This window comes from Spirosoma lituiforme, assembly GCF_054776635.1.
Map to the genome: position 1 here is coordinate 1 of NZ_BAAHBO010000001.1, position 57,671 is coordinate 57,671.

The window sequence follows — 57,671 nt, forward strand, 5'->3', positions numbered from 1 at the left end:
TTAGGGACACGGCTGGACAGCTGAAAACAAGTGATTTGCTTTTCAAGATATTCTTTTCTGCCTTGCATACCTCAAGATACAGAAAAGGCCACTTAAATCCCTAGGTAGAGTTGTGCAACAGCCACGCCTGTTTTAAGAGACGGACGACGAATTTAAACCGAGTGACCTAAATTATTTCTCTACTTAATCTCAAATTGCTATCTTATAAATCAACGCATCATTTACCGAGATAGGTGGGGGTTTGCGAGACGGATATTTGCTAGAAGACGAATTGTCGGGGTGGCCCGTGCCGTACTTTTCTATAGAACAACCTTATATGAAGCAGTCGTTGCGTGTCGCTGATCTTACCTTTCATGGATGAGTCTTTTGTTTCTATTTACAGAGGGAAGAATACATGCAGACACAACCTTGCTGGAAACCAGATCATTTTTTTTGTGTAGACTCTCGTCAAGGTTAAACGTCATACCACTAACCCCGGACCAATGTATCTGAAACAATCCAGTTCGACCAGCCTATCAACGTTCTTGTCCTCGGCAAAGAGGTTTATGAAATAAAGGAAAACTTCTGTTTTTTTGATGAGAAAGAAGAATTAGTATCGCTCTGATAAGCAACAAAAAAGCCGCTCCGATGTTCGGAGCGGCTTTTTTGTTGCTTATTTTTTTAATCGACCGAAATCATTGATACGGCTTTCGCTTCAAGCCGGGTTTCACCCATCAGGTAGCAATCGGCGGCACGGGCGGCTTCGCGGCCTTCCGAGATAGCCCATACAACCAGCGATTGACCCCGACGCATATCGCCCGCAACGAACACGTTTGGGTTAGTCGTCGATTGGTAGTTCGTAGTTTTGACATTGCCCCGCTCGTCGTATTCCAGTCCCAGGTTGTCCAGCAGCCCATTGTGCTGCGGGTGAAGGAAGCCTGCCGCCAGGAGGGCCAGTTCGCAGGGAACTTCGCGCTCCGAGCCGGGTAACTCGACCATTTGCATCCGCCCGTTTTCGTTTTTCCAGGTCAGATCGACAATACGCAGGGCCTGCAGGTTCCCCTGCTCATCACCGATAAATTCTTTTGTATTAATCGACCAGTGACGATCGCAGCCCTCCTCGTGCGAGGTACTGGTGCGGAGCATCATTGGCCAGTTGGGCCAGGGAGTGTTTTCTGCCCGATCTTTAGGAGGCATTGGCATCAACTCGATCTGCGTTACACTGGTCGCGCCGTGCCGGTTGGATGTACCAACGCAATCCGACCCTGTATCGCCACCACCGATAACAACAACGTTTTTGCCCGTCGCCAGTAATTCGCCATCGCTGTATTTCTGACCCTGGTGATCGACCTCAACCGGCAGGTTCGCATTGCGCTTGTTCTGCTGACTGAGAAATTCCATAGCCGGGTAGATTCCTTTCAGATCGCGGCCGGGAATTGGCAGGTCGCGGGGTACGGTTGAACCACCTGTCAGCATGATCAAATCGAACTGATCCAATAAGTCATTGGCTTTCAGATGAACCCCAACATTAACGCCGGTTTTGAACGTAACGCCCTCCGCTTCCATAACCGCCAACCGACGATCAATGGTCCATTTCTCCAGTTTGAAATCAGGAATACCGTAACGCAGCAAGCCACCAAGCTGGTCGGCCCGTTCAAAAACGGTTACCGTATGACCGGCCTTGTTCAACTGAGAGGCAGCCGCCAGACCGGCTGGTCCGGAACCCACTACCGCGATCTGTTTGCCCGTCCGCTCTTTGGGGGGCTTGGGTGTAACGTAGCCGCGTTCGAAAGCTATCTCGGCAATCGATTTCTCAATAAATTCGATGGCAACGGGTGGCTTATTGATCCCCAATACGCACGATGATTCGCAGGGAGCCGGACAAATACGGCCCGTAAACTCCGGAAAGTTGTTGGTCGTTGCCAGGATCTCGTACGCGTAAGCCCAGTTTTGTTCGTATACGGCGTCGTTGAACTCAGGAATGATATTGCCTAGCGGGCAACCACTGTGACAGAAAGGAGTACCGCAGTCCATACAACGCGCGGCCTGACGCTGCGAGTCCTGTTCCGAAAACTGAACCTCAATTTCCTTATAGTCATGAATCCGCTGCTGCGGGTCGCGCTTTTTTGGTAGTTCGCGCGTAAATTCTAAAAATCCGGTAGGTTTTCCCATAGTACTACTTCGCCGTTACCCGTGCGTCACATCAACTGTTATGTCCTGATAAACAATGTTTTTGTCGCGAATCTGATCGGCCAGCGAGATGCCTCGTCCAGCCAGTGCCTTGCTGAAATCGCCGGGCATTACTTTCACGAACCGATGAATCTGCTCGTTCCAGTTCTCAAGCAGGGTGAGTGCAACATTGCTGGTTGTATACTGGAAATGCTTCTCGACGTATTCGCGGATGATGCCTTGGTCTTCGTCCGTAAGCGACTCCAGATTCACCATTTCGGGGTTAACCTTGGATGCGAATGTGCCATTCTGATCGTAAACGTAGGCCACACCACCCGACATGCCAGCGGCAAAGTTGCCACCTGTTTGACCCAGAATGATAGCCAGGCCACCCGTCATGTACTCGAGACCGTGGTCGCCCACGCCTTCCACAACAACCTTGGCACCGGAGTTCCGCACGCAGAACCGTTCCCCCGCCATCCCCCGGATGAATGCTTCACCCGATGTGGCTCCGTAGAACGTAACGTTGCCAACAATACTGTTTTCTTCCGGCTTAAACTGGGCTGCCCGATCGGGGTAGACAATCAGTTGGGCACCACAAAGGCCCTTGCCGAAATAGTCATTGGCGTCGCCTTCCAACTCCAGTTTAATACCTGCCGTTGCAAAAGCACCAAAACTTTGTCCAGCGGTTCCGCGCAGTTTAATGTGTATCGTGCTGTCGGGTAAGCCAGGGCCACCGTATACTTTCGAGATTTCGTTGGACAACATCGTGCCAATGCTCCGGTCGATGTTTTGTACCGTGAACTCACCATAAACTGATTCGGCCGAGGCCAGCGCCGGTTGGGCCACCTCAATCAGTTTCCGGTCGAGGACGTCGTCCAGATAGTGGTTCTGTTCTTCCTGCTTGTAAAGCGCTACATCGAGGTTAGTCGGTTCTTTATACAGTAGCGCATTGAGGTTTACTTTTTTGTATTTCCAGTGCGGCAGGTTTTCGCGCGTCTCAAGCATCTGTGCCTGGCCCACCATTTCGTTGATGGTGCGGAAGCCGAGTTCGGCCATGATCTCGCGCAGTTCCATCGCCAGGAAGGTGAACATATTAACCACGTGCTCGGGCTTGCCCGTGAAGAGCGCGCGCAGTTCCTTGTTCTGCGTTGCTACCCCCACCGGACAGGTGTTCAGGTGACATTTGCGCATCATGATGCAACCCGTTGCGACCAGGGCAGCCGTGGCCACGCCAAATTCTTCGGCTCCGAGCAGAGCCGCAATCGCCAGGTCACGGCCCGTGCGCATCTGCCCATCGGCCTGCACTGTAACACGACCGCGTAGTTTGTTCCGAACCAATGTCTGGTGTGCTTCGGCCAGACCCAGTTCCCAGGGTAGACCCGCGTGACGGATCGACGATAGGGGAGAAGCTCCCGTTCCGCCATCATGACCCGAGATCAGGATGTGGTCGGCATGGGCTTTGGCAACCCCGGCGGCAATGGTACCAACGCCTGCTTCTGATACCAGTTTGACACTGATGCGGGCGGCCCGGTTGGCATTTTTAAGATCGGAAATAAGCTGCGCTAAATCCTCAATCGAATAAATGTCGTGGTGAGGAGGGGGCGAAATCAAGCCAACACCGGGTGTGGAGTGGCGGGTCCGGCCGATCCAGTCATCGACCTTAAAGCCGGGCAACTGCCCTCCTTCGCCGGGCTTGGCTCCCTGCGCCATTTTAATCTGCAACTCACGCGCGTTGGTCAGGTAATAACTCGTTACGCCAAACCGTCCCGAAGCAATCTGCTTGATGCCCGAATTCATGCTGTCGCCATTAGCCAGGGGCGTATAGCGTAGTTCATCTTCGCCACCCTCACCCGAATTGCTCTTGCCCCCAATGCGGTTCATGGCAATGGCCAGGGTTGTGTGCGCTTCCCACGAAATAGATCCAAAGGACATAGCACCCGTGGCAAAGCGTTTGAAGATGTTCTCGATGGACTCCACTTCCTCCAGAGGAACGGAGGCACCCTTCTTGAACTTCAGCAGACCGCGCAGTGTGATTGCTTTCTGCGACTGATCATCAATCAGTTTAGAGTATTTTTTGAACAGCGAATAGTCGTTCTTCTGCGTAGACTGCTGAAGCAGGTGGATGGTGTCCGGGTTGAAAATGTGCTTTTCGCCCCGTTGTTTCCACTGATAAATACCCCCTACTTCCAGACGGGGTGCTGACACCGGCATATCCGGGAAAGCCACACCATGACGAACCAGAATTTCGCGGGCAATTTCATCCAGACCCATCCCGCCGATGCGCGATACCGTACCCGTAAAGTACCGGCTAACAACGTCTTCGTTTAACCCGAGGCACTCAAAAATCATGGCGCCCTGGTACGATTGCAGCGTGGAGATCCCCATCTTCGAGAAGATCTTGAGTAGTTCGCCGTTCACTGCTTTAATGTAATTCTTGTAGAGCTTGTCGAGATCGTAATCGATTTGTAACAGCCCTTTTTCTTTCATATTGGCAATCGTTTCGAAGGCCATGTACGGGTTCACGCCCGATGCCCCATAGCCAATAAGCGTGGCCACATGGTGGGTTTCCCAAACATCGCCCGCTTCAACGACGATACCAACTTTACCCCGTAATCCCTGACGGATGAGGTAGTGGTGAATCGCTGACGTAGACAATAGCGACGGAATCGGCGCATGACTGGAGTCGATCGCCCGGTCTGATAGGACCAGAATCGAGTACCCGTCCTGGATGGCATCTTCGGCGTACCGGCAAATGCGGTCCAGCGCCCGTTCCAGCGATTTGCCGTCACCATCCGCCGTAAACAGGCAGTTAATGGTTTTGGCCTGGAAATTAGGTTTATCAATAAAGCGAAGTTTGTCAAACTCTTTCGTTGTCAGTACGGGTTGATCCAGCTCGACCTGACGACAATGCTTGGGCGACTCGCTCAAAAGGTTATACGTGGCCCCAACAAACGAAATCAATGACATAATCGACCGCTCGCGGATGGAGTCGATTGGCGGGTTGGTCACCTGGGCGAACAACTGCTTGAAGTAATGGCTCATGTGCTGGCTCTGTTCCGATAATACCGCCAGCGGTACATCGGTGCCCATAGAACCCAGCGCTTCTTTGCCTGTCTCGACCATCGGCGCCAGAATCATCCGCAGGTCTTCTGACGTAAACCCAAAAGCCTGTTGCATCCGCAATAGCTTGGCCGGATCGTAATTACTGTACGTCCGTATGGGTGACTCCAGATCCTGAATCCGGACTTTATTGTCGTCCAGCCACGACTGGTAGGGCTTACGGGACGATATTTCCTCTTTTATTTCTTCGTCTGATACAATTCGCCCCTGCTCCATATCAACCAGGAACATTTTGCCGGGTTGCAGACGACCTTTCGATACCACCTTGGCCGGGTCGATATCCAAGACACCCACTTCAGAGGCCATAATAACGATGTCGTCATTCGTTACCCAGAAGCGTGATGGACGAAGGCCATTCCGGTCGAGGGTTGCGCCAACGATACGGCCATCCGTGAAGGAAATCGACGCCGGACCATCCCAGGGCTCAATGAGCGCTGCGTGGAATTCGTAGAACGCTTTCCGAACGGGATCCATGTGGTCGTTGCCATCCCAGGCCTCGGGAACGAGCATCATCATCACGTGCGGCAATGACCGTCCGCTCATGACAAGAAGCTCGATCGCATTGTCGAGGTTGGCCGAGTCGGACTGACGCTGGTCGCAAATGGGCAACAGCATGTCCATCTCGTCCTTGGTAAACTTGGCCGATTCGAGAAGACCTTCAGCGGCTTTCATCCAGTTCACGTTACCACGTACGGTGTTAATTTCACCATTGTGGGCGATATACCGGAATGGCTGCGCCAGCTTCCAGGATGGGAACGTGTTGGTCGAAAAGCGCGAGTGGACAACGCCCAGTGCCGAAACAACCTCTTCATTCTGAAGATCCGGGAAATAGGGCTCCAGTTGGAGTGTCGTTAGCTGACCTTTATACGTAATGGTGCGGCACGAAAGCGACGAGAAGTAGAACGTATCGACACCCGCAATCGTCTCATTGATAATGCGGGTACTGTAGTTGCGAAGAATATACAGCTTACGCTCGAAATCTTCGGCATTGGTAATGTCGGCCGGGCGTTTAATAAACACCTGTTCCATCTGTGGTTCTGCCGAACGGGACCCGTTCCCCAGATCACTGTTGTTGACGGGCACGATCCGGTAGCAAAGAAGCTCCAGACCAAGCATTTTCATTTTCCGGTTCAGCACAGCCCGGCATTCCTCGCGGAGCCAGACGTCTTTCGGGAAATAGACCATACCCACGCCATATTCAAGGGCGGGCGGCAGGTGGACGCCCAGCTTGCGGGTTTCGTCGATGAAAAACTCGTGCGGAATTTGAATCAGCAGGCCAGCGCCGTCGCCAGAATTCGGCTCGGAACCAACAGCACCTCTGTGCTCCATACGCCGAAGCATCTGAAGGGCATCCGACACAATTTTGTGAGACTTGCGGCCTTTGATGTGGGCTACAAAGCCGATACCGCAATTGTCGTGTTCAAACTCGGGGCGGTAGAGTCCCGCCGTTTGGTCAACCTGATCAGACATGGTCGTAACAGTGTTGGGTAAGGTCACTATTCTCCGTTCTGATTGACAGAATCGTAAAAAACAGGGACGATTATTAAGAAATTCTAAATTAAAGAGTAGCCCGACGGGTAAGTTAAATCAGAGGATGTTAGCCGGGCTGACGGGCGTTTGTGACAAAGTCATGCAATATACTACTAAAAAAATTTGGCAAAAATCGCTTTTGCCGGAATTTAATAGTAAACGGTCTTAATTATGAATTTGATCATAATTGTTCTTGAAATATATCAATTGTTGCAAACATAATTTCAAGTTTGTTAAGGCTAAGGGGCAACAACTACTTTATTAGGTTACTCGCTTTGACGCAATCTTTACCGCACATATGCCAGAAAAAGACAGCATAATGGCTTGATCGCATGGCTATTTTTACCTTAACAACTCACACGACGTCTGCAGTACCGTTTTTAAGTAGCACGGATATCGTGTTTGGATTACTCCGGGTCGGCCGCATCGGGTAGCCGGGCCAGTGATGAATGACAATAAACAAAAAAACAGGCAGAAAGCCTAACCGGGAGGGCATAAAAAAAGCCGCTCGGTTGAGCGGCTTTCGTCTTTGTGATCCGGCTGGGATTCGAACCCAGGACCCATACATTAAAAGTGTATTGCTCTACCAGCTGAGCTACCAAATCGTTTTTCCCGGTCAACAAACCAGCTGTTCGTCGTTTGGGAATGCAAAAGTAGAACTTTGCTTTTATTAATGCAAGCAAATGTTAAAAAAAAGTTAATCGCTGCGTGAGTTTTACTGCTTCGACTGCTTCCCGAACATCGTGAACCCGCAGTATTGAGGCTCCTTTCAGTAGGGCTACTGTGTTCAGCACAGTCGTGCCATTCAGCGCGTCTTCAGGCTTGATTGCCAAGGTTTTCCAGATCGTCGTTTTGCGTGAAATTCCCACCAGTATCGGCTCATCAAATAGACTGAAATCGTCCAGATGATGCAGGAGTTCAAAATTTTGATCGGGCGTCTTGGCAAACCCAAATCCTGGGTCCAGAATTATGTCCTTATGGCCCAGCGATCGGAGTTCGGCAAGGCGAAGGGCCAATTCGTCGATGACTTCGGTCGTTACATTGTCGTACGTGGCCATCGCCTGCATGGTTTGGGGCGTGCCGCGCGTGTGCATCAGTATATAAGGAATGCCCAATTCGGCCACCGTGCCAAACATGGCGGGGTCCAGTGTGCCGCCTGCAATGTCGTTTACCAGAGCCGCCCCCGCTGCAACCGCCTGCCGCGCTACCGACGCTCTGAACGTGTCGATCGAAAGCAGTGCGTTGGGAAAAGCGTCCAGAATGGCGGTAACGACTGGTAATACCCGATCGGCTTCCTCCGACGGGCTGACTTCTGCCGCGCCGGGCCGGGTCGAGTAACCGCCAATATCCAGAAACGTGGCCCCATCCTGTAGCATCCGTTCTGCCGTGGCAACCGTACTGTCGAGTGATACGCGGCTATCCGCAAAGAACGAATCGGGAGTAATGTTGAGGATTCCCATGACCGCGGGCTGGGCCAAATCGACTAGTCGCCCCCGGCAGTTCAGCGTTTTTTTCGTAACTTTCGGCATAAAGTGAGTAGTCAGTTTACCGTTTTCGATTCATGGTAAACGAATCCATAAACGAAGGTAAACCGAATACTGTAAACCGAAAACCGTGCAAACTACCGAATCCGACTATCGGCAGGTTATCCAACGCTGCAAAGAGTTATTTTTGAAAAAAAACCAGGACTACGGTACCGCCTGGCGAATTCTGCGCCTGCCGAGTATTACCGATCAGATCTTTATCAAAGCGCAACGCATCCGAACCTTGCAGGAAACGGGCATCAGCCGGGTTGGCGAGGGTATTGAGCCTGAGTTTGTGGGGATCATCAATTATTGCGTGATGGCCCTGATTCAGATTCAACTGGCGAACAACACATCCACGCCGGTTGGAAACGACATTCCCACTCCTCAACTCGAAACGCTGTACGATGCTGAAATAGGTCGGGTTATTGATTTGTTGTTTGCCAAGAATCATGATTATGGCGAAGCCTGGCGCGATATGCGGGTAAGCTCAATGACTGACATTATCCTGATGAAACTTCTGCGTACTAAGCAGATCGAAGATAATCAGGGTAACACCCTAGTGTCGGAAGGCGTTGAGGCCAACTATATGGATATGATCAATTACGCCGTTTTCTGTCTGATTAAACTGAACAACAAATAGACAGGATTAAACAGGATTTTTTGCGTACTCACCCTGTTTAATCCAAACGCTGGCCCGGCTGTAATCCTGTCAAAAAAATATGAACCCAACAACAGCGCAACCTAAAGTCAAGACCGGCACACCACCCATGCTGATTGCCGCCCGTATCGCCCGGATTCTGGTCGGTATCGTGTTTATTTTTTCCGGGCTTATCAAACTCAATGACCCCGTAGGCACACAGATTAAGTTTGAAGAATACTTCGAAGTGTTCGCGCAGGATTTGCCGTTTATGCACGACTTCTTCATGGCACTGGTGCCCTTCACGCTGGCGATGTCGGTGCTGTTTTGCGCGGCCGAAATCATTCTGGGGGTGGCCCTGCTGGCCTCTTATAAGCCCAAAGTGACAGTTTGGCTTCTGTTTTTCCTGATTACGTTCTTCACGTTCCTGACGTTCTATTCTGCCTACTTTGACCGGGTGACTGACTGCGGGTGTTTTGGCGATGCCATTAAGCTCAAGCCCTGGACGTCGTTCGGGAAAGACATTGTCCTGATGGTGTTGATTCTGTTTATCATTGGTCACCGAAACCGTCTTCGTTCCCGAAATACGGGTTGGCTGGTTGGCCTGACGATTGTTCTTACGCTGGGGCTGGGTATCTATGCCGTTCAGTTTTTGCCGCCTATCGACATGTTGCCTTATGCTGTCGGCAAGAACATTCCGGCTCAGATGAAGCCATCGGAACCGTTACGCTATAAGTACCTGATGGAAAAAGGTGGGAAAACAACGGAGTTCGAACAGTACCCGTCCGATCAGAGCTATACCTTCAAGGAAATGGTTTTAGTTAATCCCGGAGCCAAACCCAAGATAACCGATTACCGTATCTGGAACGACGAGGGCGATTTCACGCAGGAGACGTTTGCTGGTAATAAACTTTTCATCATCGTCAAAAACATCAAGGATATTGATGCCGGTAGCTTACCCGCCATTCGCTCCCTGGTAGAGGGGCTGCAAGGCTCGTCGGTAAAACCTTTCATTCTGACATCGACCAGCGACGACGAAATCAAGGCATTCCGAAAAGAGTTTCAGCTGGAAAACGTGCCGTACTACAAAGCTGACGCCACTGTTTTGAAGACGATTATGCGCTCGAATCCCGGTACCTGGTTGCTGAGTAACGGCACTGTACGGGGAAAATGGCACTTTAACTCAACGCCGAACGCGGCCGAAGTACTGGAAATAGTAAAATGAGCGAAAGAGTGAACGAGTGAACGAGTGAAGAACCGATGTAGGCTGTTTTCGCTCATTCACTCGTTCACTCGTTCACTTTTTCATCATGAAAAACATCTTCCTGATTGGGATGCCATCGTCTGGCAAGAGTACACTAGGTAAGCGAATCGCCGATGCCCTGCACTACCGCTTTGTCGACACCGATAAACTTATTATCCGAGAGGAGGGAAGATCAATTGCCCAGATTTTTGCTGAATCAGGGGAAGAGTATTTCCGGGAGGCCGAACGGCGGGTATTGCGCACTATTAAGCCGGGTGGTAGTCTGGTTGTGTCAACGGGTGGCGGTATGCCCTGCTTTCATGACAACATGGCCTATATAAATTCCACAGGTATATCCGTATTTCTGGACGTACCTGTGGAAATTCTGGTAAAGCGAATGGTGGTACACGCGCAGGAAGATCGACCGCTTCATAGCCCGACTGACCCCGAGTTGCTGGCTAATCTGAGACAACGCCACACAATCCGATTCCCTATTTATAATCGGGCAACGGTAGTTGTGTCTGGCGAAACAACCGGGGATGATATTCTGCAACGAATAGGCAAGTTGTTATAAAAGCAAAAATGCGGTACTCAGTACCGCATTTTTGTTAGAAAAAGGTCCCCAGAGAAAGGGTAAAATTCATGTTATTGTTTGTCAGGAGAGCCGAAGCGTAATCGGTTGAATTGTTAAGATAGTAGGGTGTATACGAGGTCTTTGTCGTGTAGAAGACACCGCTCAGATCGGCAAAGAAACGGTCATTGCGAACCCCTAGACCTGCCGAGTATAGTAATGTATTCCGGTCTCCGTTGCGAGCCAGCTCATCGAAGCTGGATTTGTAAGCACTTGGCAGATAGGCTCCACCCACTCGTGCCCGGAAGATACCGCTTCTGAACTCGCCACCAACCCGGAAGTTTACCGTATTTTGGTAAATGCCCTGTACGTAGCTTGTCTGGTCCTTTTTGAACGCCTGATTATCGGCACCTTCTGTGTAATAGTTTGTGCCGACCCGCATACCACTATAATTAACGTATTCAGCTGTAGCAGTCAGGAAACCGCTTTTCCCAACGAAATACGTAACACCCCCAGATAACCGCAACGGCGTCGTGACTCTAAAGTCGAAATCGTTTGGCGCTACTGTAATGGTTTTATTGTTGGGTACAAAGGTTACGGGTCTTCCACTGTTATCAAGCTGAGGAATACCAATGGGATCAATGGTCTGCGATTGATTCGTGGTTTCTTTGTATGAACTCGTAGACCAGGTGGGGGTAACGATATTAGCTCCCAGTTGAAGGTTCTGGTCTATTCGATAGATGGCACCCAAAGACAGATTTAGTCCGTTGCCCGTTACCGAATAGTCCGTGTTTTCCCGCATGCCATTGAATACTCTACCACCGATGTACTGCTCCTGAATAATACTTGTGAAATTGTACTTCGAGTGCGAGAGGGCAAGTGTTCCCCCGATATAAAACTTGTCGCTAAAGTTACTGGCCACCGATAGACCCCACTGGGATACCGCTCCAGAAGCGGAGAAACTGACGCGCTGACTAACAGGCACGCCACTATCGTAGCGAAAATACTGAGTTGAATCCGTCGATGAGTCGTTGATCAAATAATTTTGGTAAGCAGCCGCCGTTAGACCCGTCACTGTATAGCCATCGGAGTACGTGTTCGGATAGGCCGTAAAATTTTGTGCATCATATTGCCGATTCAAATTGGATGGCCTGGTTCCATTTGCATTCTCGATGTAAGAATTGACGACTGAACTGCGATTATTCTGGCCTTGTGCTACGAATTCATTCCCTAAGCTAGCTTGCCGTGAATAGCTAATACCCCAGACAGTTCGCCGGGGTCCCCGGCTACGGGAATCAGACGGCATACCAGCAAAAATAACCGATGCCGAACCAATGAATGGGTTAGATTTCGAACTGCTCGTTGTTTGACCAAGGTAATTGGCACTATTATTTAACAAGCGTAAAGATGGGCTGATGCTTAATTCTGACCGGTTGTAAAAAGCCAGTCCGGCGGCATTGCCCCATGCGTTGCTGGCGTCTCCTCCGATGGATGCGTGATTGCCACCTAAACCTTGAAAGCGGGCCGTACCCGAAATGGGCTGTTCTGAATAACGGAATGCGTCACCTGAGTAGTCCTGTCCGTAAGAAACTGAAGCCATAAGTAGAAAACCAGTGGTTATCTGTATGTACTTGATCATTGTGTGAAAGTGGTAAAAGGTGCGTTTTGTCTGTAAGACAAAATCAATTAGCAGATGTTTAATATCCAGTATCAGTAAAACGAAAAATCCCACCAATTGGCTAATTGGTGGGATTTTATTTTTACAAAACTTTGGTTTTATCTCGGACCACGTCCACCGCCACCACCGCCGGAGCGGCCGCCACCACCGGAGGAAACTCCTCCTCCGCCACCACCAAAACTTGGTGCGCTGTAGCTCCGGCTTGGTGCGCTGTAGCTAGGCTGTTGATAGCTAGGCTGTGATTGCTGATAGCTGCTTCGGCTTTGGCTCTGGTACGATGGCTGCTGATAGCTAGGCTGTGATTGCTGATAGCCACTACGACTGCCGCTGTTGCTGTACCCGTTGCTTGGGGCTGTGTAGCTGCCCTGGTTATTCTGCCGGGGACGAGCGTAATAATCATTACCTGAGCCGTTGCTACTGTTGTAGGAAGGCGCTGCCGCCGTTGAATTCCCATTTGTACGTCCGCCCGAGCTGTTGCCATTGTCATAATAATAGGTGCCCCGATTATTTGACCGTGGGTTGGCGTAATAGCTATTGTTGCTCCCGTTGTTGTTGTTTGCGGATGCACTACCCGATGACGAGTAACCTCCCGAACGGCCACCATTGTTAGTAGCTGCCCGTGGCGTATTAACAAAAGAGCCATTGTAGCCACCCGAAGCCGATGTACCGTTGCTGAAACGTGGACCTGATGTCCGATTGTTCCGATATGGATCTGCACCCGCTACATATACATTGTTTACGTAGACCGGACTGCCATAGTACCCGCTGTAGCCTCCATAACCAAAGGGAGAATAAAATGGACTGCCGAAGCCACCAAATCCGCCGTAGGAACTGTAGAACGGATCGTAGCCACCGTAGCCGAAGGGCGAGTAACCAAATGGCGAGTAGGCAAACGAGTTGCCATAAAACGGCGAGTAGAACGGACTACCGAAGCCCATCCCGAAACTGTTGTACCCGCCATAGCCACCAAACGCACCCATGCCTAAACCAAGACCCAGTCCACTGTAAAAGCCAGTGTTGTTGAATCCCCAGCGGTTCCAGCTGTAAGCCGAGGTGGTAGCAGAATTGTAGCCGTTTACAAAACCGGAATTATAGGCATTCGTACCCGTATCATTCCAGCCCGGATCGGGAGAAAGACCACGATTTAGTTTGCGGGCACTCAGGTCAGCATAATACTCGTCCGTATTGCTGCTTCCGTTCGAATTGTATTGCTGATCGTCAACGTAATCCGGATTGGTATTACGGGATAACCGTTGTTGCCGACGCGATTGCTGTGGTGCTACCGCCGAATAGTCAGATGAGTTGCTGGCATACACGGCAGCGTTGCCGGAATTGCCGTACAGATCATCCGTTTCGCCTGCATTTTGGGCCGTTTGCTGGGTGGAGCTACAACTCCAGATGCCCATCAGCGCGGCCAGCGATAGGTAGCGATATAAGGGTTGCGTTTTCATTTGGCCAGGGAACTGATGTAGTAAAAGCTCATATAGAGAACTCTTTCAATATATAACACAGGATTGACCTGTTTGATTACAAAAATAGACTAAAAACCTATCTTTGCAAGTTCTTGTACGTTAGATTCCATTTTGTTACCAAAGGTTTAAATCTATTTCAAATAAAAGGTAGAACGAGCCATCACCCTGACTCGCTCTGACCCGTTCACGCATGGCAAAAGCGCTTCCGTCCCGTAGTGAAAACTACTCCGAGTGGTATAACGAATTAATTAAAAAAGCCGACCTGGCCGAGAATTCGGCGGTGCGGGGATGCATGGTCATCAAACCCTACGGGTTTGCGATCTGGGAAAAAATGCAGCGGGCTCTCGACGATATGTTTAAAGAGACCGGTCACCAGAATGCTTATTTTCCGCTGTTTATTCCCAAATCCTTTTTGAGCAAAGAAGCGTCGCACGTAGAAGGGTTTGCTAAAGAATGCGCAGTGGTTACGCATTACCGGCTCAAAAATGCCGAGGATGGTTCGGGGGTGATTGTTGACCCGGAGGCCAAACTCGAAGAAGAACTCATTGTTCGGCCAACGTCGGAAACGGTGATCTGGAGCACGTATAAAAACTGGATTCAGTCCTACCGCGACCTGCCGCTGTTGATCAACCAGTGGGCCAACGTCGTGCGCTGGGAAATGCGTACCCGGATTTTCCTGCGTACCACCGAGTTTTTATGGCAGGAAGGCCACACGGCCCACGCTACCTCGGAGGAAGCTCAGTTCGAAACCCGGCAAATGCTCGACATCTACGCCCAGTTCGCGGAAGAGTGGATGGCCCTGCCAGTTATTAAAGGGACTAAAACCGCCAACGAACGGTTTGCCGGAGCCGATGATACCCTGTGTATTGAAGCCATGATGCAGGACGGCAAGGCCCTCCAGGCAGGAACGTCTCACTTCCTGGGGCAGAACTTTGCTAAGGCATTCGAGGTGCAATTCCTGAACAAGCAGAACCAGCTAGACTATGTTTGGGGAACCTCCTGGGGGGTATCAACGCGGCTGATGGGGGCGCTGATCATGGCGCACTCCGACGATGATGGCCTGGTATTGCCGCCAAAGCTGGCCCCCATTCAGGTGGTTATCGTACCGATTTATCGAAGCGAAGAGCAGCTGGACGCCATTTCAGCCAAAATTAAACCGTTGGTGCAGGCGCTGAAAAAGGTTGGTATTTCGGTTAAATACGACGACTCCGATGCGAACAAGCCCGGCTGGAAATTTGCCGAATACGAACTTCGGGGGGTTCCGGTCCGGTTGGCTATGGGCGGACGTGATCTGGAAAACGGGACCGTTGAGATTGCCCGTCGTGATCTGAAAACGAAAGAAACGGTCCCCTTTGATGGGTTAGTTGAGCACATACAAAACCTGCTCGATTCGATTCAGGAAACCATCTATGCCAAAGCGAAAGCATTCCGTCAGGAAAACACGTTTACCGTAGACACATTCGACCAGTTTCAGGAGCAACTGGAAAAGGGCGGTTTTATCATGGCGCACTGGGACGGTACCAGTGAAACCGAAGAAGCCATAAAAGAAGCCACTAAAGCCACTATACGTTGCATACCATTCGATCAGGAACCCGAAGAAGGAATCGATGTTTTTTCGGGTAAACCGTCGAAGGGGCGTGTGGTATTTGCCCGGGCCTACTAAAGCTTACAGGTAGTCATCGCTGAGGTTGTGCCAACGAGCCTGGCCCGTTAGCACAACCTCAGCGATGACTGATTGACATTCTTTTCGTACACATTTACTGTAGTTGTCTGTGCATCAGTACTTGCTGTTGTCGGCGCGTGCCTTGCAGATACCAGCTAACGGTAGCAAATGTGACCCCACTCAGCCCAACCAGCCAGACAACTCCGCCCAGGCTCATATACGACCATGAATGCCGACTGATACCATCCATCATGGCCATCAGCATCATAAACAGGCCCAGCGCCATGATAAACGCGTTGCGCAGCGTTGTCGGATAAGCACGGCGCAAGTCGTACGCGCCGTATGCTTTGTTACGAAATTCGAAGACAATATCGTCCAGACTGGCCTGCTTCAACTGATCGTCGGTCATGGCCAGTTCAATCTGGTACGTTTCGCGTAGGTGCTGCACTGCTTTTACACTGGCCTGCTCCAGCACCGCGTCCAGCGCCTTATCGAAGGGAAGTCCTATCCAGATATACTGCTCCACTTCGCAGGCAAGGTGATCGAGTAGTTCCTCGGCCAGCGCATCGGAGGAACCGCTGTGGATCAGGTGACGATGTAAAATCGCCAGTTGTTGAGGGCTGAGTTTTTTCATGGTGTTATCTCAGTTTATACGCAGTAAAGAAGCTATTCAATGGCTTGTGGCTAAGTTGACCGGTAATTGTAGCAATGTGCGCATTGTGTCCATAAATCGTTCGAAATCAGATACTTTTTGTGCCGCAGCCTGCGTACCCTGTGGCGTTAAGGCGTAGTATTTTCGTAGGCGACCATCCACTTCCTCCGTTTCTGTTGTCAGTAACCCCTCCTGCTCCAGCTTGTGAAGCACGGGGTACAGCGCCCCGAATGTCAGGGTTATCTCGCCATGCGTCCGCTCTTTTACCGCCTGCGTAATCTCGTACCCATACATGCGGCCCTGCCGGGAAGTAGAGCGACCAGACGAGCCGGGCTGGGTATCGGAAAGCAGTTTCAAAACAATTGTTTTAAGGGTTCCCCTGAGGAACTCATTACCCGATGATTCCATACTGGAAAAAGACCGTTTTGTGTACTATCTACTGTAAATATATATAAGTTTCTAATATATAAAAATTTGTCCTCATTTTTTTGCGATAAGGTGATCTATACGGCTCGAAGCTTAATCTTTTACGAAGAAATCCAGGAAGCACAAATCTCGTCAGCAGGCACAATACGCGCTGATTACAGAGAAAAAAAGAGTATAGGAATGTAGATCACAGGCCAGCTAATGAGCCATAAGGTTTTCGGTTAATTCACGATTTCAGACGCTGGGACCAACAATGCTGCATTGAAAAGTTTGAACTTTTGGCCTTAGTCGGTAGTTCGTCAAAAGTTAGCGTACAGCCCAACCCCAGCCGGAAGTTCCGGTATTTTTACGGCGACGTTTCTTACCACAAACAACATAACAATATGGCACAAGCAAAATCTGGCGATACCGTTCAAGTTCACTACACCGGAACCCTGAGCGACGGAACCGTATTCGATTCATCAGAAGGCCGATCGCCCCTGGAGTTCACTGTTGGCAGTGGTCAGGTTATCAAAGGGTTCGACGACGGTGTGACGGGTATGAACCAGGGTGAAAAGAAAACCATCAATATCCCGGTGGAAGATGCATACGGCCCCGCCAATGAAGATATGATTTTTACACTGGAGCGGTCTGATATTCCGGCCGATATTCCGCTTGAAGTGGGCACGACGCTCAATATGCACGAAGACGGTAACCCACGCCCGATTCCGGTTATTATTCGGACGCTGACGGACACGAACGTTACGCTCGATGCCAATCATCCGCTGGCCGGACAGGACCTGACATTCGACATTGAACTGGTTGGCGTAAAATCGCCTTCAGGACTGATCTTGTAAGTGCGTAAGGTACTTGATAAAACCAGTGAAATACATAAGCTATGTGTTTCACTGGTTTTTTTTGCTCCTGCTGGCCTACTGCCTGATCAGGTTTTCCAGTTCACGCAACGCTATATCGATACCACGGGTATTGGCGCGGGCTGCATAGGCGACAAGAGCCACGGTAATGGCCCCGACATTTAGCGCAACCGGCAAATCGTCAAGTTGTTGCAGACTTATTCGGGCTTTGTGAGTCCCTTCCAGGATTCGGCTGGTCGTCTGGTTGGCATTCGTAAATGCGGGGCGGGTTGTTCGCATCCGAATCGCCTGCGCGCGGTCTAGTAAACTGGTTTGGTACGCATTCAGGTCCAGCTGCTGCTCATGCGTCAATTGGGCCCAATGAATCACCTGAAACTCATTTAACGAACGAGCCATATTGCTATAAGCCGATGCAAGATCATTGATCTGTTCAGGGGTAAGATCTTCCATATGTTTTCTGACCTGGATCAGCTTTTTGGAAAGGGCATGTGCCCCGTCCGCTGAAGATAAGTCACATCCGGCTTTTTTTCGTCTGATTCACCGACTTTTGAACTAACGGTAAAAAGCCAAAACCGGACTATTGGAATTTACGTTAAGCCTGGATGGAAGAATTACCAATGAATGCTGGGTACGCCTGCATTAACCTGAGTCTCCAGGCTGACAAAATCACCAGTAATCGGGGAATGATCAAGAAGACGTTTACCGAAAGAGGACTGACGTACGCTTCGGAGCTGGCGTTAAAGAATGTTCAGGATTTATTGACAATCGTTGATTGGAACATAGAAAACGGGTTTCGTCTATTCCGCATTTCGTCCGATATATTTCCCTGGTCGTCGGAGTACCGGTTTACGGAACTACCTGACTATACGGACATTCGGGAAACGCTGCAGGAAATTGGAAGCCGACCGATTCGGTTGACGGCTCATCCGGGTCCGTTCAATCAGCTGGCGGGGCAGGGGAAAGTGCTGGAAAATACAATCAAAGATCTCGAAGCCCAGTCGGAAGTTTTTGATCTGATGGGACTCACACCATCGCACTGGAATAAAATCAACTTTCACGTGGGGGGCACTTACGGGGACAAAAGCCTGACACTAGCGCGGTTTGCCCGCAATTTTAATTTACTCTCCGAGAACCTGCGCGCCCGGCTCACCGTAGAAAACGATGACCGGGTAAGCCTGTATACAGTGCAGGACCTGGTTTATCTGCACGAGATCATTGGTATTCCCATTGTGTTCGATTACTTCCACCATGCACTCAATCCGGGTCAACTCACGGAAGAGGAAGCGTTCGTCCTGGCGTATAATACCTGGGATGTCAGGCCGGCTTTTCACTTCTCCAATTCCCGCCGGGACTACGAAGACCCAATGGCCCGCCGGGAAGCCCATGCCGACTGGATCTATACACCGGTAAACACGTATGGCAGGGAAGTGGACATCGTTTTTGAGTGCAAGATGAAAGAACTGGCGATTTTACGAATGAGAGGGAACGGAACAGTTCTATAACCCATCGGTTTGTCTATCATTCTGGGCATTCGTACGAACACCCCGCCAGCTAACAGGGTGTTCGTACGAATCATATTATTGTATTGACTCTAACGATTGTTCTAAACTGGCTTCAGCGGACTGTCTGCTTGCCGATGTGCGAATCCGACGCCCGCGTGTTTGCTCGTCCGTTTTTGTCGAACCCGCTTTTCCGAGCTTTTTCAGGGGGGGGCCTTCTCCCCGAAGCAGGTACTCGGCAGAAATTCTGGGTTCTGCCTGGCAAATCCGTTCCAATATTTCCAGACCTGGCTTTGTTCTCCCCCCAACTATGTTATAGATAGTCATTCGATTGAACTGATGGTCAATCAGGAATTTGTGGGGGGTGGTCTTCAGCGCAATAAATATTGCTTTAAGTTTTTCATTTATGGGAACCATGGGTGCACTGTTTATAGATTTTGCCAAATATACATCTCTCCGTGATCTAGGGAAAAGTTTGGCCAAAAAAAAAGTGCATATTATTACGATAAGTGTATATATAGAGTCGTTGCGCGCTGTTTAATTAGGCATATGTACATTGTGTAAATATGTATTGGCACAAAGAGTGTATTAAGTAACTGAAACTGGGCAAGCCCGCTGAAATCAGTCAATTAGTAGACTAAGAGAGCTGGCAAACGGACAATAAATAAGACAATCGGGTAGTAATAAAGCAAAAAGCCCGCTGCGTTTCGCGAGAAAGCAGCGGGCCGGAATTTGGTGGTGGCCAGCTTGTCCGAAAAGCGTAGCCACGCGTAAGTTGAGAAAGTGTATTGAAGGGCCGGGGGCGAATGACGCCACACGATAAATCGCCTAGTGCTGGATCGCTACGCGAGAAATGAACTTCTTCTCGGATGGACCAACAACAAACGTATAAGCACCATCAGGAAGGCCTGACAAATCGAAGCGACGAACCGAACCTTTGAAGGTGTCGGTCTGTACCAGAACATTCTGAGCGTCGTAGATGGCTACGTTTGCTTCGTTAATGTTCTTGGCAGGCAGAACTACTTCAATCTTGTTCTTTTCGTAAGCCGTCAGCGTTGGCTCGGTCATTTGTTGCAGGCTGCGTTCGTCAACATTGAGCGCATTGGCTTTGATCGTCAACGCCTGCGACATCCACCAGTTGTTGCTGCTGGCCGTCAGAAAATACTGACCATCCGGCAAATTATTCAGGTTGAACGAAGTAGCCCGTTTGGCATTTTTAGAAATCAATCCCCGGTAGAGAACGTTGCCGTCGGCGTCAACTAAGGCCACGTCAACCGATGCTCCCGGCTGTGTATAAATGCGTACTTTCTTTTGCTCGGACTTCTCAACTTTCACACCATTCATTCCTGATCCTGTGTCAGCTTTGGCATCTCCCATGCCTGCCAGACTCATTGCTGATAAAAGAACAGCTACTGCTAAACGGAATTTTTTCATTGGTTTGAAATTTTTGTTTTACCGGGACAAAGGTGTGGGGTGAACCCTGTTTAATGCAAGAGGGCTATTGCTGAGAACCAGTGTTTTACGAAATATTCATTTTAAAATTATATTCCTTCTGAGCAAATTAGGGCGTTTGTTGGAAAAGTACAACAAGTCCATATTTTTTACTTATGAATTGTATTTTTCTAATAATTCTAATTTTTAGGACTCTGGTTTAACTTGGGTCTAGTTTGTAGCCTTATAATCCAATTTCCCGAAAATAGTACAAAAACGGCAGCAGCGACGAGGCTGAGTTTTTACGCCTTCTGGGGGATTAACAGTTGATTAATTTGTTGGATGACCACCTGCCACGGTGTAGGTTTGACCCGTAAAGCCCGTCGAGATTCCTTGCCGACTAACCCTAACAAAAGGAGGGGAAAGGCGCTTATAGAGTAAAACCTCATAAGAAATTCATGGAGCAGGTATTAAAAGGACAGATTGCCATCATCACCGGCGCAAGTAGTGGTATCGGGGCAGGGGTCGCCAAATCACTGGCCCTTGCGGGGGCTACCGTAGTGGTAAATTACCCCGGCGAAAGCAGTAAAGGCGCTGCCGATGCTGTGCTAAAAGACATAACGGATGCGGGCGGTGCGGGGATCGTTGCCCAATGCGATGTTACCAGTGAGGAGCAGGTAACCAAGTTTTTCGCCGATGTTGTCGCTCAGTACGGAACAATCGATATTCTGGTCAACAACGCGGGCTTGCAGCGCGATGCTAAATTCGACGAAATGACGCTAGAGCAGTGGAATACGGTTATCAATGTCAACCTGACTGGCCAGTTCCTGTGTGCCCGGGCCGCCATTCGCGAATTCCTGCGTCGTGGACCACGCCCCGACGTGTCGGCGGCAACCGGAAAAATCATCTGCATGAGTTCAGTACACGAAGCCATTCCCTGGGGCGGGCACATAAACTACGCGGCCTCGAAAGGGGGCGTTAAACTGCTGATGCAATCGCTGGCGCAGGAATACGGCGACCGCCACATTCGGGTCAACAGCATTTGCCCGGGTGCCATTCAAACCCCCATCAACAAATCGGCCTGGGAAACGTCCCAGGCGCTGAACAGCCTGATGACCCTGATTCCATACAACCGAATCGGGCAGCCTTCCGATATCGGTAATCTGGCGGTTTTTCTGGCTTCCGACCAGTCCGACTACATTACGGGTGCTAGTATCTTCATCGACGGCGGCATGACTGTTCTGGAGAGCTTCGCTGACAATGGATAGGGGTGGAGATGTATGATGTAGGATATAGGATTACTGGAGTTCATGTATCATATAGTTTACCGCATACATCCCACAATATACACCATACATCGTAAACCCTCATCATTTCCTTGACCACCGAACACCAACGTTTAGAAGACCCAGCCTGGCGGCAGTGGGGTCCCTATGTGTCTGATCGCCAGTGGGGAACCGTACGCGAGGACTACAGCGCAAACGGAGACGCCTGGAACTACACGACGCACGATATGGCCCGCAGCTACACCTTTCGGTGGGGCGAGGAGGGAATTGCCGGTATCTCCGACGACAGGCAGCAGCTTTGTCTGGCCCTGTCGCTCTGGAATGGGAAAGATCCTATTCTGAAAGAGCGGTATTTCGGACTAACCAACGCCGAGGGCAACCATGGGGAAGACGTTAAAGAGCTTTATTATTACCTGGATAACACCCCGTCGCATTCGTACCAGCGTATGCTTTACAAGTACCCGCAGGCGGCCTATCCGTATGAGCAGCTTCTGCGCGAAAATCGACGCCGGGGTCGGTTAGATCCTGAATATGAATTGCTTGATACGGGGCTGTTTGATACGGATCGCTATTTCGATGTTTTTGTCGAATACGCTAAGGCGGGGCCGCAGGATATCCTGATGACGGTAACCGTGCAGAACCGTGGTCCGGAAGCCGCGGCTATACACCTGCTGCCAACGATCTGGTTCCGGAACACCTGGGTGTTTGGCGATGACTCCGACGGGGTGCCTAACTACCGGCCTTCGCTTGTACTACAGCCCGACAAAACCGTGTCTGTCGAAGACTCGGCCCTAGGCCGATACATCGTACATGCCGACGGTGATCCTGACTGGCTTTTTTGTGAAAACGAAACGAACAGGGCCCGCCTGTACAATTCGCATACGGGTTCCCGTTATCCAAAAGATGGTATTCACGATCACGTACTGTACGGGGCCGATACGGTGAATCCGGCACATACGGGCACTAAAGCAGCGGCCCATTACAAGCTAACCGTTGCGCCCGGCGGCTCGGTCGTTGTTCGATTGCGGCTCGAAGCGCCCGGTCAACCGGGTACGGGAATGGCATACCCTTTCGAGGATTTTGATCAGGTAGTTGCCCAGCGAAAAGAAGAAGCAGACCAGTTTTACGCCGACGTGCAACCCGGCGAGGCCACGCCCGATGAGCGGCTGGTGCAGCGGCAGGCGTTTGCCGGTATGCTCTGGAGCAAGCAGTATTACTACTATGACGTGTCGCGCTGGCTTGCCGGCGACGAGAACAGTCCACCTCCGCCCCCCGAGCGGATCCACGGCCGCAACCACACCTGGCTTCAGCTAATCAACGCAGGCGTTATATCCATGCCCGATAAGTGGGAGTACCCCTGGTACGCGGCCTGGGACTGGGCTTTTCATTGTGTAACCTTCTCCCTGATCGACCCCGGTTTTGCCAAGCAGCAATTGATGATGCTCACCAATGAGTGGTTCATGCACCCCAACGGTCAACTGCCTGCTTATGAGTGGAACTTCTCCGACGTGAACCCACCCGTGCAGGCCTGGGCCGCCTGGCGTATTTATCATCTTGAGCTGGAACGAAAACCGGCCCGGCCTGGCGAGGCCCGGCCTGGATTGGCGGGCGAGGAAGACCTGACGTTTCTGCGCGGTATTTTCCACAAGCTGATGCTCAACTTCACCTGGTGGGTGAATCGGAAAGATGAATCCGGAAACAACATTTTCGAAGGCGGCTTTCTGGGGCTGGATAACATCGGTGTTTTCGATCGGAACACGATCTTTCCCGGCGACAGCCATCTGGAGCAGGCCGACGGAACCAGCTGGATGGCTATGTACGCCCTCAACATGATGCGGATCGCGCTTGAGCTGGCCCGCCACGACTCGGTGTATGACGAGATGGCAACCAAGTTTTTCGACCATTTCCTGTACATCGCCGGGGCCATCACCAACATCGGCCATAGCAACATCGGGTTGTGGGACGAAGAGGATGCGTTCTTCTACGACCAGTTGCGCATGGACGATGGCACTGTGCAGCGGTTGCGGGTTCGCACCTTGGTTGGCCTGATCCCGATGTTTGCGGTTGAGGTACTGGACGATGAGCTGTTGCAGGCAAATCCGTCCTTTGCCAGCCGAATGGCTTGGTTTCAGGGGCACCGTCCCGATTTATACAACCAGGTATCGCGCTACACGGAAAAAGGTGTCGACCAGAAACGATTACTGAGCCTGCTGCGCGGATTTCGTCTGAAAGCCCTCCTGTCGAAGGTATTGGACGAGCAGGAGTTTTTGAGTCCCCACGGTATTCGGGCCGTATCGAAGGTATACAAAGACCATCCGTACGAGTTCACGCTCGACGGCACGACTTTCCGGCTCACCTACACCCCCGCCGAAAGCGATAGCGGTATGTTTGGGGGGAACAGCAACTGGCGTGGGCCAGTCTGGATGCCGGTCAATTACCTGCTGGTCGAAAGCCTGGACCGGTTCTACCATTATTTTGGCGATAGCTTCACCGTCGAATACCCGATTGGATCGGGTCGGCAGATCACGCTCAAAACGGCAGCACACGAACTAACTGACCGACTGATCAGTCTATTTACGCAGGACGCCGAGGGCAATCGCCCAGTGTTCGGTCAGCATGCCAAATACAAGGACCCTCACTTCCGGGACTATGTGCTGTTCTACGAATACTTCGATGGCGATAATGGCCGTGGGGTAGGAGCCAGTCACCAAACGGGCTGGACGGGTCTGGTCGCCGAATTGATTGATCGGAAGTACCGAAAATAAGCGTGCCACGGTCTCGTCAGGAAACCGTGGCACGTTTGTCGACGCAAGAAGAGCCTTCTGACACCGGTTACGACTCTACCGGTGTGCTGGCCGAAGCACCATAAACCGCTGCTGAAGCAGGTAGTAGCTTCCGAACAGGAGACCATTAAAGAACAGATCGCCAACCAGACCATTCAGAAAAAAGTTGGTGCCGTTGTAGAACGCCAGTCCGGCTACGTAGCAGCCCATCAGGCCAGCGGCCGTTTGCTGGTAAAAGGTGCTGCCGTACCAGACTGAAAAGTTGGTAATCAGAAAAAACAGAACAGACGAGGCTATGGAAGCCACCGCAATACGGCCGGCCGATGGCCGTTGCTGCGCTGTTTTCCGGACGGCCCACAGGCCCAGTGCCCAGGTCAGGGCAAAGCTGCCGTATACTGCGCCCATGGTTCCATGAAAACCAATAAGCGCGTCGCTCAGCAGCATAGCCGCCATAGGAACCGCCAGCCCCAGCCATTTCCGCTCAAACGTGGCCGCGCCAAACAGAGCCAGCGCTGCAATGGGCGTAAAATTCGGCCAGTGAGGCATCAGACGAAACAGCGCCGTTGCCAGAACAAGGACGGTGAGTGTAACCAGGCGGATTTGAAGTGGCTTCATGATAAAATCAGCAGTTAGGGGGTGGGTAAGTTAAGCACACAGCCCGAAATATGGTTTGGAAACGTTGGGCAAAAATCAGGCAGGTTGCTGTATGGTCAACAAAGGTAACTCCATAAAAAGACGCAGCAAAGCCAGGCCATGAACTACCTTTGCGAGGCAAACCGGGCGCATGGGTCCCGGATTGATTTCCTGTTTTCCCGATGACACATTTCGCCATTTCCGTCATTTCCCTGCTAGCCGTCTGTCTGAATGCACTCGCGCAAACGGAAGAACCAATGCAGTACCGCATTACCGTCCCCGCCGGAACCGAACTAACACTCGACGGCACGCTGACCCTGCCCGGCAACCGTAAAAAAAACGTGCCGGTGGTATTGCTCATTGCCGGCTCCGGCCCGACAGACCGTGATGGCAACAGTGCCTACGGAATGAAAACAAACGCACTTAAGATGCTGGCCGACAGCCTGGCCGCCAAAGGAATTGCCGTAGCCCGTTACGACAAGCGGGGATCCGGTACCAACCTGAAAGCCGCCCAAATGGTCATTAAGCCCGAGGAGTTCGTCTTCAGTCATTATGTATCGGATGCGGCCGGGATCATTCGCCAGCTACAGGCCGACAAACGGTTTTCGAAAGTCATTGTCGCCGGTCATTCAGAGGGGTCTCTGGTGGGCATGCTCGCGGCCGAAGAAACGAAGGCCGATGGATTTGTGTCCATTGCCGGGGCGGGGCGCAACATTGCCGACATCCTGAAAGAGCAGGGCCGTTCGGGGGGTAACCCCAAGGAACTTCAGGCAGAGATTGATGGCGCGCTGGATTCGTTGCGGAAAGGTCTGACAGTGCATCCCGTAAAACCGATCCTGAAGGCCCAGCTTTCGCCAAGAGCCCAGCCGGGGCTGATCTCGTGGATGAAGTACGACCCTGCCGTTGTGATCAAAGCGGTCAAAGGAGCCGTCCTTATCATTCAGGGCAAACAGGATTTGCAGGTAGCTGTTGCCGATGCTGAACGACTTAAAGCGGCCCGGCCCGATGCGACGCTGCTGCTGTTCGATCAGATGAACCATATCCTTAAAAACGTGGAAGGAACCGACAAGACGGAAAATTACAAAACGTATAACAGGCCTGAATTACCGATTACCCCCGGCCTCAGCGCGGCCATTGCGCAGTTCGTGACGAAGGGGCGTCACTAAAGGGCTCCCGCCTAATTAGCCGAATAATGGTGAAGAAAAGCGACGAGCCGTTCAAAGCGAACCTGCTCGTAGGGATTCTGCGTCTGCTGCACAAACACGTGCCGATACGTGTTGACCAGTTCGTCGAAATGCTCGTTGTGCGTCAGACTGGCCGTAATAAGTCCTTTGTAGCAGCGGTGCATCTGGTTGTACACATACGGACAGGGCTGGTCCGGCTGCCCGTTCAACAGGCGATCGACGGTGGCCAGGGAACAGGACGTTGCCAGAAAATCGAAGCCGAAGGAAATCAGAAATTGCTCGATCTGATGACAAACCAACAGCAGTTCCTGCTCTGACTGAATGCTGAATTGAACGGATGAAAAGCCGTTTACCTGAGCGATAGACGCCGTGAGGGTATTGGCGTCGGGGCTGCTGATGGCCTGGCTGGCCTGAAACTGCTGGGCAATTTGTTCGACCTGGTCATTGCGGCAACCCAGCTGAACATCCAGCAGTGTTTTGTTATCGTAAAAAGTAGGGTAGAAGGCGATGCTCTGAAACCCGGTATCGGTTGTTTTGCGGTACTGTCGTTTTTCGGGCAGCAACAAAAACTGATGACGTTGGAAGAAGGGCGTCAGGTACTGATACAGGAGAGAATCAAACGAGATGGACGTCATGAACGTATCGCCATAACGGCATTTTGTTGCACGTGCTGACTGTATAACTATTTGATAATGGATAAGTTTGACCGAATGATTAAAAAAACAGGCGATTCCGGAACCCGATCGGCGAACCAAAGCACCCTCAAACAAGTTAGATCAATGCAGAACGCGAAAGCGCTTCAGTTTTGGGGACGACCGGAATTGACAGCTTGCTGAGGTCGCGTGTAAGCATGCCGGGAGTTGACGGTATTTCCCGCCCAAACAAATCGTCAAAACAATAACTGGCGAATATAACTACGCCATGGCTGCCTAATCCGGAGGATTAAGCAATAGCCATTGTCTCCCCGGCCTACGTGCTGCTGGCTGGATCAGGAGGCATCGACTCGCAGCGCTGGCTCGGTTTATGGTGTTAACGGCCGAGTAAGACACAAGCACCTACGGATGAAGCTTGGTTTGGTACACACCGGGCCGATTCCCGACAATCCTAAGTGTACCTAAGCATGTAGAAGGCACGACGGGTTCCTTGACTGGACGAGAGTTCGAATCTCTCCGTCTCCACAAAATCCGCAAAAACCCCGAAATTGAGTCAATTTCGGGGTTTTTTTTTAGTGGCATCTTAAAATCACTTTTAAATTTAGTGACCATAAAGATATGAGATGGATAACTAGCACTGATTTGAAAAATTGGTCATCTACGCGTGACTGTCAAGAGAATCTACCTTTACTGATACGCAAACTGATCAGAGCAACTTCCTCTAACATAAATAATATACTTTTCCCATCGGGCGATAATGTGTTGTACGGTGGTTGGGACGGGGTGTTAAATTCATCAATTAAAACAGAATATATTCCACTTGGAACTTCACTTTGGGAGTTTGGAACCGAAAAAACAGTAGAAAAAAAGATAAACAAAGATTATGATAAGAGAAAAAATAATCCCCTAGGATATAATCCTGAGGAAGCAACCTTCGTATTTGTCACTCCCCATATATGGACTAATAAGGATAAATGGATAAAGTTGCGTAAGAGGGAAAATTACTGGAAAGATATTATAGTTTATGATAACGAATATCTTGAAGAGTGGATAGAACAAGCGCCAGCAGTTGGTGCATGGCTATCTAAGTATTTAGAAATATATCCAGATGGTGTAGAAGCCCTAGAGGATTTTTGGAATCAATGGATTAGCAATCCTAAACATAAAATTTCCCCTGGCCTAGTTACAGCAGGTCGAACTGAACAAGTGCAAAAAATAGCAGATTGGTTAGATGAAACACCTAACCTTTTACAAATTAAATCTACATCTAAAGAAGAGTCATTAGCGTTTTTATGCGCTGCAATAGAGTCCTTTCCACAAAAGAAAGAATATATTTATTCTAAATCATTAATAGTAGAAAATGAAAAGAATTTTAAGGCTATTGCCAAAACAAAGACAAACCTTATTGTTATCCCTTATTTTGAAGAAACTGTAGCTTTAAATCAAGCATTAGAGAATAGCAATCACGTCTATAATTCGCTTAGTTTAGAGTCAACAACAAATTCAGACGCTATAACTTTGCCTAGAATTGCCCGAGATGGTTTTTTGTCCGCGTTAGAACAAATGGGTTTTTCAGAAAGTGATTCACAAAAACTTTCAAAAAAATCTGCAAGGGTGTTATCTGTATTTAGAAGAATATTGCAGTACGACTATAATCAACCTAAATGGGCAAAAAGAGAAACATCCAAATATTTGATACCAATCTTGTTGGCAGGTAAATGGGATGGAAAATATTTAGGTGATGTTGAATTGATGAACGTTTTAACGGGAACCAATTATGACGATTTTATTTCGACTGCAAAAGCTTGGACAATTGAGTCTGATCCACCTCTTCTAACAATAGGAGATAAGTGGAGACTAACTTCACCAATTGATGCATGGTCAGCGTTGTCTCCATTTTTAACAAAATCAGATATAATAAAATTTGAAAAATTAGTTTTAGGCGCTATCGTTGAGAAAGAAGTATTGATAAAAAATGATGAAGGAATATTTGGAATAGGAGAATATTACAGAGGTCAAACTAAATATTCTAATTGGCTTAAAGAAGGGATATGTCAATCGCTTATTATGATTGCAGTTTTTGGAGAATCTTATCAACTTGATAGTATAGAGGATAAGCAAGATTGGGTCGATAAAATTATTAGTAAAGTTATGCATCAAATCGATGCTGAAACTATTTTTTCAATCAATCCCATATTAATGTTGTTAGCTGAAGCATCTCCAAAAGTTTTTTTATCATCATTGGGGAGTTCTTTAATGTCTAAATCGAATAAATTCACCTCATTATTCAAAAAAGGGAATGACCTATTTGCAACCCACCAGCATACTTGGTTGTTGTTTGCTCTAGAAATGTTGGCATGGGACCCCTTGTTATTAAACCAAGTTGTATCAATTCTAATTGAGCTTATAAAATTAGATCCAGGTATAACGATTGCTAATAAACCATCATTAAGCTTATATCATATATTTTTACCGTGGTGTCCACAAACGAATGCAGACTTAGATCAGAGAAATTTACTTTTAGAATCAATAATTAATAGAGAGCCAAAAATTGGATGGCAACTCCTGATCTCTTTATTACCAGGAGGCTCCAACTCTGGCTGGTTCACGACAAAATATCAATGGCGTCAAATCTCCCAATATGAAACAGAGGTTGTTACTTACAGTGACTTATACAAATCCTATGATACAGTCTTGACAGTTCTTTTATCTAAGATAGATGGTGATTTAGATAAGCTTTCAGACCTTTTTGATAAAATAACTCATTTGTACTACCCTGAAAGAGAAAAGCTTATTCAGTTTGCTTTAAGCCACAGTAATGAATTTATAGGCCCTAAATACAGAATAAATTTAAGTTTGAGAGATGCTATAATGCGTAGTCGTGCATTCATGGATACAAACTGGGCTTTGTCAATTGAGCATATAGAAAAACTTGAAACTTTATATAGTAGTCTATCTGATCCAAACGATCCGAGCAGATATACTTGGCTATTTGAAAGTTCTTGGCCAACAACAATAGAATACTATCACAGGAGTGAATCTTATAATGATAGAGAATATTTTGATTTATTAAAGCAGGAAAGAGTACAAGCGCTTAAAGTTATTTACACTAAGATGGGGATAAATGGTGTTTGGCAATTTGTGGATATTGTAAAGTTGCCAGAGTATGCTGGAGAAGCTTTTGCTAATATATTAGATTCGCAACCTATTGAAAATTGTATTTTATTATTACTTGATAGTGCTAATAAGTCACTTGTTGATTTTTCAAAAGGTTTTGTCAAGGAAATGTCTAAGTTGCTTAATGATGACTGGATAAAAAAATCTATAATTCAATTAAAGAGTCAAGACAACCAGGAAGAAAAAATTGCAATTTTTATTCTGTCTATTTCTCGAAAAGAGGGGGAAGTGATAAGTCTTATAAATTCTTTGTCGGAGAATATTCAAACTAAGTTTTGGCAGAACCATAACCCACATTTCTTCGGTGCATCTGACGAAGATATTGTATTTTGTGTTAAAAAATTAATAGAGTACAATAGATATGCCACTGCACTGACGATAAGTAACAGATTGAAAGAAGTTATGCCAAGCCAATTGATAGTAGATATTTTGCAGAAATTGGCTTTTGAAGGGTTGTCAGAATCGGAAAGTAAAAAAATTAGTACGTATGATATAGAAGAAGCAGTTAGCATAGTACATGAAAGAACTGATTTAGATGACACGGTTAAAGGAGGTATAGAGTGGCTGTATGTAAGGACATTGGAACATAATGATCCTGAAAAGAACTTAGTAATACTTCTCCGCGAAATAGAAAGATCCCCTTCTTTCTTTAGAGATTTAGTTGCATATAAATATAAACCTGAGGAGCCGTATCAAGAACTTGAAGAGTCAATTAGAGAAGATGTTAAAAATAATAGAGCTATAACAGCAATAACCCTATTATATGCCTGGCGTAAAGTGCCAGGTACTGATAGCCAAAATATAATTGACGATGGTATTCTGACAGCGTGGGTTCAAGAAGTTAGAGAACTGTGCTTGTCAGTAGGTAGATTAGGAAGTTGTGATCATGAGTTAGGTTCGATTTTTGGCCGATCTCCTTTATATGGTGCCTATTGGCCTCAAGAGCCTGTTTGTAAAATTATTGAGGAGATTGGTAATGAAAAGATACTAAGTGGTTTTCATACTGCAATTATCAATAAGAGGGGTGTGTACAGCAAATCAATTTATGAGGGTGGAACTCAAGAAAAAGCTTTAGCCGAACGGTACAAATTATACGCTAAAAGTATAATGAATAGATACCCGAAAGTAGCAAATGAACTCCTCAATGTCGCTAAAGCTTATGAACAACAAGCTCGGGGTGAAGATTATGAAGCAATTGAGAATGACTTAGAAAATTGACAGTTGATATGTCAGCCCTAAATCATTCTCTTTTTTTACTCATCACTTTTTCATTCTAGTGAACCGTATAAATGATCCCGATTTCGACCGCCACTAATGATCTCTCCTCTGTACTTCAAACTTGCTTTTTTCTGTGTTTCAAACCACTCTCGCTCATCTTTACTCATTGACTCACCTTTTTCGTCACGATCTAATAAGTGTTTGAATAAAGCTATACCGGTTAATTCTGGTTTGTCCTCCATGTTGAATCATTGATAGGTTTTGGTGGAAATTAAATTAATTTAAACTCTGATTCGACCGTAGCGTAGACGAAGAAAGGCTAACAGGGCCGCTTGCGTACCAGTCATTTTTTCGCCGTTTTGTTCCATTCGCGTCAGGGCAATATAATCGGGTGGATAAGTGCGAGCTTCGTCCTGCGTATCTGTGGTCGCTGGCGTTTGGCTAACAGCAGGTTGTGCTGTCTGTCCACTCTTAGTTTCGATGTGTTGTACCAGGTCAACAAAGTAGTTATAGCCGGTAATGTCGATAATACCCGTACCCGGATTGCCGTTGATCTCCGTCACATAGAAGGTGGGGGCTTTGCCATATTCCCGAATTATGTCCACCCCGGCAAACTCGAGACCGACTGCTTTGGCCGCCTGTATGCATCGTTGTTGTTCGGTCACTGATAAAGCGACCGCTCGACCGCTACCACCCTTATATAGATTATCCCTAAAATCGCCCTGGCTGGCCGGTCGCTCTATTGCTGATACGACTTGGTCACCTACTACAATCGCTTTTAAATCAGTTAGCTTAGCATTGATGCTGTTGTTGGCTTTGCCTAAATTACTTGTTTATACTATGTTGGAAATCTTACTTGTTTGAAGGGATAAGCGTTATATAAATTATATTTTGTATTACCTATTTGTTACTTTTTAAGATTATAGATATACTATTGTGGTTTTAGCTGTTACCTTTACGGATATTCATCAATACGTAATCTATGGGAAAAATCTTCTACTACATGCAGTATGTATATTCATCCGTATACCATTTGCTGTTTGCACCGGTGCAGGAACTGGATGAGTTTCTGGAGGATGCTTAACCGGCTTTTCCTGAAGGACTTAAGCAGTAATCCGTGAATTCTGTAAGCATTCAACCTGCCGATTGTCGGTTTAATAACCAAGGGTCAGTTGTTCAGACCTGTCGATTTTCTCGTGTGTCAGGAAACCCCGTCCGTTTGGGTATGCGCGGACTACTGCAAGCTATCAATCGTCTGCAACAAGCGCTGACGGGAAATGCGAGCCATGTCGAGCTGACTCTGGAAGAAAATCAGTGTACGCTGATGCCTCCTTTCCAGCACTTGCTTGCGGACAAGGGGTAGGTCACTTTTCCGGGACTCGACCAGCAGGGATTCGATACTGCTCAGTAGTAGACTATTCTGAACAATCTTATCTTCGCAGGCCACCAGTCGCTGCGTGGTCAGGGTCAACAGGTCCGTCCGATGGTTTTTGACAGCAGGTGAGGATTGGGCCAGGATGGATTTCCACTCGTATTCCAACGCCCGAATCGGTTCCAGCACAGAGCCACCATCAAAGGCGTCAATGGGTAGTGCCATACTGTCCCCATCATCAACGAGCCGGGCCCACACCAGTTTATCTCCTTTAGCTACGATTTTAGTCAGTATATCGAAACCCAGTTCAAGCCGATCAACGTTGCAGGAGAATTCATGAACAGTACTTTGCTGATCAACAGCGGTCAAATGCAGGAACACGGTAAAGAGATTAGGGGCTGATACGCAAATATACAAACACCGGTTCCAGATGTTTGGTAGACCATTCCTTTAGTGAGAGAACGGCCCGGCCTGTTGTTCCAGCCACCGGATGGCAAACGCTACGATGTCCGCAGCGGGTAACAGGACCGATGGGGCGGCCCCAACCAGCGCCTGCCGGCCTGCGCCACCCGCCAGAAATTCCCGAACGATGGTGCCGAAATAATCGTCGTCCAATCCGGCCACTACTGGATCGACGGTATCGAACTCCTCAATCAAACGCCAGTCAACGCGGCCGTTTACCAGCAGGGGCACCTCCATCCGGCGAACTCGTTTTCCCGGTAGTTGCGCCAGATGCTCGGCATGGTGGAGAATACTGATCGTGTCCAGCGGTGCACCGATCATCAGAATTTTACCGTCTTCCGCAACAAGTCTGGCAAAAGGTGAGTCCGGGCCATAGCCATAATCGAGTGGGTGGGGCGCTGTAAACCACTCGGCCCGGTGCCCGATGGCGACGACCGAAGCGCCAGGATTGAGGCTTCTCCGGGCACCGGGCGTTGTGCGCACAAACTCGGCAAAAGCGCCGTGGTCTTTGCTGGCCCGGGAGGTCAGGGGGTTAAATGGGGGAATCGCTGATTTCAGCTCCGCTGGCAGGTACCCCTGCTCATCCAGCGCATCTTCATACTGCTGGTCCCAGTTGACGTAGCAGAGAAGTGTTCCCGTAGGGCTAATCACGTCCAGAATAGCGCCAATGAGGGCATCCGGGCCATTGAGCATAAACCCTACTGAACGTAAGCCTGCGTGAACCATAACGGCATCGCCCGATCGGAGCCCGATAGCTTCCAGATGCTGATGCAGTGCATGACGCGTCCAATAATAAGAATCCCCCAGCAATAGCATTTCTTGATGTGGTATTGCTAGCTGTAATCGCTGATGCGCGTGAATTTACCGTCTTTCTGCTCAAAAATACTGACCCCGCGAAGGTGAATGGACTGACCCGCCTTTAGTCCGTTGGGGAAGTCCTGGGCCAGAGTCGCCTGATAATCTATCTCAACAGCGGCCGAATCGAGTCCTAATACCAAAAAGCGAATGAGTTGCCTGCGCTCGGAGAAGTAGGCTGCCGACTGGAACGCCAGCTGCTGAAATTCATCCCTGGATGTAGTTTTGGTGACACCTGCTGTATTGGAAACATTCTCGAAAATGATCTGATCATCCAGCAGATCAAGCATAGCAGGAATATCCTTTACATTATAAGCGTCAATGTAGGCTTGAATGGCGTCTTTCATGCTGACTTTTCGTGAATTAGTGATACGCTTTCATTTGGCTTACCGGTTAGATTAGCTGACTTCCTGATTCGACAGGAACCGAATGCGTACCAGCGTCCCCTTGCCCGGTGTACTTTCAATATCCATGCTGGCCCTGAGTAACTCACAGAGTTTTTTGACAATAAATAAGCCTAATCCTTCACTTTCCTTTTGCTGGTTAGCCGGCAGTACTTTCAAGGATTCGGTGGTAGGAGGTTCCTGAAGCGGATATTCATCGGCCCCACCTGATTGATGGGTGCTGGTGGGCTGACTGAGTGGCCTAAGCTGTTCCGCCAACAGACCAGTCGGGCTGTTTGGAGCATAGCCAGCCCCCGAATCCTGCACGCTCAAGATCCAGCGGGATTCATTTTCCTGCGCCCAGGACACATACACCCAGCCCGACTTGGTGTATTTAATGGCATTATAGAGTAAATTCTGTAGAATACGCTGAACCTTAACGGCATCACTGCGTGTCATCAGGGTTTCGGGTCCATCACCCTGCAAAACGAAATTACGTTGCTCTACCAGAGGCTGAGTCAGCGTGACACATTCCCGCAGGAGATCGGCCGCATTAAACTCGCTGATGGTCAGCTTCTCCTGACCGGCTTCAATACGGGCATAATCGGTCAGCTGAAGCAGCATATCCCGGATAGAAGCCAGGTTACGGTTCAGCATGTCCACGTATTTGTCGCGCTCCGTTTCCGTGTTGGGCAATTGTAGGAGGGTAGCTGCGCCCATCAGGGCGCCAAAGCTGGAGCGCAGATCGTGCGAATTGTGGCGCAGGTGTTCGCCCTGTCGTTTGCTCAATTGCTGAAGTTTGTCCAGCGACTCCTGCAGGCTGCTGGCCTGTTCGGCTGCGTTGGTCTGCCGGAGTTGATCGTAATACAGCACGCTGCCCCGGTTGCTTTCGGCTTCCAGCCTGAATACCTGTCGGTAAATCTCCGAGAGCGAATCGCCGGAAAGCTGTTTATGTTGCTGTTGAAAGGTTCGCACTTCATCCAGGATGATCCAGTACAGATGCTCCAGCTCCGTCAGTAGTTCGGGGAGCGAATAGCCACGTTGCCAGCGGTGAAGGCCATGTTCACCGGCTCGGGCAAGCGTATCGGATTCTTCATCTTCACCCCGCAGGCGCTGAGCCAGAATATTGAGTAAGGCGGGAGCCTGATCATTAAATTCTTCGCGGGGGAAACTGATCTTACTGCCCAGAGTAGCATCTTCCAGGCAGCGCGTGCGCCACTGATTCAGAATGGTTTCCCGGCGCATGTCCAGGTAATCGACCAGTAAAAGAATCAGTTTTTCGGAATCAGATCGGGCTTTGGCCATAGGGCAGAGTTGGTCTGTAGTACAGGACGGACAACGAGGATCGAGGCCCAAAAAGCACTTGAGTAAAGAAGAGGTTCTTACGGATTGAGCGAGTCCGGGGTTACCGAAGCCGCTGGTCAATGAAATACGGTATGTGTTTAAGTTGAGCGAGTGTATCGGTATTGTACAGGCTAATTTTCAGGGTGATCATCGTCGTTTTCAGGCTGCTTCTCTAACGAATGAGCAAGAAGGTGCTAGCCGAAGTGAAGCTTCATGCCTTCGTGAGAGTCGACAAATCCCAGTGATTCATAAAACCGTTTGGCTTCTGGTCTCTTTTTGTCAGTTGTCAATTGCAATACGTGAGCTCCTCTCTCTTTAGCTCGCTGAATAGCATACTGAACGATTTCACGGCCAATTCCCTGACCCCGGTAGGTAGATTTTACTCGAACTGCTTCAATCTGCGCTCTAGTGCCGCCCTGGTAGGTCAGGTACTGAATAAAGCTAAGCTGAAAGGTAGCCACCAGTTCTCCATCGTCTTCAACAACAGTCAGCTCTTGCTGTTTATCCTTTATAATTGCCTGAAACGCCTGTAAGTAGGATGCCGGAAGAGGAACTTCGAATCGTTCTCTAGCCACGCCTAACTTATCATCAGATAGCATTTCGACAACTTCGACAAGGTCTGGTGCAGTTGCTAATCGGTAGATTAAACTCATGGCTATTCAGTTATGTACTCAGCATTATAACACTGTACCGGTAAATGTACGCTTTTACACGAATGGACTTACCAAAATGATAGTTTTATCGGCCCGGATAGGTAGTAACCATACCGCTGAAACAAAAAAATACCAGTAATGCCCCACGTTGGTGAGGTATTACTGGTAGCAGTATTGCGTAGGTGAACTGGATTGGCGATTAAGCCTGACCAGTTGCTTACGTTGTATCGGTTCAGCTACTGGTCAGACGACTTAACCGGTCGCGATTTGTTCGCTGAATTGTCTGTAGCGAAACCAGATAATTCTGGTACCGCTTAAGCATGCGGCTATGACACATCTCCAGATTGGCCTGAGCGGCTTCGCTCCTGAATTTGTTTACTCTCGCCTGGAACCCCTGCTGAGTGGTTTCGATAGCCTGTTCAATCTGAGCGATGCTGGCTTCATTCCGTTCAATCTGCCGCTGGAACAGTTTCGTAAGCCACAGGTCGTGAATTAGTCGGTTGGCTGAAGCGGGAACCGGCTGGCTTACTTCATTCGGTGAGCCAAGAACCGGTGACGGGTGCGAACCGGCGGGAGGAACATCTGTGGGAATATCAATGATCAATTTGACCAGTATGGCTTGCTGCTCGCGCGTGGCCAGGTCAATGACCTGATTCGCCGTTGTGAAGACATACTGTTCCAGCAGCTTACTAAAGGATTGAGGAAGGTTTGTCATGGATATGGTTCGATTAAGAGGAAGAAACGTTCATCAATTGAAATCGCACGTTCGCTTTGTCAATCAGTCTATTCAGGCGCTGCGTGTGCCGGATGAGTTTCCGGATGGTTTGGGGGGATGTTTGGGTGCTGAGCCCCTCCAGAGCGTCCATTTCGACAAGTAACTGCTCCAGCTCCTTCTGCATACTCAGAATCAGCGTTACCAGAGAATCTGCCGGACATTGACCAATGTACAAAGGGCTACTTAGCTTCTCAGAATGGGGAGGGATAAGGCTGACCAGCTTAACATATAGTATCCGGAAGTTTTCGATGGCATTGATCCAATCCGTAAGGACCCGTTCAACACTGAATTTATCCAGTACTCCATCCGATGGTTTTTTAGCATTCATACGGGTCTTTGTTTAATTTTAGTGGATTCGAATTACAGAAACATTAAACAAAAAAAAGGAAAGCAGGCGTACATTCAAATTTATTTATTAACAGGTTTTGATATGTTGTGCATAAGAATACATTAAGTAACTACTTATGCTTCATTGGTGCATATTGGTTAACGATAAAAAGAAGCGATAGGCATAATTGCAAAAAACTTACCTGAATGTTGGTATAAATTGTGCCGATAAAAAATATTTGTTATACGGTACATCGTATTTTTCGTTGGTTTTCATTATTCGCTATCTGTAATCAGCTGCTGGAGTTAGTTAAATGGACGTTCGTGTAGTTGTGTGAAAAGCAGAACGAAACCAGAATCAGGTTGATTGTTTACGGAATTATTGGAGCAGCTGTTTTAACGAGTGGGTATTTCTATTGATCAGGGGAACGTTCAGTACCCTTTTTTTGGAAAAATACAGCATATTTACCCTCATGAACTTCCCGGGCAGATACCTTAAACTACTTATATCGATTCTATGCATAGCTGTACCTTCCGTACCGATGCCGGTTCTGGGCCAATCGACAGTCAATGTACCCGCTGAAATAGAATTTGCGGGGGTCACGATTCATCTGACGGAAGAAAATCGGTTAAAAGTCAAACAAGAGGTACGGCGCCTGTATGCTCATCCTGAGGCTATAGACTACCTGAAACGAACAACGAATCAGCTGGCGCCACAGCTGGCCGGTCTTTTTAAGGGGGTAAATATGCCCAACGATTTGCTGTATGCAGCGCTCCCCACCTCCGATACCGACACGATTGGCTTCTGGAGACTGACCCAGGAGCAGGGGATGAGGCTGAACCTTCAGATGGACGATCAGATTGACGAGCGTTATCATCCGCTGGTAAGCACGGTTGTTGTGCTGGCGGATATCAGTTACTGGCAAAAAGCGCAAAAGAACTACGCGTCATCGCTGCTGTGCTACCTGACGGGAAGTGTTCCCTCCGTTCCGGAACGGATAACGGAGCATTATTTCTCGCCGGGCCAATCAACGTCGCCGTTGTTCTGGGAAGTACTGGCCCGCAAGTTTGTCCTTGGCCAGTCGGCCATAACGGCGCAGGCCTCATCGCCTTATATTTTGTATGAGTACCAGAATAGTGCCGGCAAAACGCTTCAGGGCATTGTGGATCAACTGCAGCTCCCGCTCGATCGGACAGAAACTTACAACCGATGGATTAAGGAAAGCCAGCGGCCCATCCCCAGAAACTACTCTTTACTGATCCAGGTAACGCCCGAAGAATACACCCAGATTCAATCGCAGGTCAAACCGCCGGAGGAAACGAAGCCCGGCTTAATTTCCGACAGTGGGTTTCCAACGTTGCGCAGGGTATATGACCGGCAGGAAGGACTACGGGCATCGGCTATATTTTACCGCATCAATGATCTGAGAGGGATTCAGGCCCAGCATTGCGACAACCTGATCACCCTCGCTTACTACGGTGATATTCCGATCAAGTCATTTGTGGCGTATAACGACCTGACCAGTAATGACGTGATTCGTCCGGGTGAAATATACTATCTGGAGTCGAAAGCGAAACGGGCAAAAATACCCTACCACATTGTTCAGAAAGGCCAGACACTGCACAAGATTTCCAACATCTACGGCGTCAGACTAAAATCGCTACAAAAATTTAACTACGTGCTGGCAACGCAGCGGCTGCAGCCAGGGCGTGTGCTGTGGCTCCAGCAGAAGCGACCAACCAACCAGTTGTTTGAATATGTGCAGATGCGCAGCAACGAACCGGAAGAAAAGGAGGTTGTCGTGCCCACGCCGAAGGTACCCGTACCCGAAGAAATGATCAACGAGATTGACGCCAATCCGGATATCGTCGTGCTGAAAACAGAACCGGAAGACGAAGATTCCGTACTGGTCGAGGAGAAAATAGACCTGCCGGAGCGTCCTGCCCCCGTTACCCAAAATAAAGTAACCCCCCGCAAGTCAGCACCGGTTGAACGCACGGGTTCGCCAGCCAATACGAACCGGATGGAGGTTGCTTCGTACCACACCGTGCAGCCCGGGCAAACCCTGTACAGAGTGTCTGTTATCTACAAAGTAACCGTACCTGATCTGATGCGCTGGAACAATCTGAAGAACAATTCGATAAAAGTTGGTCAGAAACTGCTGATTCGAAACCTCTGATGTAGGTCTGGTTGGTGGGCAAACCAACCTTATAATCGATCCAGCCGACCCCCATCAACCCGTACTTCGGCACCCTGGACAAAGGCGGCATCATCGGAAGCCAGGTAAGCAACCGCGGCTGCTACGTCCGCTGGCTGGCCAACGTCGGACCGGTCTATTTTCTCCACCCCGGATTTCACATTTGGATTATCCCACAACATGGGCGTATCGATGGCACCGGGTAAAACGACGTTAATACGCAGCCCTTTGGGTTTGCCTTCCAGAACCGAGGACCGGGTCAGGGAGAGCAGGGCCGCTTTGGACGCTGCGTACGGCGCTACCAGGGGTTGGGTTTCAACCGCATGAATGCTGGCCACGTTAACAAGAGTGCCACCGGGTTTCATGTGCAGAAACGCCTGTTTGGTAAAATAAAAAGCGCCTAGTAAATCTACGTTCAGCACCCGTAACCAGTCGTCACCCGTCAGTTCTTCCAGTGGTTTAAATTGCATCAGGCCGGCGTTGTTGACCACCACATCCAGTCGCCCGAATCGATTCAGCGTGCTGGTTACCGTCGCTTCGACCTGCGCTTCGATGGCTACGTTACAAACACTGCCCCAGACAGCGGGCGCACCGGCGGCTTTTACCTGCTGTACGGCTTTGTTGAGCGCATCCTCGTTTAAATCGGCCAGCACAATGGTGGCCCCCTCCGAAGCTAACCGGTTCGCTATCGCCAGGCCAATGCCATTGGCTCCGCCCGTTATGATGGCTACTTTATTCTGAAATCGCATGGTTGTTCAGTTAATGGCTTGATTTGCATTGGGAAGCGTGTCGGTTAAGGGCTGGCGGGTTGGCTGGGCGTCGGTCTGTTTCCGAAACGCCCACGGCTGACCACTTTCACCGGGCATGATGATCGGCACCTGCAGGCAAACACTCTGCGCCGGGAGTACCTGTTTCCAGTCGTTGATGAGTTGTTTATAGGCCTGACCCACCGGACGGATCTGGCGGTTGAGGTCGTAGAGTCCCAACGGATTTACGTTGCCGTTGTTTTCGCGCAGGGCCGAATCCCAGTCCACCTGATCGGTGAGCGAATACCACGTGAACCCCACAATGGGCACCCCGTCATTCCGCACGCGCAGCACGTTGGCCCATTCTTTCCAGAGCCAGTTTACGGCTTCATTACCCGCGGGGCCCTGCCATAAATTTGTTTCGGTGTGCATAACGGGCAGTCGGTACCGGTCGTGGTATTGCCGCGTAATGACGTGATACCCAAACACCTCGCCCGACGCCCGGGTACTGCCATCGGCCAGCACCCGGTGTTCATTGGTCTGGTAATAATCATTACCCATGATGCAGTACTGCTTCAGGTTCTGGCCCAGAAAGAAGTGGTACTCCTCGCGCGTCATGCCGTTATCCATCAGGTATTCGTACATCTCCGAATCGACCCGGCGTCCATAATTCAGGTCGAGCGACAGAAAGCGTTTGGCATTCAATATCTCGGCTGGTTTAATGGCGGCCGGGTTTTCGGCATGAAAATACTCGGATGATTCGCTTTGAATGAACAAGGCATCTGGCCGGATATCCAGAATGGCACGCATGGCCAGTACATTCGCTTTGACTATATTTTTTAGCGCGTTAACGAAGGCCTGGTCACTGCTGAGCTGTTCGTTCCACCAGCCATAGAGCGCAGAAAACTCCGCGCAGATGTACATCTCGTTGACGGGTGTGTACAATTGAACCCAGGGAAACCGCTGAGCAAAGGCACGGGCATAGCCAGCAAACAGCTGCGGGAAATCGGGGTTCTGGAAATTGCCGATCCAGTCGGGTACCCCAAAATGACACAGATCAACGATCGGAACAAGACCGCGCTGGCGCAAATCGCCGAATGTATCGTCGGCAAACGACCAGTCATAGTGGCCCTCGCCCAGAAACGTGGTGTGAATAGGCGGGCCGTAGCGCAGAAAACGAATACCCAACTCCTCGACCAGGTCAAAATCAGTTCGCCAGTTTTTGTAGTGACCGCATTTCTCCAGCTCATCCTGGCGATACCTGCCGTTCTGAATGGTCGGGTTGCTGTTTTCGATGCCGGTGGCAAACAGAAATTGAGGTATCATCGTGAAGGGTGCCGAACTCGTTAACGTATACCAGGCTGGAGTCGGGCCTACTTTTAACCTGACCTAACGAAGAGTGTTTCGTGAAGTCGATTAAGATCCGGTTTAAATCGGCATCGGCTTTTCGATAAGGTTAGTCTGGCAGGTGCACCGATACGAATGGGGAAAAGACATGATTACGGAGTCCATCCGCCAGCAGGCCGTTCCGCTGGCGGATGGACTCCGTAACCAAGCTGGCTTTATGCCCAGCATTCTCCCGTGCGGGTGGTGATTCGGAGAAGAACAATGTTCGGATCATCTTTACCCTCGGGGAACCAGTCCTTGAGCGCGTCGTTCCACAGCTCGTCGACTTTAGCCTGGTCTTTAATGACCTCAGCTTCCCCCGCCGTACTGACGGAAACCTGCGTTTCGGGGTTCTCAAAGCCCAGCGCAATGGCCGGGTGTTGGCGCACGTGGTCGACTTTGGCCGAGTCGTTCCGGGTGAAAAACCACATGGTTCCGTCGGGGTCAAGTTGTTGGGTAGCCATGGGCCTGGAGCGTAGCGTGCCGTCGGGAGCCTGGGTTGTGAGCAGGGCGACGCGAATGTCGCGGATATGTTTCTTGATGGTTTCGAATTCCTCTGCGCTGATTGAATCGGGGCTTGACATAAGGATGCAATGGTGAATTAGTGACGGGAGCATAAGTAACTGTTCAGATGAAAGGTTTCGGAAAAACGCCCTTCGGCGGGTCCACTTTTTTCATTCGCCGAAGGCCCGACCCTGGTGAGGGTACCTAATCACAATCATTCGGCGGATTGATTTCCGTCAGGTAAGGTTCTGGTCGATGGCCGTTAGTTTGTGTCATCAATCAACGCACGAAACTATGGCAACCCTGACTCACTCAACCGTCGACTACTCCAGCTCAACCGCTAAAGCCTGGCTGTCAAGCTATAGACAATACGCCGAGAAAGCGGAATTCAATCGCATCGGCTGGGCCGCAACGGCGGTCGCGATTCAGGGCTGTATCCTGTCGCCTGCGCTTCTGCTGATAATGGCTTATTTTGGCGGTGGCGACTGGCAGTTCCTGGCCAGTATGCTCTGCTTTTTACTGGTGCTGGTACCCATTCTGGCAGCCATGCCGGTGAAGTACATTTTTCCCACCTTTGCAACCAGCGTACTGGTACACGTACTGATCATCCTGGCGGATTTACTGTAAAAGCTAGTCCTGAACAATGTCGAAACGGTATTAACCACGAAAAAAGCGGAATTGTGCTGGATGATAGTCTCCCGGTTCAGGCCAGTTCGTGCTCCGGGAGGCCATTGTCTGCGGCAGGGTTATACGGAGATAACCAAGTAGAACGCGCAGGATGGGCTGTTTTATGATGTGTTAACCAAAAACGCCATGTGGCCGGAGTTCTTTATGGTCCCGGGCGATACGGTTTTGGCCGGAGCCACCCCGTCAACCGCGGGCAAGTGATCGCCGGTCAAGGATCAGATCAGTCATTTTTGCGTCAATACGTTATGTGCATTCTGCCAAGTCGTTTCAAGTATGTCAGCTGTTGGGTGAGTAGCCTGCTGGTCGGGTTACTGGTTTTTCAGACAACCAATGTCGCACAGGGGGTACCCATTCGCCGGGCCGATGTGATCGTTTATGGCGGTACGTGTGCCGCCGTGACGGCCGCCGTTCAGGTCAAAAAGATGGGGAAAACCGTACTCATTGTTTCGCCGGATAAACACCTGGGTGGTCTTTCGTCGGGTGGATTGGGCTTTACCGATACCGGAAACAAGGAAGTTATCGGCGGCCTGTCGCGGGAGTTTTACCACCGGCTCTACGAACACTATCAGCAGGACGACGCCTGGAAATGGCAAAAGCGGGAAGAGTACGGCAACAAGGGTCAGGGAACGCCCGCTATTGATGGAACAAGCCGTACAATGTGGATTTTTGAACCCCATGCCGCCGAAAAGGTATTTGACGCTTTTGTCCGTGAAAACGGCATAACAGTATACCGCGATGAATGGCTCGACCGGTCGAAACGGGGCGTAACAAAAAAGAATGGCGCCATCCAGTCGTTCAGGACGTTGAGCGGCCAGGTATACGAAGGTAACATGTTCATCGACGTAACTTACGAAGGGGATTTGATGGCAGCCGCCGGGGTGACGTACCATGTGGGCCGGGAAGCCAACAGCGTGTATAACGAAACATGGAATGGGGTACAGCCGAACGTTTTTCAGCACGGTCACTATTTCAGCGCCAACATCAGCCCGTACAAAACGCCCAACGACCCGAAAAGTGGTCTGCTCCCCGAAATCGCGACCAGTGGTCCGGGCGAAAAAGGTACTGGTGATCATAAAATTCAGGCCTATTGCTTTCGGATGTGCATGAGCAACAACCCCGACAACCGGGTGCCTTTCCCAAAACCGGCAGGCTACGATCCCGCTCGTTATGAATTGCTGGGTCGTGTGTTCGACAGTGGCTGGCGCGAAACGTTTCAGAAGTTCGATCCGATTCCCAATCGCAAAACGGATACCAACAACCACGGCCCGTTCAGTTCCGACTACATCGGCAAAAATTACGATTATCCCGAAGCCAGCTACGAACGCCGACGCGAGATTATTCGCGATCACCAGCTTTATCAGCAGGGATTACTGTATTTCATGAGCAATGACGCCCGCGTTCCCGCCGACGTTCGCGCAGCCATGAGCCAGTGGGGGTTGGCCAAAGATGAGTTTACGGATAACAACAACTGGCCGCATCAGATTTACGTGCGCGAAGCCCGGCGAATGCTCGGGGTATTTGTGATGAAAGAAGCCGATGCCCTTGGCCAGACGGAGGTTCCGCAACCGGTGGGTATGGGCTCGTACTCGCTCGACGCCCACAACGCGCAGCGGTACGTGCGGTCGGATGGGTTTGTGCAAAACGAGGGCGACATTGGCGTTCATCCCGACAAACCGTACTCGATTGCTTATGGATCGATGCTACCGAAAGAGCAGGAATGCCGTAATCTGCTGGTTCCCGTGGCGATGTCGGCGTCACACATTGCGTACGGGTCTATCCGGATGGAGCCGGTGTTCATGATTCTGGGTCAGTCGGCCGCAACGGCTGCGGTGTTGTCCATCGAGAACAAGACATCGCCCCAACGGCTGTCTTACGAAAAATTAAAATCGGTTCTGCTGAAAGACGGGCAACGGCTGACCCTTAGCCCACCAGCGAAGCCGTAAATAACGTAAGCTAGCCGGAAGCGACCAGCGGCCAAATGAACAGTGTAGGGCAACCGCTGCTCGTTGGATTCACTCCCGAAACAGCGGTTTTTATCTTTGGTTTTTCCGGATCTGTCGGAATTCTGGTTGTTGGCTGAGCCGACTACAGTACGTTTGAGCCCGCAATCACTACCATCATGGTTCATTCAACGATCGGGTTCATTCATCTGCTGGCGGCCTTGGTGGCCATGCTAACCGGCGCGCTGGTTATTCTGATGCCTAAAAGTGGGATCCGCCACAAGCAGGTCGGCTACGCTTACATTAGCAGTATGCTTATCCTGAATGCGACTGCTTTTCAGGTCTATTATCTCTTTGGACGCTTCGGTCTTTTTCATGGGCTGGCCCTGCTCAGTCTGGCATCCATTGCGGGGGGGATTGTACCGGCTCTGGTACGCCAACGTGTCAAAAACTGGATTCACTGGCACTACTATTTTATGACCTGGTCGGTGGTAGGATTGTATTCGGCATTTTGGGCAGAACTGCTCACGCGTACCCTACCGATGGACCGGTTCTGGCCTATTGTGGCGGTGGCAACGGCTGTTACGTCGAGTGTAGGGGCTTACTTTATCCGCCGAAATGCGGCTCGTCTGCTCAACGTAAGCCGCTAAACAGCGCTGGCTTTTTGGTGTCTATCGGGCGTTGTCTGATTCGCTATAAGTGTGCCAGGCTGTTTCGATTGGCAAGAATACGTTCGTTTCCGGCTGGTTTCAAACGCAGTTTGATGAGGGTGGGCCACTTTTTGCCGGTGACGTAAAAGGCGTTTTCGGCTGGCTGAAAAGCGATGCCGTTCAGCACATTTTCGTCTGTATCAATGCTTCTGGGTAGAATGGGCTCCAGATTGAGGTTCCCGACTACTTTGCCCGTCTTGACATCAATCTGTACGATCCGGTTCGTCTGCCAGACATTGGCGAAAACATAGCCGTTTACGTACTCTAGTTCATTCAGGTTCTTGACGGGCCCCTTGTTGTCATACACGCTCAGTTCGCCCAACCGTTGAAAACCGGGTGACAGGAAAAACAGCCTGTTGGAACCGTCGCTTAAAATGAGGGTTGTGTCGCGGTGAGTCAGGCCCCAGCCCTGGGTAGGGTAGGTAAACGTTTTATCCAGGCGGAAATCCATCGTGTACCGAAAGCAAATCCCGGATGTCCAGGTCAGTTGATAAATCTTGTCGTTGACAATCGTTATGCCTTCACCGAAATACTGGTTGGCCAGCGGCACCGATTTACGGATCGCTCCGGTCTGCACATCGACCTGCATGAGATTGGACTGCCCGTTCAGGCCCGTACTCTCGTACAAAACACCCTTGTAAAACTCCAGACCCTGCGTAAAACTGGTTTCCTGGTGCGGATACGTTTTGAGTACCGAAAACTGGACATTTTCGGGGACTATGTCCGACCACATGTCCAGGGTGAGCGTATCCGAAAACGACATACTGGTGGAGGTAACGCCACTGACAACGAGTTGGTGCATGCCTGTTTTGCCGCCCGTATACCCAATGGCCAATGAATTGCCCGTCTGCCGGAAAACAGGAGAGACCTCCGCATCGACGGTAACTTTGGGTTGCCCGATCGGCTGACTAAGCTGGATCAGGATCGTATCGCCCACAGCATAGGTCGTTTTGGTCAGGGAAGCAATGGCAGGCGTGGGCTGGTCGACCGCCGTGGGTTCAGCGGGTTTCTTTTTCTGGCAGGCAAACGTGAGCAGGCCAGTGAGCAGAAGCAACAGAAGCGGGAACGAGCGAATAGTCATGGATACGGTACGAACAGATGGCTGATGTGCCAGACTATTGTACACGTATGCGAGTAAATAAGTTTACATGTTTCGCCGGTATCGACCGCCCACCGCATACAGTGCATGCGACAATTGCCCCAGCGTACACACTTTGGTTGCGTCCATCAACTGCTCGAATAGGTTCTCGTTGGCTAGTGCCGCAGCCTGCAGATTGGTCAGCGCTCGTTCCGCTTCGGTATGGTTACGCGCCTGAAATTGCTGACACGAGTCAACGGCAAACCGCTTCTCATCGTCGGTCGACCGGATCACCTCCGACGGAACGATGGTGGGCGAACCAGCCGGGTCCAGGAAGGTGTTAACGCCCACAATAGGCAGGTCGCCGTTGTGTTTCCGGGTTTCGTAATGCATCGACTCTTCCTGGATTTTGCTGCGCTGGTACATGCGTTCCATGGCGCCCAGCACCCCCCCGCGTTCGTTCAGCGACAAAAATTCCTGATAGACAGCCTCTTCTACCAGGTCGGTCAGTTCCTCAACGATAAACGCGCCCTGTAACGGATTTTCGTTTTTGGTCAAGCCAAACTCGCGGTTGATAATCAGTTGAATTGCCATTGCCCGCCGAACGGACTCTTCGGTTGGGGTCGTTATGGCCTCGTCGTAGGCATTGGTGTGCAGTGAGTTGCAGTTGTCGTAAACGGCCAGCAGCGCCTGCAACGTGGTGCGGATATCGTTGAACCCGATTTCCTGCGCGTGCAAACTCCGCCCCGATGTCTGGATATGGTACTTCAGTTTCTGGGACCGCTCGTTGGCTTTGTATTGATGACGCATCGCTTTCGCCCAGATCCGACGGGCTACTCGCCCCAGCACAGTGTATTCGGGGTCCATGCCGTTCGAGAAAAAGAACGACAGGTTAGGGGCGAAGTCGTCGATGTGCATACCCCGGCTCAGGTAATACTCAACGAAGGTAAAGCCATTCGACAGCGTGAAAGCCAGCTGCGAAATAGGGTTGGCACCTGCTTCGGCAATGTGGTACCCCGAAATCGAAACCGAATAAAAATTCTGAACCCGATTGTCGGTGAAATACTGCTGGATATCGCCCATCATTTTAAGGGCAAACTCTGTTGAAAAAATGCAGGTATTTTGCGCCTGATCTTCCTTTAAAATGTCGGCCTGTACGGTTCCTCGTACGTTTCGCAGCGTATCGGCCTTGATTTGCTCATACACCTCGCGGGGCAGTACTTTATCGCCGGTGGTGCCCAGCAGCATCAGGCCCAGCCCGTTATGCCCGTCGGGCAGGGGACCCTTGTATGCCGGGAAGGGGGGTAGGGCGCTTGACGAGGGAGTAGGCGTATTGTTGCCCGGTTCGGTGCCCACTGACCCCTGCCGGCGCAGGTATTTCTCGCACTGCTGGTCGATGGCCGCGTTGAGAAAAAAGCCGAGCAGCATCGGTGCCGGGCCATTGATCGTCATGGAAACAGACGTTGCCGGATCGCAAAGGTCGAAACCGGAGTAGAGTTTCTTGGCATCGTCGAGGGTGCAGATGCTCACGCCCGAATTGCCGACTTTACCAAAAATGTCGGGACGCATGGCCGGGTCTTCGCCGTACAGCGTAACGGAGTCAAACGCCGTCGACAGTCGTTTGGCGGGGAGGCCGTTCGACACGTAATGGAACCGGCGGTTGGTGCGTTCGGGACCGCCTTCGCCCGCAAACATCCGCGTGGGGTCTTCCCCTTCGCGCTTGAGCGGAAACACACCTGCTGCGTACGGAAACTCACCGGGCACGTTTTCGGTCAGGAGCCAGCGCAGAATGTCGCCCCAGTCGTGGTACTTCGGCAGACTCACTTTCGGTATGTTGAGGTGAGAAAGCGTCTCAGTATACAACGGTTGCCGAATGACGTTGCCGCGTACGGTAAACTCGTAAAAATCAGCGGTGTACCGGTGCTGCATGGCAGGCCATTGCTGCAACAGAGCCTTGCAGTCGGAATGCAAACGGGAGTCGAGGTCGGTATACAGCGTCTGGAGCGAAGCCTGTAGGGGGCCATCATCTACCAGCTTACGGACTCCATCGAGCTGGTACAGCTTGCGGGCCAGGGTTGTCTGATCCTGCACAAACGCAGCGTACCGGCGGCTTTCCTCCACAATCTCGGCCAGATACCGAACGCGATCGGGGGGGATAATGGCGCTGACCGTTTCCCGGCTATCCGCGAGATGAGTCGTCCTGACAGCCGGGAAACGGTCGGCGTCCAGTACAGTTATCAGCCGGTCAAAAAGCGCATTCATACCGGCATCGTTGAACTGCGCGGCTACGGTGCCCAGAACCGGCAGGTCTTCGTCGGGCGTATCCCACACGTTATGATTTCGGCGATACTGTTTTCTGACGTCACGCAGGGCATCCAGCGAGCCCCGTTTGTCGAACTTATTGATGGCAATCACATCGGCGAAATCGAGCATGTCGATTTTTTCCAACTGCGTGGCCGCTCCGTATTCGGCCGTCATCACGTACAGCGTCTTGTCGGCATGTTCCGTAATCTCCGTGTCCGACTGACCAATGCCGGAGGTCTCCACGATAATCAGGTCGAACGGCACCGCTTTACACACATCAATGGCGTCCTGCACGTGGCGACTTAGCGCCAGATTCGACTGCCGGGTAGCCAGCGACCGCATGTAAACCCTGGGCGAGTTGATGGCATTCATCCGGATCCGGTCGCCCAGCAGCGCCCCGCCCGTTTTTCGTTTCGACGGATCGACGGAAATAATGGCCAGCGTTTTATCGGGATACGTCCGCAAGAAACGAAGCACCAGTTCATCAATTAACGAGGATTTTCCCGCCCCACCCGTCCCCGTAATGCCAAGGACCTTCGGTGCGTTGCTGACCTGTGGAAGTGGTCTGTAATGGGCTGGTTGATTTTCCGCCGTTGTGATCAGCCGCGCAATTTGGTTAATGGGTAGAGACGCAATCCTTTGCGTCTCTACTTTAGCGTCAGCAGAACCATCCGGCAAAAGAGCCGCCAGTGGTGGCAAATCAACATCACACTGCTGCAGCAAATGGTTGATCATGCCCTGCAGACCCATAGACCGGCCATCATCGGGCGAGTAAATACGGGTGATGCCGTAGGCGTGTAGTTCCTCGATTTCAGCGGGAAGGATTGTGCCGCCCCCGCCCCCGAAAACCTTGATGTGACCTGCCCCGCGCTCGTGGAGCAGGTCGTACATATACTTGAAAAACTCGATGTGCCCCCCCTGATAGCTCGTAATGGCAATGCCCTGTACGTCTTCCTGAATGGCGCAGTTCACGATTTCGGCCACCGAGCGGTTATGCCCCAGGTGAATTACCTCGGCACCCGACGCCTGCATGAGCCGACGCATCAGGTTGATGGCCGCGTCGTGTCCATCGAACAGCGAAGCCGCCGTAACCAGGCGAATTTTGTGCCGGAATGCGGGCGTGTCTGACGTATCGGGTTTACTTTTCTGGGCAGTCATGACGTAAAACGAATAGATTTGCTTTGTCAACCGTCGGAAATGACTAAAATCAAGATGAAGACTAAACTACTTGCATCCGTAGCTGGCTTTTTGCTGGCTGGTTTGCTGGCGGCCCCCGCACCAGCGCAGGACAACGCGCTTCTGTACCAGGTGACTGGTCCCGGACTGGCGAAACCGTCGTACCTCTACGGAACGTTTCACCTCGTTTGCCCCGATGATCTGACCATTACGGATGCCATGAAAAAGGCCATCGGTGAAGCCAGTCAGGTTTATCTGGAACTTGATCTGGACGACCCCACAATGATGGCAGGTATGCAGAAAGCCATGATCATGACCGGCGGCAAAACCATAAAAGACCTGCTCTCGGCCGATGATTACACCGTGCTCGACACGTATCTGAAGCAGAAAATGAACATGGGGCTGGCGCAGGTGGGCATGCTGAAACCCATCGGACTACTGTCGCTTATGTACATGACCCTGTTGCCCTGCCAGCCAGCTTCGTATGACATGACGTTTGCCCAGATGGCTTCTCAGGAAAAAAAGGACGTGTTGGGACTCGAAACCATGGAGGCTCAACTGGCAGCACTGGACAAGATTCCGATGCAGGAGCAACTGAAAGGCCTGGTGGATATGGCGAAAATGCCCGACGAAGCGAAGAAAGAGTTTGCTGATTTGCTGGCGGCCTATAAAGTACATGATATGGCCAAGCTAACGGCCCTGATGAAAACCAGCAAGTTCGGCGATATGGCGGAATATGAGGATAGTTTGCTTGGCGAACGCAATGCCAACTGGATTCCGGTGATCGAAAAAGCCGCGAAAGAAAAACCTACTTTCTTTGCCTTCGGAGCCGGGCATCTGGGTAGCGAGAAGGGCATCGTGAACCTGCTCCGAAAGCGAGGGTATTCCGTAAAGCCGGTCCAGTAGCAAGGCAACCGTTTTGTCAGGAGGGTGTTCAGCATCGGTTTTGGTCGATTAGTTTTCGGCCGTGACGATTAGACCCGGCAAATTTCCTGCTTTGACTGAGGAATCCTTTTTTAGCGTCATTCCCTCAATCCATGAACAAACCCCTTGTTTCGATTGCCTGCCTCATTACTTCGTTCGTTTTGGTGAACACGGTTCGCGGAAACCCCGACCGTATGCTACCCACTAAACCCCCTCGGGCGGTTAAAGCGGGCATTGTTGGGCCGGAAGTTAAACTGCCTGCGGGCTTTTCGGCGAGCGTTGTGGCGGAAGATCTGGGCGCTGCCCGCCACATCGTCGTCAGTAAAACGGGTGATATCTACGTGAAGCTGGCCAAATTGAAAGATGGTAAAGGCATTTACCGCCTGCGCGACACGAATAAAGATGGCGTGGTTGATGAGCGGGTTGGCTTCGGCGATTATCCCGGAACCGGAATTTTTATCCGGGATGGGTATCTGTACACGTCATCGAACAGCAGCATTTATCGGTATAAGCTGAACGAGAACCAGGAAGTCATCAGTCCGGATCAACCCGAGAAGCTGGTGTCTGGATTGAGGGAGAAAGACCGCGATAAATCGAAGTCAATTGCCGTTGACAATCAGAACAATGTTTACGTTAATATCGCGTCGGATAATGACGCCTGTCGGGTGGCGGGTACAGGCAAAGGCCTGATGCCCTGTCCGTTGCTGGATTCGGCTGCGGGAATCTGGAAGTTTAAAGCGAATGTGCCGGACCAATCATTTGCCAGCGGGGTGCGGTACGCTACCGGCCTGAAAAACGTTGTCGGACTGGACTGGAATGGCAAGACCAATTCCCTGTTCGTTGTGCAGCACGGGCGGGGTAAGTTCGATGATTTCTATCCGCAATATTACACGCCCAAGCAAAGCGCTGAGCTACCCGCCGAAACGATGTACGAGGTACATCAGGGCGATGATGCTGGCTGGCCCTACGTTTATTACGATCATTTTCAAAAGAAGAAAATTCTGGCACCTGAATACGGGGGCGACGGCAAAAAAACGGGAACGGCCAAAACAATCAATCCACTGGCCGCCTTCCCGGCGCACATGGGGCCCAATGCCCTTTTGTTTTATACCGGAAGCGCCTTTCCGGAACGATACCGGAATGGCGCCTTTGTGGCTTTCCATGCCCAGTCGCAGGAAATTCACAAGGGGTACCTGATCGGGTTTGTCCCGTTTAAAAATGGCAAACCATCGGGCCCCTGGGAGATCTTTGCGGACAATTTTGCCGGAACGGATTTAGTTAAACCTACGGGTCCGGTTCAGCACCGGCCCTGCGGTCTGGCGCAAGGACCCGATGGGTCGCTGTACGTAAGTGACGATCTGAACGGAACACTCTTCCGAATCAGCTACCAGGCTCCGAACAAAAAGGCAACCGCTTCGTCAACGAAATGATGCTGTAGCCGCCAGTGAAGACAATGTCCGTGGTCCGTGAAGACACGAACATTGTCTTCACTATTTGTCGATAAGTCGAAGAGAACCCCTAAGTCAATCCAGAGAAGTCAGTTATGAAAGACCGTGGTAACTGCGTTTATAGGAAGGTAGTACTCCTGCTTATCTTAAGTTTTGCAGGGCAAGTCCTTGTCCTCGCTAAGCCCTCACCCAAAGCTAGCCCCGAACGGAACTTCGAGGCTTTCTGGCAACTCTTCAATCAGTACTACGCCCACTTCGAAACACGCCACCTCGATTGGCGTCAGCAATATCACCGCTTTCGAGACCAGGTGACCCCGGCCACTACGGATACCCAGCTACTGGCCATCTTTCAGGCAATGGTCGATCCCCTTCAAGACGGGCATGTGGTCATTTCCCCAATCGGGGATTTACCCGCCAATGCCCAATATTCCCCTTTTTACCAGCAGTTTCCAACAAAAGCACTACAGGCCCAATTTCACCAGGTGACCTTAAACCAACTACAGGAGCGGGGATTTGGTCCGCTGGTTGCCTTCCAGAGTGCGCCCTATCAGATTGGTGGCTATTGTCGCTCGAAAGACTACGGCTATCTCCAGCTCAATGGCTTTGGAGGTATGCCTTTGGCTCGCTTCAGCCAGCAACTAGACGACATGGTTCACTCCTTTGCGGACGTAAAAGGACTGATTCTGGATATTCGCATCAATGGAGGAGGGTCTCCCGCTTATCTGGAGGCCCTGGTAGGCCGGTTGATCCAGGTGAGGAAATTGGTTGGATTCGGCCGTAGCCGGGTTAGTAAGCCCAAGCAGGAGTACACGCCCTGGACCGCCTATTATGTGGCGCCCAAAGGGGAAAAACAACTCCTTAAACCGACGGTGTTGCTGACCAGTGGAGCCACCATCAGCGCTGGTGATCATTGTGCACTGTATCTAAAAGAACTGTCTTATGTGAAACTGATAGGGGAAAATAGCAACGGTATATTTTCCCCCATGTTTGGCCATCGGCTCCCCAATGGCTGGCAGGTGGCCTTGTCGAATGGCCAAACGGTGAGTGCCAGGCGAGTAAATTACGAAGCTAAGGGTGTACCGGTTGACCTAACCGTTACTCATCACCGCAGCGATATGCAGCAAGGAACGGATCCGGGCCTAGACAAAGCATTCATGTTTCTACAGACTCACCAAGATGAGTTGGCCCAGCAAACCCGTTGTTATGAGCAGCTGGCACTGGATTTTTATGCCGACAGTTTACTTCTACGCAAAACCTATGGTGATATAACGGCCTATTCGACGGGCCTGGTCGAGGAAGACGCGACCTTGCTGGCTCCTTTTGCCCGCAGCTGTTATTCGCTTCAGAGCATAACTAGTGTAGATCGGGTTCAGCAGCGGATTCAGGCCGAAGGGGCAGCGGATTCCAGTTTCTATCAGCAAAATGTCAAGCATCGTTTTTACGTTCATCTTCCTGCGGGTATTCGCTCCCGAATGCAATGGCCTTTTGTCAAACGAAATGCCCGGCGGTTGACGATTGCCCACCACATCAGTTTAGGGAATAAAAAATACGTGCGGATTCACCTAAGTCGAGGTGGAGGGAAAGGCGAAACGGTTTTGGTGGTGCTGGATCAGGCGGGTCATATTGTGGAACACTGCGCTTTAAGCTACAACTACCTAAGTAGCCAGTTTTATCAGTGAGTTAACAACCAGAATCTTTCCGCTATTTGCTGAAGCGATAAGGGATCATAGAGAACGCTGCGGATGGAACACTGTCTGCACGGACAGATAGTCCATTGGAACCTCCCTGATAGGTTTGTACCGGGCATGATGACGAATTCTTGTTGGAACTACTGTAGCTGAATGAAATTTTATTGCCTGATTTATTCAAAAAGTAGATAAAAGAGGGGCTTAGTTTTGCGTAAACACTATCTCCATATTTATACGTGAGGTTCAGATCCAGTGCGGTGTCCTTCAGCATCACGGTTTTGGCTTTTTGAGTAGAGTCAAGATAGGTTAACGTGACGGGCTTTGCCGGGTTTAAAGGCGAATAACGAAGCTTGTAGTTTACCGCATAACGGCATGAGCTGTAGTCGGGTGGCGCAGGAGTCGGCGTTGGATCAGGGGTAGACGATTGGCTGCAACCGATTGTCATAAGCAGCAATAAAAGGAGTAGTGTTGACTTCATGGAGTGATGAGTTGAAAATGAAAACGGTTGTGTTGATGTAGACCGTCGTACGGTTATCGCCGTATTAGCACAAAGGAGGTGACCCAAACAGGTATCCGCAGCCTTTTATTCGATTGCCTTACGTAGCAAACTTAATGTAGCCGTTTATTGAAAAATATACCTGATAGTAGGTATGCCCGTGATTTTCTCACAATAGGTACCGGCAAACGAAAATCGGCACCGATGTTTTTCGGTGCCGATTGGCAAATGAATGATGAATGATTGATGCTACTTGGTGGCTGTCAGCTCCAGCACAACACTGGTTCGACGGGTATCGACCTGCGGGTTGAAGCCGATGGTCATCAGGTAGTTGCCGGAATACGTTGTCGTACTTTTATTGATGGTTGAACTATCTCCCGGATACACATTCAATTCCTGAATCCGGTACGATTTCGCCGGGTCGAGGCCGTTTAGTTTAATGGGAGCCACGCTGCCCGCTTTGTAGCGATCCCTGACCAGATACGTAAACCAAACCGACCGATCCTTGGCGTCGTTGACGTACATGGCCGAGGCTACATCACTAGTATAAGGCGACGCCAATCGAAACAGATCGCCCTTCCAGATTACGTCTTTAATGCGGTCGTAGGTTTTCAGCGCCTGCTGACTAAACGCCAGTTCGGGTTCGGTAAGCTTGCTGACCACAATATCGTACCCGATTTTGCCCATCATGGCTACGTCCGTCTTGAATTTAATGGGTTGCTTGCCCCAGTCGGTGATGTGGTTGCAACTGGCAATGGACGGAAAGAAATACGAGTAATTCCATTGAATGAAAATCCGTTCGAGGGCGTTGGTATTGTCGCTGGGCCAGTATTCGTTAAAGTAATTCAGCGCGCCATAATCCACCCGGCCACCGCCCCCCGAGCAAAGCATCATGGGGAGGGTTGGGTACTTGGTCCGTAGGCGTTCCAGCACCTTGTAAAGTCCCCGCACGTAGTCGACGTAGAGGTTCGACTGATGCTGAATGGTGGCGGAATAGGCATTGTAAACAACAGCGTTACAGTCCCACTTGATGTATCCGACGGTTGGATTCTTGGTCATCAGATCGTTGACCACGCTATAGACAAAGTCCTGGACGTTGGGGTTTGAGAGATCCAGCACCAACTGATTCCGAAAATAATACTCCGACCGATTGGGCAGTTTGATGACCCAATCCGGGTGTTTCTCGTACAGTTCACTTTTGGGACTAACCATTTCGGGTTCCAGCCAGATACCAAATTTTATCCCGGCGCGTTCGGCATCTTTTACCAGATAGCCTAAGCCGTGGGGCAGCTTTTTCATGTTTTCCTGCCAGTCACCCAGGCTTGTTTTATCGTTGTTGCGCGGGTACTTGTTGCCAAACCAGCCATCATCCAGCAGAAACAGATCGACACCGAGCTTTTTGCCGTCTTTGAAAAGGGCCGACAGTTTTTCTTCGTTAAAGTCGAAGTAAGTAGCTTCCCAGTTGTTCAGCAGCGTCAGGCGGTTGCCCTCGCCCTGCGGAATCCGGTGTTTACGCGCCCAGCGGTGCAGGCTGCGGCTCGCCCCGCCCTTGCCCTGGCTGGAATAGGTATACACAAATGCGGGCGTTTTAAACTCGGTATTGGGCGCTAACGAATACGCGGATGCGTACGGATTGATGCCCGGAATGATGCGCAGGTTGTGCAGCGGATCGACGTCAAAAGCCAGCTGAAAATTGCCCGACCACGAAAGTGTACCGGCAATTACCTCGCCCTGATTTTCATCGGCGGGCTGGTTGAGCGAAACCAGAAAGGAGGGGGGCTGAAACAAGTCGGCCCGCGTGCCGAGTTTGGAATCCAGGATTTTTATGCCTTCGGTGAGGGGAACCTCGCTGGGGTTCATTTCATTGGCCCAGTCGCCGTGGAAGTGCGTCAGATAATAGTTCTGCGCCGGAATGTAGAGATTGGCCGAAGCATATTTATGGAGCGTGACGGGCTTTTTCTCCGCATGCCGAATGGAGCTCCATTGCTCAATGACATCTTCTCGCTGGTACGCTTTGTAATACAATGTTACCTCAAACGGGTACTGCGGATCTTTCAGGTACACCGTGGTCAGCACAACCCCGTCGGCGACGGACTGCGTTTCGTACCGAATATACTTGAGGTCGAGGGAGGGATTTCCGTCGGCGTGGGTTACCTGAATAGCCGGTTCCAGCAGGTTGCGGCTCCCGGCGGGGGTATAAATCGAATTATAAATTGCCGTGTAGTCGTCACCGCGCTTTCCGTTGGCCGGAATCGCTGCGTATTCTGCCGTATTGCGGAGTTTTGGTCCCAGATGAACGAGGGTGGGCGTCTGGTCCTTATCGACCCGAATAACCAGGGCCGTATGGTCGGTTTCAATGGCGATAGGGGTATCGCCCGGTGCCGCGTTTGCGGTAAACGACAACTGCAAACAAAGCAGTAATGACAAAAAAAGCTGTTTCATGAGACGGTGATCAGGAAGTGAGCAAACAGGAGTTAGCATAAAGGCCCGGCAAAACTACGTATTTGTCCATATAGCCAGTAAAAGTAACCCGCCGGTTAATTTAACCGCCAACGAATCGGTAGAAAGTCAATATATGATCTTTCGTTAGTAGTCGCGCGTTAAGAATGACGACTACCTGACTATAAGTACCTTGAAAACCCTGATGAAACGATTCAAACTACGTCTACTAGCCTGTCTGACCGGCTTTTCACTTACGGCTGGCCTGCCCACGATGGCCCAGAAAACCAACCTGGGTCTGTTCGACGGTCATGGCGATGTCGGGGCTGTGCTTAAGCCTGGCTCGGCCTCCTACAATCCTCAAACGCGTACGTATGCGCTTTCCGGAT

At 50.3% G+C, this 57,671-nt stretch carries 46 protein-coding genes, 1 tRNA gene and 1 other RNA gene (1 of these 48 running past the window's edge); 19 read left to right on the forward strand and 29 right to left on the reverse strand.

Features of this window, described 5'->3' with window-relative positions:
* Window positions 1-660: 660 nt before the first annotated feature.
* From ACYU87_RS00005 to folP, 4 genes are all read right to left on the reverse strand, one after another.
* Window positions 661-2,151, reverse strand: coding sequence for a glutamate synthase subunit beta (locus tag ACYU87_RS00005; RefSeq protein WP_461131972.1), 1,491 nt, complete (start codon window positions 2,149-2,151; stop codon window positions 661-663).
* Window positions 2,152-2,166: 15 nt separating this feature from the next.
* Window positions 2,167-6,741: a glutamate synthase large subunit gene (gene gltB / locus ACYU87_RS00010; protein ID WP_461131973.1), complete on the reverse strand. Its 4,575-nt coding sequence runs from the start codon at window positions 6,739-6,741 to the stop codon at window positions 2,167-2,169.
* Window positions 6,742-7,333: 592 nt separating this feature from the next.
* A tRNA-Lys gene (locus tag ACYU87_RS00015) sits at window positions 7,334-7,406 on the reverse strand.
* A gap of 81 nt (window positions 7,407-7,487) precedes the next feature.
* Complete coding sequence (gene folP / locus ACYU87_RS00020; RefSeq protein ID WP_461131974.1) at window positions 7,488-8,330, reverse strand: dihydropteroate synthase; 843 nt, start codon at window positions 8,328-8,330, stop codon at window positions 7,488-7,490.
* Window positions 8,331-8,415: 85 nt separating this feature from the next.
* On the opposite strand from folP, the gene ACYU87_RS00025 reads away from it, so the two are divergent.
* From ACYU87_RS00025 to ACYU87_RS00035, 3 genes are all read left to right on the forward strand, one after another.
* Window positions 8,416-8,967: a DUF1599 domain-containing protein gene (locus tag ACYU87_RS00025; protein ID WP_461131975.1), complete on the forward strand. Its 552-nt coding sequence runs from the start codon at window positions 8,416-8,418 to the stop codon at window positions 8,965-8,967.
* A gap of 79 nt (window positions 8,968-9,046) precedes the next feature.
* Window positions 9,047-10,189: a BT_3928 family protein gene (locus tag ACYU87_RS00030; protein WP_461131976.1), complete on the forward strand. Its 1,143-nt coding sequence runs from the start codon at window positions 9,047-9,049 to the stop codon at window positions 10,187-10,189.
* A gap of 85 nt (window positions 10,190-10,274) precedes the next feature.
* Complete coding sequence (locus tag ACYU87_RS00035; protein WP_461131977.1) at window positions 10,275-10,781, forward strand: shikimate kinase; 507 nt, start codon at window positions 10,275-10,277, stop codon at window positions 10,779-10,781.
* 34 nt (window positions 10,782-10,815) lie between these two features.
* Here the strand turns inward: ACYU87_RS00035 and ACYU87_RS00040 are convergent, their stop codons facing one another.
* Together ACYU87_RS00040 and ACYU87_RS00045 are read right to left on the reverse strand one after the other, a co-directional pair.
* A complete protein-coding gene (locus ACYU87_RS00040; protein WP_461131978.1) occupies window positions 10,816-12,378 on the reverse strand; it encodes a hypothetical protein in 1,563 nt (520 codons plus the stop codon).
* A 176-nt stretch (window positions 12,379-12,554) separates the two neighbouring features.
* Window positions 12,555-13,907 carry a hypothetical protein gene (locus ACYU87_RS00045; protein WP_461131979.1) on the reverse strand — a complete coding sequence of 451 codons (1,353 nt, stop codon included), beginning with the start codon at window positions 13,905-13,907 and terminating at the stop codon, window positions 12,555-12,557.
* A gap of 211 nt (window positions 13,908-14,118) precedes the next feature.
* On the opposite strand from ACYU87_RS00045, the gene proS reads away from it, so the two are divergent.
* Window positions 14,119-15,591: a proline--tRNA ligase gene (gene proS, locus ACYU87_RS00050; protein WP_461131980.1), complete on the forward strand. Its 1,473-nt coding sequence runs from the start codon at window positions 14,119-14,121 to the stop codon at window positions 15,589-15,591.
* 94 nt (window positions 15,592-15,685) lie between these two features.
* Here the strand turns inward: proS and ACYU87_RS00055 are convergent, their stop codons facing one another.
* Complete coding sequence (locus ACYU87_RS00055; protein WP_461131981.1) at window positions 15,686-16,225, reverse strand: hypothetical protein; 540 nt, start codon at window positions 16,223-16,225, stop codon at window positions 15,686-15,688.
* Window positions 16,226-16,261: 36 nt separating this feature from the next.
* A complete protein-coding gene (locus ACYU87_RS00060; protein WP_461131982.1) occupies window positions 16,262-16,651 on the reverse strand; it encodes a PadR family transcriptional regulator in 390 nt (129 codons plus the stop codon).
* A 401-nt stretch (window positions 16,652-17,052) separates the two neighbouring features.
* Here ACYU87_RS00060 and ACYU87_RS00065 point away from each other — a divergent pair, with 401 nt between their 5' ends.
* On the forward strand, window positions 17,053-17,505 hold the full coding sequence (locus ACYU87_RS00065; protein ID WP_461131983.1) for an FKBP-type peptidyl-prolyl cis-trans isomerase: 453 nt from the start codon (window positions 17,053-17,055) through the stop codon (window positions 17,503-17,505).
* A gap of 75 nt (window positions 17,506-17,580) precedes the next feature.
* On the opposite strand, the gene ACYU87_RS00070 is transcribed toward ACYU87_RS00065, so the two are convergent.
* Window positions 17,581-17,973, reverse strand: a complete 393-nt coding sequence (locus ACYU87_RS00070) for a hypothetical protein (protein WP_461131984.1) — start codon at window positions 17,971-17,973, stop codon at window positions 17,581-17,583.
* 167 nt (window positions 17,974-18,140) lie between these two features.
* Between ACYU87_RS00070 and uvsE the strand changes: the two genes are divergently transcribed.
* Window positions 18,141-19,025 (forward strand): UV DNA damage repair endonuclease UvsE, encoded by an 885-nt coding sequence (gene uvsE, locus ACYU87_RS00075; RefSeq protein WP_461131985.1) that lies wholly within the window; start codon window positions 18,141-18,143, stop codon window positions 19,023-19,025.
* A 75-nt stretch (window positions 19,026-19,100) separates the two neighbouring features.
* On the opposite strand, the gene ACYU87_RS00080 is transcribed toward uvsE, so the two are convergent.
* Both ACYU87_RS00080 and ACYU87_RS00085 read right to left on the reverse strand, forming a co-directional pair.
* Window positions 19,101-19,439, reverse strand: coding sequence for a hypothetical protein (locus tag ACYU87_RS00080; protein WP_461131986.1), 339 nt, complete (start codon window positions 19,437-19,439; stop codon window positions 19,101-19,103).
* Window positions 19,440-19,850: 411 nt separating this feature from the next.
* Complete coding sequence (locus ACYU87_RS00085; protein WP_461131987.1) at window positions 19,851-20,456, reverse strand: T9SS C-terminal target domain-containing protein; 606 nt, start codon at window positions 20,454-20,456, stop codon at window positions 19,851-19,853.
* A gap of 455 nt (window positions 20,457-20,911) precedes the next feature.
* On the opposite strand from ACYU87_RS00085, the gene ACYU87_RS00090 reads away from it, so the two are divergent.
* Entirely contained in the window at window positions 20,912-21,721 is an 810-nt protein-coding gene (locus tag ACYU87_RS00090) for an SDR family oxidoreductase (RefSeq protein WP_461131988.1), read from the forward strand.
* Between the two features lie 110 nt (window positions 21,722-21,831).
* On the forward strand, window positions 21,832-24,504 hold the full coding sequence (locus tag ACYU87_RS00095) for an MGH1-like glycoside hydrolase domain-containing protein (RefSeq protein WP_461131989.1): 2,673 nt from the start codon (window positions 21,832-21,834) through the stop codon (window positions 24,502-24,504).
* A 75-nt stretch (window positions 24,505-24,579) separates the two neighbouring features.
* Here the strand turns inward: ACYU87_RS00095 and ACYU87_RS00100 are convergent, their stop codons facing one another.
* Window positions 24,580-25,137, reverse strand: a complete 558-nt coding sequence (locus ACYU87_RS00100) for a DUF6580 family putative transport protein (protein ID WP_461131990.1) — start codon at window positions 25,135-25,137, stop codon at window positions 24,580-24,582.
* 200 nt (window positions 25,138-25,337) lie between these two features.
* Between ACYU87_RS00100 and ACYU87_RS00105 the strand changes: the two genes are divergently transcribed.
* A complete protein-coding gene (locus ACYU87_RS00105; RefSeq protein ID WP_461131991.1) occupies window positions 25,338-26,321 on the forward strand; it encodes an alpha/beta hydrolase family protein in 984 nt (327 codons plus the stop codon).
* An 11-nt stretch (window positions 26,322-26,332) separates the two neighbouring features.
* On the opposite strand, the gene ACYU87_RS00110 is transcribed toward ACYU87_RS00105, so the two are convergent.
* Window positions 26,333-26,974: a hypothetical protein gene (locus ACYU87_RS00110; RefSeq protein WP_461131992.1), complete on the reverse strand. Its 642-nt coding sequence runs from the start codon at window positions 26,972-26,974 to the stop codon at window positions 26,333-26,335.
* Between the two features lie 172 nt (window positions 26,975-27,146).
* Between ACYU87_RS00110 and ssrA the strand changes: the two genes are divergently transcribed.
* Window positions 27,147-27,520, forward strand: a transfer-messenger RNA (tmRNA) gene (ssrA, locus tag ACYU87_RS00115).
* Between the two features lie 90 nt (window positions 27,521-27,610).
* Window positions 27,611-31,387 carry a hypothetical protein gene (locus ACYU87_RS00120; protein ID WP_461131993.1) on the forward strand — a complete coding sequence of 1,259 codons (3,777 nt, stop codon included), beginning with the start codon at window positions 27,611-27,613 and terminating at the stop codon, window positions 31,385-31,387.
* A gap of 50 nt (window positions 31,388-31,437) precedes the next feature.
* Here the strand turns inward: ACYU87_RS00120 and ACYU87_RS00125 are convergent, their stop codons facing one another.
* The 9 genes from ACYU87_RS00125 to ACYU87_RS00165 all read right to left on the reverse strand — a co-directional run bounded on the left by ACYU87_RS00125 (window position 31,438) and on the right by ACYU87_RS00165 (window position 37,559).
* A complete protein-coding gene (locus ACYU87_RS00125; RefSeq protein WP_461131994.1) occupies window positions 31,438-31,629 on the reverse strand; it encodes a hypothetical protein in 192 nt (63 codons plus the stop codon).
* Window positions 31,630-31,668: 39 nt separating this feature from the next.
* Window positions 31,669-32,190: an ATP-grasp domain-containing protein gene (locus ACYU87_RS00130; RefSeq protein ID WP_461133603.1), complete on the reverse strand. Its 522-nt coding sequence runs from the start codon at window positions 32,188-32,190 to the stop codon at window positions 31,669-31,671.
* A 431-nt stretch (window positions 32,191-32,621) separates the two neighbouring features.
* Entirely contained in the window at window positions 32,622-33,140 is a 519-nt protein-coding gene (locus ACYU87_RS00135) for a hypothetical protein (protein WP_461131995.1), read from the reverse strand.
* Between the two features lie 69 nt (window positions 33,141-33,209).
* Complete coding sequence (gene aac(3) / locus ACYU87_RS00140; protein WP_461131996.1) at window positions 33,210-34,037, reverse strand: aminoglycoside 3-N-acetyltransferase; 828 nt, start codon at window positions 34,035-34,037, stop codon at window positions 33,210-33,212.
* A 17-nt stretch (window positions 34,038-34,054) separates the two neighbouring features.
* Window positions 34,055-34,423 (reverse strand): nuclear transport factor 2 family protein, encoded by a 369-nt coding sequence (locus ACYU87_RS00145; protein ID WP_461131997.1) that lies wholly within the window; start codon window positions 34,421-34,423, stop codon window positions 34,055-34,057.
* Window positions 34,424-34,474: 51 nt separating this feature from the next.
* Window positions 34,475-35,764: a sensor histidine kinase gene (locus ACYU87_RS00150; RefSeq protein ID WP_461131998.1), complete on the reverse strand. Its 1,290-nt coding sequence runs from the start codon at window positions 35,762-35,764 to the stop codon at window positions 34,475-34,477.
* A 233-nt stretch (window positions 35,765-35,997) separates the two neighbouring features.
* On the reverse strand, window positions 35,998-36,456 hold the full coding sequence (locus ACYU87_RS00155) for a GNAT family N-acetyltransferase (RefSeq protein ID WP_461131999.1): 459 nt from the start codon (window positions 36,454-36,456) through the stop codon (window positions 35,998-36,000).
* A gap of 232 nt (window positions 36,457-36,688) precedes the next feature.
* A complete protein-coding gene (locus ACYU87_RS00160; protein ID WP_461132000.1) occupies window positions 36,689-37,171 on the reverse strand; it encodes a hypothetical protein in 483 nt (160 codons plus the stop codon).
* 13 nt (window positions 37,172-37,184) lie between these two features.
* On the reverse strand, window positions 37,185-37,559 hold the full coding sequence (locus ACYU87_RS00165; protein ID WP_461132001.1) for a hypothetical protein: 375 nt from the start codon (window positions 37,557-37,559) through the stop codon (window positions 37,185-37,187).
* Between the two features lie 541 nt (window positions 37,560-38,100).
* On the opposite strand from ACYU87_RS00165, the gene ACYU87_RS00170 reads away from it, so the two are divergent.
* Window positions 38,101-39,738, forward strand: a complete 1,638-nt coding sequence (locus tag ACYU87_RS00170; protein WP_461132002.1) for a LysM peptidoglycan-binding domain-containing protein — start codon at window positions 38,101-38,103, stop codon at window positions 39,736-39,738.
* A gap of 29 nt (window positions 39,739-39,767) precedes the next feature.
* Here ACYU87_RS00170 and ACYU87_RS00175 read toward each other — a convergent pair whose 3' ends face one another.
* The 3 genes from ACYU87_RS00175 to ACYU87_RS00185 form a co-directional block, all read right to left on the reverse strand.
* Window positions 39,768-40,505, reverse strand: coding sequence for an SDR family NAD(P)-dependent oxidoreductase (locus ACYU87_RS00175; RefSeq protein WP_461132003.1), 738 nt, complete (start codon window positions 40,503-40,505; stop codon window positions 39,768-39,770).
* Window positions 40,506-40,511: 6 nt separating this feature from the next.
* Window positions 40,512-41,828, reverse strand: a complete 1,317-nt coding sequence (locus ACYU87_RS00180; RefSeq protein ID WP_461132004.1) for a family 1 glycosylhydrolase — start codon at window positions 41,826-41,828, stop codon at window positions 40,512-40,514.
* A gap of 236 nt (window positions 41,829-42,064) precedes the next feature.
* Window positions 42,065-42,472: a pyridoxamine 5'-phosphate oxidase family protein gene (locus ACYU87_RS00185; protein ID WP_461132005.1), complete on the reverse strand. Its 408-nt coding sequence runs from the start codon at window positions 42,470-42,472 to the stop codon at window positions 42,065-42,067.
* A 214-nt stretch (window positions 42,473-42,686) separates the two neighbouring features.
* On the opposite strand from ACYU87_RS00185, the gene ACYU87_RS00190 reads away from it, so the two are divergent.
* The 3 genes from ACYU87_RS00190 to ACYU87_RS00200 all read left to right on the forward strand — a co-directional run bounded on the left by ACYU87_RS00190 (window position 42,687) and on the right by ACYU87_RS00200 (window position 45,669).
* Window positions 42,687-43,019, forward strand: a complete 333-nt coding sequence (locus ACYU87_RS00190; RefSeq protein WP_461132006.1) for a hypothetical protein — start codon at window positions 42,687-42,689, stop codon at window positions 43,017-43,019.
* 305 nt (window positions 43,020-43,324) lie between these two features.
* Entirely contained in the window at window positions 43,325-45,022 is a 1,698-nt protein-coding gene (locus ACYU87_RS00195; RefSeq protein WP_461132007.1) for an FAD-dependent oxidoreductase, read from the forward strand.
* Window positions 45,023-45,198: 176 nt separating this feature from the next.
* Entirely contained in the window at window positions 45,199-45,669 is a 471-nt protein-coding gene (locus tag ACYU87_RS00200; protein WP_461132008.1) for a DUF2306 domain-containing protein, read from the forward strand.
* A gap of 43 nt (window positions 45,670-45,712) precedes the next feature.
* Here ACYU87_RS00200 and ACYU87_RS00205 read toward each other — a convergent pair whose 3' ends face one another.
* Window positions 45,713-46,810: a glutaminyl-peptide cyclotransferase gene (locus ACYU87_RS00205; RefSeq protein WP_461132009.1), complete on the reverse strand. Its 1,098-nt coding sequence runs from the start codon at window positions 46,808-46,810 to the stop codon at window positions 45,713-45,715.
* Window positions 46,811-46,873: 63 nt separating this feature from the next.
* Window positions 46,874-50,269 carry a methylmalonyl-CoA mutase family protein gene (locus ACYU87_RS00210; protein ID WP_461132010.1) on the reverse strand — a complete coding sequence of 1,132 codons (3,396 nt, stop codon included), beginning with the start codon at window positions 50,267-50,269 and terminating at the stop codon, window positions 46,874-46,876.
* Between the two features lie 39 nt (window positions 50,270-50,308).
* Between ACYU87_RS00210 and ACYU87_RS00215 the strand changes: the two genes are divergently transcribed.
* From ACYU87_RS00215 to ACYU87_RS00225, 3 genes are all read left to right on the forward strand, one after another.
* The gene (locus ACYU87_RS00215) at window positions 50,309-51,193 is read left to right on the forward strand and encodes a TraB/GumN family protein (protein ID WP_461132011.1); all 885 of its coding nucleotides are present in this window, start codon (window positions 50,309-50,311) and stop codon (window positions 51,191-51,193) included.
* 131 nt (window positions 51,194-51,324) lie between these two features.
* Window positions 51,325-52,641 carry a PQQ-dependent sugar dehydrogenase gene (locus tag ACYU87_RS00220; RefSeq protein WP_461132012.1) on the forward strand — a complete coding sequence of 439 codons (1,317 nt, stop codon included), beginning with the start codon at window positions 51,325-51,327 and terminating at the stop codon, window positions 52,639-52,641.
* Between the two features lie 113 nt (window positions 52,642-52,754).
* Window positions 52,755-54,338, forward strand: coding sequence for a S41 family peptidase (locus tag ACYU87_RS00225; RefSeq protein WP_461132013.1), 1,584 nt, complete (start codon window positions 52,755-52,757; stop codon window positions 54,336-54,338).
* Window positions 54,339-54,360: 22 nt separating this feature from the next.
* Here ACYU87_RS00225 and ACYU87_RS00230 read toward each other — a convergent pair whose 3' ends face one another.
* Entirely contained in the window at window positions 54,361-54,825 is a 465-nt protein-coding gene (locus tag ACYU87_RS00230; protein ID WP_461132014.1) for a hypothetical protein, read from the reverse strand.
* A gap of 267 nt (window positions 54,826-55,092) precedes the next feature.
* Window positions 55,093-57,285, reverse strand: coding sequence for an alpha-galactosidase (locus tag ACYU87_RS00235; RefSeq protein ID WP_461132015.1), 2,193 nt, complete (start codon window positions 57,283-57,285; stop codon window positions 55,093-55,095).
* Between the two features lie 202 nt (window positions 57,286-57,487).
* On the opposite strand from ACYU87_RS00235, the gene ACYU87_RS00240 reads away from it, so the two are divergent.
* Window positions 57,488-57,671 carry the 5' portion of a TolB family protein gene (locus ACYU87_RS00240; RefSeq protein WP_461132016.1) on the forward strand. 1,355 nt of this gene lie beyond the right edge of the window, so the window shows 184 of its 1,539 coding nt (coding positions 1-184); it begins with the start codon at window positions 57,488-57,490; its stop codon lies off the right edge, out of view.

Excerpts from the sequence above, each read along its gene's own strand:
- ACYU87_RS00205 (WP_461132009.1), bottom strand. The coding sequence starts at position 46,810 with ATGACTATTCGCTCGTTCCCGCTTCTGTTGCTTCTGCTCACTGGCCTG.
- proS (WP_461131980.1), top strand. The coding sequence starts at position 14,119 with ATGGCAAAAGCGCTTCCGTCCCGTAGTGAAAACTACTCCGAGTGGTAT.
- ACYU87_RS00200 (WP_461132008.1), top strand. The coding sequence starts at position 45,199 with ATGGTTCATTCAACGATCGGGTTCATTCATCTGCTGGCGGCCTTGGTG.
- ACYU87_RS00100 (WP_461131990.1), bottom strand. The coding sequence starts at position 25,137 with ATGAAGCCACTTCAAATCCGCCTGGTTACACTCACCGTCCTTGTTCTG.
- ACYU87_RS00125 (WP_461131994.1), bottom strand. The coding sequence starts at position 31,629 with ATGGAGGACAAACCAGAATTAACCGGTATAGCTTTATTCAAACACTTA.
- ACYU87_RS00175 (WP_461132003.1), bottom strand. The coding sequence starts at position 40,505 with ATGCGATTTCAGAATAAAGTAGCCATCATAACGGGCGGAGCCAATGGC.
- ACYU87_RS00220 (WP_461132012.1), top strand. The coding sequence starts at position 51,325 with ATGAACAAACCCCTTGTTTCGATTGCCTGCCTCATTACTTCGTTCGTT.
- ACYU87_RS00150 (WP_461131998.1), bottom strand. The coding sequence starts at position 35,764 with ATGGCCAAAGCCCGATCTGATTCCGAAAAACTGATTCTTTTACTGGTC.
- ACYU87_RS00155 (WP_461131999.1), bottom strand. The coding sequence starts at position 36,456 with ATGAGTTTAATCTACCGATTAGCAACTGCACCAGACCTTGTCGAAGTT.
- ACYU87_RS00005 (WP_461131972.1), bottom strand. The coding sequence starts at position 2,151 with ATGGGAAAACCTACCGGATTTTTAGAATTTACGCGCGAACTACCAAAA.
- ACYU87_RS00040 (WP_461131978.1), bottom strand. The coding sequence starts at position 12,378 with ATGGCTTCAGTTTCTTACGGACAGGACTACTCAGGTGACGCATTCCGT.
- ACYU87_RS00170 (WP_461132002.1), top strand. The coding sequence starts at position 38,101 with ATGCCGGTTCTGGGCCAATCGACAGTCAATGTACCCGCTGAAATAGAA.
- ACYU87_RS00035 (WP_461131977.1), top strand. The coding sequence starts at position 10,275 with ATGAAAAACATCTTCCTGATTGGGATGCCATCGTCTGGCAAGAGTACA.
- ACYU87_RS00180 (WP_461132004.1), bottom strand. The coding sequence starts at position 41,828 with ATGATACCTCAATTTCTGTTTGCCACCGGCATCGAAAACAGCAACCCG.
- uvsE (WP_461131985.1), top strand. The coding sequence starts at position 18,141 with ATGAATGCTGGGTACGCCTGCATTAACCTGAGTCTCCAGGCTGACAAA.
- ACYU87_RS00225 (WP_461132013.1), top strand. The coding sequence starts at position 52,755 with ATGAAAGACCGTGGTAACTGCGTTTATAGGAAGGTAGTACTCCTGCTT.
- ACYU87_RS00195 (WP_461132007.1), top strand. The coding sequence starts at position 43,325 with ATGTGCATTCTGCCAAGTCGTTTCAAGTATGTCAGCTGTTGGGTGAGT.
- ACYU87_RS00065 (WP_461131983.1), top strand. The coding sequence starts at position 17,053 with ATGGCACAAGCAAAATCTGGCGATACCGTTCAAGTTCACTACACCGGA.
- ACYU87_RS00070 (WP_461131984.1), bottom strand. The coding sequence starts at position 17,973 with ATGGAAGATCTTACCCCTGAACAGATCAATGATCTTGCATCGGCTTAT.
- ACYU87_RS00235 (WP_461132015.1), bottom strand. The coding sequence starts at position 57,285 with ATGAAACAGCTTTTTTTGTCATTACTGCTTTGTTTGCAGTTGTCGTTT.
- ACYU87_RS00090 (WP_461131988.1), top strand. The coding sequence starts at position 20,912 with ATGGAGCAGGTATTAAAAGGACAGATTGCCATCATCACCGGCGCAAGT.
- ACYU87_RS00030 (WP_461131976.1), top strand. The coding sequence starts at position 9,047 with ATGAACCCAACAACAGCGCAACCTAAAGTCAAGACCGGCACACCACCC.
- ACYU87_RS00080 (WP_461131986.1), bottom strand. The coding sequence starts at position 19,439 with ATGGTTCCCATAAATGAAAAACTTAAAGCAATATTTATTGCGCTGAAG.
- ACYU87_RS00165 (WP_461132001.1), bottom strand. The coding sequence starts at position 37,559 with ATGAATGCTAAAAAACCATCGGATGGAGTACTGGATAAATTCAGTGTT.
- ACYU87_RS00045 (WP_461131979.1), bottom strand. The coding sequence starts at position 13,907 with ATGAAAACGCAACCCTTATATCGCTACCTATCGCTGGCCGCGCTGATG.
- ACYU87_RS00190 (WP_461132006.1), top strand. The coding sequence starts at position 42,687 with ATGGCAACCCTGACTCACTCAACCGTCGACTACTCCAGCTCAACCGCT.
- ACYU87_RS00105 (WP_461131991.1), top strand. The coding sequence starts at position 25,338 with ATGACACATTTCGCCATTTCCGTCATTTCCCTGCTAGCCGTCTGTCTG.
- ACYU87_RS00160 (WP_461132000.1), bottom strand. The coding sequence starts at position 37,171 with ATGACAAACCTTCCTCAATCCTTTAGTAAGCTGCTGGAACAGTATGTC.
- ACYU87_RS00110 (WP_461131992.1), bottom strand. The coding sequence starts at position 26,974 with ATGACGTCCATCTCGTTTGATTCTCTCCTGTATCAGTACCTGACGCCC.
- ACYU87_RS00185 (WP_461132005.1), bottom strand. The coding sequence starts at position 42,472 with ATGTCAAGCCCCGATTCAATCAGCGCAGAGGAATTCGAAACCATCAAG.
- gltB (WP_461131973.1), bottom strand. The coding sequence starts at position 6,741 with ATGTCTGATCAGGTTGACCAAACGGCGGGACTCTACCGCCCCGAGTTT.
- ACYU87_RS00060 (WP_461131982.1), bottom strand. The coding sequence starts at position 16,651 with ATGGAATCATCGGGTAATGAGTTCCTCAGGGGAACCCTTAAAACAATT.
- ACYU87_RS00085 (WP_461131987.1), bottom strand. The coding sequence starts at position 20,456 with ATGAAAAAATTCCGTTTAGCAGTAGCTGTTCTTTTATCAGCAATGAGT.
- ACYU87_RS00215 (WP_461132011.1), top strand. The coding sequence starts at position 50,309 with ATGACTAAAATCAAGATGAAGACTAAACTACTTGCATCCGTAGCTGGC.
- ACYU87_RS00120 (WP_461131993.1), top strand. The coding sequence starts at position 27,611 with ATGAGATGGATAACTAGCACTGATTTGAAAAATTGGTCATCTACGCGT.
- ACYU87_RS00210 (WP_461132010.1), bottom strand. The coding sequence starts at position 50,269 with ATGACTGCCCAGAAAAGTAAACCCGATACGTCAGACACGCCCGCATTC.
- ACYU87_RS00145 (WP_461131997.1), bottom strand. The coding sequence starts at position 34,423 with ATGAAAGACGCCATTCAAGCCTACATTGACGCTTATAATGTAAAGGAT.
- folP (WP_461131974.1), bottom strand. The coding sequence starts at position 8,330 with ATGCCGAAAGTTACGAAAAAAACGCTGAACTGCCGGGGGCGACTAGTC.
- ACYU87_RS00230 (WP_461132014.1), bottom strand. The coding sequence starts at position 54,825 with ATGAAGTCAACACTACTCCTTTTATTGCTGCTTATGACAATCGGTTGC.
- ACYU87_RS00055 (WP_461131981.1), bottom strand. The coding sequence starts at position 16,225 with ATGAAAAAACTCAGCCCTCAACAACTGGCGATTTTACATCGTCACCTG.